We start from the raw sequence: 46291 nt of genomic DNA on the forward strand, positions 1-46291 counted from the left end.
CGCACGCCCGAGGCCGGCCTGATCGCCCATAACGAAGACGGCGATCCGTATCTGCGCGGGCGCTGCGCCGTGGTCGAGATCGAGCCCGAGGGCAAGCCCGGCTTCGTGAGCTTCTACTACCCGGGATCGCTGCCCGGCCACACCTTCGCGGCGTCGCACGCGGGCATCGCGCAGGCGATCAACAACGTGCGCATCCGCGAGCCGCGCGCGGGCGTGCCGCGCATGATCCTCTCGCGCGCGGTGCTCGACGCTGCCACGCTCGCCGACGCCCTCGCGCTGCTGCGCGACACGCCGCGCGCGAGCGGCTTCCACCACACGGTCGGCGGCACCGACGCGGCCGGCGCAGTGCGCATCCACAGCGTGGAAGCCACGGCGCAGCGCGCATCGATGGCCGAAATAGGCGCGGCCTCGGGGCACGCCAACCACCTGATTCACGCGGGCTGCGAGAAAGAAGCGCAGATCGTCACCGATTCGTCGCGCGACCGGCAGGCGCGGCTCGCCGAGTTGCTGCCCGCGCTGGTGTCCGCATTTGACGCACGGCCCGACGGCGCGGATTTCGTGCGCACCTTGCAAGACCGAGCGGGCGCGGGCCTGCCGATCTATCGCGACGATCCCCACGATCCCGACGACGAAAACACGCTCGCCACCGCTTGCATGCGCGTGGAACCGCGCCGCGTGACGCTCGATGTCTGGCAGGACGGCGTGCGCACGCTGGGCCTGCAGGTCGGGCGCGGCGGCTGACACACGGCGAGATTCATCGGCTCAATTTCAACGCATCAATTCGATTTCAGCGGTTTCAGCGAGAACGCCCATGTCCACGAAAGTCTTCCATCGGATGCCTAAGCAAACCTTGCCCGTCGCGGTGGCGGGCGAGGGGATCGAGATCATCGACTCCACCGGCAAGCGCTACATCGACGCGAGCGGCGGCGCGGCCGTCTCGTGCCTCGGCCACAGCAACCAGCGCGTGATCGACGCGATCAAGCGCCAGGCGCAACAACTGCCGTACGCGCATACCTCGTTCTTCACGGCCGAGGCCTCCGAGCAGCTCGCCGAGCACCTGATTGCCGCCGCGCCCGCCGGGCTCGACCACGTCTATTTCGTCTCGGGCGGCTCGGAGGCGATCGAGGCCGCGCTCAAACTCGCGCGCCAGTATTTCGTGGAGAAGGGCGAGCTCACGCGCCGCCATTTCATCGCGCGCCGCCAGAGCTATCACGGCAACACGCTCGGCGCGCTGGCGATCGGCGGCAACGCATGGCGTCGCGAGCCGTTCCTGCCGATCCTGATCGAATCGCATCACGTGAGCGCGTGCTACGCATACCGCGAGCGTCATGAAGGCGAGACCGACGAGGCCTACGCGCAGCGCCTCGCCGACGAGCTCGAGCAGAAGATTCTCGAACTCGGCGCCGAGAACGTGGCTGCATTCGTCGCGGAAACGGTTGTGGGCGCAACGGCTGGCGCGCTGCCGCCGGTGCGCGAGTATTTCCGCAAGATCCGCGCGGTGTGCGACCGCTACGGCGTGCTGTTGCTCCTCGACGAAATCATGTCGGGCATGGGCCGCACGGGCTATCTGTTCGCCTGCGACGAAGACGGCGTGGCGCCCGATCTGCTGACGATCGCGAAGGGCCTCGGCGCGGGCTACCAGCCGATCGGCGCGACGCTCGTGAGCCAGCGCATTTACGAGACCATCGTGGGCGGCAGCGGCTACTTCCAGCACGGCCACACCTATATCGGCCATGCCACGGCCTGCGCGGCGGCGCTCGAAGTGCAGCGCGTGATTGCCGACGAGAAACTGCTCGACAACGTGCTCGCGCGCGGCGAGCAACTGCGGGCGCGCCTGCGCGAGCGCTACGCGGAACATCCGTACGTGGGCGACGTCCGCGGGCGCGGCCTGTTCGTGGGCGTGGAGCTCGTGAAGGACCGCGAGACCAAGGCCACCTTCGACCCGGCGCTCAAACTGCACGCCGCGATCAAGCGCGAGGCGTTCGTGCGCGGCCTGATGGTCTACCCGATGGGCGGCACCGTCGACGGCAAGCATGGCGATCACGTGCTGCTCGCGCCGCCGTTCATCTGCACCGCAGAGGATATCGATACGATCGAGGCACGCCTTGCTGACGCGATCGGCGCCGCGCTGAGCGCGACGGGCGTGGCGGGCGCGCCGCGTGCCGCCTGATCATTCGTTTCCGGAGCCTGACCGATGACCCAATCCACGAACGCGCGCCTGCCTGCCTTCGACGCGGCGAGCGCGACGGCCGAGCAGAAAGCCGTGCTCGACGAAATTCTTTCCGGCCCGCGCGGCAACCTGAACGGACCGTTTCTCGGCTGGATCCACAGCCCGGAGCTTGCCCAGCATGCGCAGCGCCTGGGTGCGTTCTGCCGCTACAACACGGGGCTTTCGCTGCGCCTGTCGGAGCTGGCGATACTCGTGACGGCGGCGCGCTGGCAGGCCCAGGCGGAGTGGTACATCCATTATCCGATTGCGCTGGAGGCGGGCGTGCCCGAGGCGCTGGCCGAGCAGATCCGCACCGGCGCGGAGCCGGTCTTCGACGAACCCGACGACGCGCTCATCCACACATTCGTGACCGAGCTCTACGACACAAAGCGCGTGTCCAATGCGACTTACGCGCGCGCGGTGGAGCGCTTCGGGCATGAGACCACGATCAACCTCGTCGGGCTGCTCGGCTATTACGCGCTGGTGGCGATGACGCTCAACGTGTTCGGCATGCGTGCCGAAGGTCAGACTTCGCTGCCGTTTCCGGAATAAAGCGCCGGGGCGCACGAGTTGCAGATTGGCCACCTGTTCAAGACAGGTGGCTTTTTTATTTCCGTTGCCGGGATTTTCTCAGGATGAGCCGATTAAATCGCGCTTGTGCATTGCCACAATAAGTCTTGTATATACAAAAAATATAAATCGCTTGCGAGATTTAATACGTGTTGTTAATCTTGCGGGACTTATTAACGGTCGACCGAATAAAATTATCAATAAAAGGGGATCTGCATGCGGGAGCGGCGACCCTTGTCGGGGATTATTCGCTTAACGACCTGATTAGCGAGGCAGCGCCATGCTGGATACGCATACTGAGCTTGCAGAAAACGAACCCGCCATGGCAGGCGTTGGCGATGTTGTCACCCTGAAATCGGGCGGGCCGCGCATGACCGTCATGCATGCGGGGCCGGTTGGCTTTGCCGAGGGGCATTGGTTGATCTGCCAATGGTTCGACGAACGAGGTGAATTGCGTCAGGACATGTTTGCGCAAGACATGGTGAAAATCGAGCCGCGCCTGATTTCTGCGGCTGCGGCCAAACTGCGCCGGTCGGCAACCCGAGCCAACCGGCGCGCTTAATCCCCGTATTCCCCTTATCCTTTTAGCGCTGGCCTTCCGCTGCGATCCGCACGGCCAGTCCGGCCAAAACGGTCCCCATCAGGTAGCGCTGAATCGCCAGCCATTTCGGGCGGCCCGACAGAAACGACGCAATCGTGCCCGCCGTCATTGCCGCGGCGGCGTTCACGGTGACCGAGAGCGCGATTTGCACCGCGCCCAGTTCGATGGATTGCGCGAGCACGCTGCCCTTGGCCGGCTCGATGAACTGGGGCAGCAGCGAGAGATAAAGAATCGCCACTTTCGGGTTCAGCAAATTCGTGACGAATCCCATGAGAAAAAGCCTGCGTGGCGGGTCGGGTGTCAGTTCCCTGACCTGGAACGGCGAGCGGCCGCCGGGCTTGAGCGTCTGCCACGCGAGCCAGGCCAGATAGAGCGCGCCGCCGAGGCGCAGCGCGTCATAGGCAAATGGCACGGCCATCAGCAGGGCCGTGATGCCGAACGCGGCGCACAGCATGTAGAAAACGAAGCCGAGCGCGACCCCGCCGAGCGAGATGAGGCCCGCCTTGCGGCCCTGGCAGATCGAGCGCGAGATCAGATAGATCATGTTGGGTCCGGGTGTGAGCGCCATGCCGAGCGCAACGGCGGCAAAGGCGAGCAGCGGGGCGACATGCATGGCGGGCTCCGTGGTCCTGGGGGCAAAGCGGTGGGGAAAGGTGGCGCACGACGGGGGACCCGAGTGCCCAGCGGTTATGGATGCGATTATTTCATGCAAACGGCGCGCGTGTCCGGCTTGGTGTGAGGATTAGCCGTTCGGTCAGGCCGCGCGCGATGCGGGGCCTGGTGCTACGAACGCGACGAATGTGATGATTGCGGTGATTGTGACGATTGCGACGATTGCCCCCGCTCGGCTTCGCGGACCTCGCGTGCATGAGCGCGGTCGTCGAGTTGGCGCGAGAACAGCATCATGCCCAGACGCCGCTGCCTTTCCTTCACGTTGCCGCCGATATTCTTCGGCGGATTCGGCTGCAGCGACCAGTAAAGCGCGAGCAGCCAGCCGAACGCTGTCCAGCCGAGCACCGCGTTGAAGAGGGCGATCGTCAGCAGATCGTCGCGCTGGCGGCGCTCCGCGATCAGCGCGGGCAGGAAATAGAGCGCGACCGCCGCCAGCAGAACAATGATCTCGAAGACGGAATGGCTCACCATGGCCGGTCCTCCCCAACAGGGCATCCATCGCCCAATGGTTCATTGTCGCGCGGAACGGCCTCGCGCGCATGACACGCCTGGCCGGATGGCCAGCGCGCTGTTCCGTTTGCGCCGAAGGCCTGCCTGCAAGAGGTGTTCGGGTCTATGATTCAGGCTTTCCCCGCACGGTATTCGCACCATGAGCTCAGACACCACAGAGGACATCCGGCAACTGGACCACGACGCCTTGCGCGCGTTCGTGGAGCGCAAGTGGAACGACGAAATCGTCCCTGCGCTGACCGACTACATCGCGGTGCCGGCGAAGAGCCCCGCCTTCGACGCCGACTGGGCGAAGCACGGCTATCTCGAGCGCGTCGTGCAGGACGCTGCGAAGTGGGCCGAAACGCAGCCCGTGCGCGGCCTGAAGCTCGAAATCGTGCGGCTGCCGGGCCGCACGCCGGTGATCTTTTTCGAGGTGCCGGCCACGCGCTCGGGCAGCAGCGAGACCGTCGTGCTGTATGGCCACCTCGACAAGCAGCCCGAATTCGCCGGCTGGCGCAACGACCTCGGGCCCTGGTCGCCCAAGCTCGAAGATGGCCGTCTCTACGGGCGCGGCGGCGCCGACGACGGCTACGCCATTTACGCGAGCGTCACGGCGCTGGCCGCGCTCGACGCCCAGGGCATCGAGCGTCCGCGCTGCGTGGGCCTCATCGAGACTTGCGAGGAGTCGGGCAGCTACGACCTGCTGCCCTATGTCGACGCGCTGCGCGAACGGTTGGGCACGGTTGGGCTCGTGGTCTGCCTCGACTCGGGGGCAGGCAATTACGACCAACTCTGGCTCACCACTTCGCTGCGCGGTCTCGTGTCGGGCGATCTGGAAGTCGAGGTGCTCGAGGAGGGCATCCATTCCGGCTCGTATGGTGGCATTGCACCATCGAGCTTCCGCGTGATGCGTCAGCTGTTCGAGCGTCTGGAAGACGCGGCGAGCGGGACGCTTCTGCCCAAGGGCTTTCATTGCGCGATTCCGTCCACGCGTCTGGCCGAAGCCGAGGCCACGGCCCAAATTCTTGGCGACAGTGTCTGGAAGAGCCTGCCCTGGGCGTGCGGCCAGGACGGCCGCCCCGTGCTGCCCAAGACCACCGACCCGAAGGAGGCGCTGCTCGATTCGACGTGGCGGCCCTCGCTTTCGGTGACCGGCGCGGCCGGATTGCCGGCGCTCGCCGATGCCGGCAACGTGCTGCGTCCGCGCACGGCGTTCAAGCTTTCGCTGCGGCTGCCGCCGCTGGTGGAGGCGTCGAAGGCCGTCGCCGAACTAAAGGCGCTGCTCGAATTCGATCCGCCCTATAACGCCAAGGTCACGTTCAAGCCGGACACGGGCTCGGCCAATGGCTGGAGCGCACCGGAACTCGCGCCGTGGCTCACGCAGGCGCTCAACGCGGCGTCGCGCACGCATTTCGGCGCGGACTGCGCGTATCTGGGCCAGGGCGGCACGATTCCGTTGATGAATGTCTTGCAGGCGGGTTTCCCGAAGTCACAGTTCATGGTGTGCGGCGTGCTCGGCCCGAAGTCGAATGCGCACGGGCCGAACGAGTTCCTGCACGTGCCGTATGCGAAGAAGCTCACCGCCACGGTGGCCGAGGTGATCGCGTCAGCGCCCTGAGGGCGAAGGTGAGCGGGCGAGCGCGGGCCTGAACGTGCCCAGCGGCCGAATTCCGGAGCGGAGTCCGGGGTTCGGCGGGATCTCGCGCCTTACTCTTGCTTCTTGTGGGCCGCGTCGCCGTGCGCGGTTTCCGCGTGGCACGAGCAGCTTTCCTCGTCGATCGGGCGCTCGAGGTTCTTCATGATGCCGCACTCGGCGCTGCTGCTGTGGTGCGCATGGCAGCTTTCGCGCAGCGTCCGCAATTGCTGTTCGAGCGTGCGCATCGACTCGACCTGCTCGTGGATGCGCGTGATCTGGCAGTCGATCAGCTGATTGACTTCGTCGCAGGGCTGGCTCGGGTCGGCCTGGTAGCGCCGCAGCATGCGGATATCGGCAAGGCCAATGCCAAGCGAGCGGCAATGGCGGATGAAGCTCAGTTGCGCGGCGTGTGCGCCCGTGTAGCTGCGGTATCCGTTGGTTTCGCGCTCGGGCTCGTCCAGCAGGCCTTCGCGTTCGTAAAAGCGTACCGTTTCGACGTCGCAATGCGCCTGGCGCGCCAGTTCGCCGATTCTCATGGTCGCAGTTCTCCAAAATGGCTTGACCCTGTAGCGGCTACAGGCCGTCTAATGATTCTGTCACTTTTGGGAGAATTCAGCCATGATCCTGGCTTTCTGGTCGCGGTTGGTGCTCGCACAACGTTTGCGGGCGCGCGAAGACGGGCGGGGCGCGGCGGCGTCGGGCCCGGCGGAATCGGCGGTGTTGCTCGATGAGGCGGGGGACAAGAAGCCCGCGGGCTGCTGCGATCACGCGCGCGCGGATGCGGGCGAGGCGGGCGGTCACGGCCATGACCATGGCCGGACATGCAGCCACGACCACGGCGATGATCACGCACACGATCACGGCCAAGGCCACGACCAGGTTTGCGGTCGTGATCATGACGATGACCACGCTCACGGCCACAGCCATTCACACGATAACGATCACGGCCACGAAGCCGACGCCTGCTGCGCCGGCGCCGCCACGCTGCAATCCACGCGCGCCACGCCGGCAAGCGCGCCGGAGGGCGCGCAGCGCGCGCGCTACCGCATCGAGAACATGGACTGCCCGACCGAGGAGCGGCTCATCCGCAAACGCCTCGAGCCGATGCGGGGCGTCGTGCGTCTCGACTTCGACCTGCTCGCGCGGGAGCTGACGCTCTATCACCGGCTGCCCGACGCGAAGCCGTTCGAAGCCGCGCTGCCTCGCTCGACATGGCGCCGCGCCCGCTCGACGATGCCGCCCCGGCCGGCGCGAGCGCGCAAGCGGCGGCGCGCGGCCCCAGCCTCGCGCTGCGCCAGAAGCTGCTGCTCGCGGCGAGCGGCGTCGCGGCGGCCGCCGCCGAGGTGCTCGCGTGGAGCACGGGCCACGAGACCGGCGTGCCGGTGCTCGTCTGCACGGTGGTGTCGCTGTTGTGCGCGGGCTTGCCGACGCTGCGCAAGGGCTGGGTCGCGCTCAAGAACTTCACGATCAACATCTACTTCCTGATGTCGCTCGCGGTCGCGGGCGCCGTCATCATCGGCAAGTGGCCCGAGGCCGCCATGGTCGTGTTCCTGTTCGCGCTCGCCGAAGAGATCGAGGCGCTGTCGCTCGAACGCGCGCGTCAGGCGATCCGCTCGCTCACGGCGCTCGCGCCCGAGACGGCCGAGGTGTGGATGCAACAAGCGGCACCAGAAGCGGCACCAGAAGCGGCACAACCGTCCGGCGAATGGCGCACCCGCGCCGTGGCCGAAGTGGCCGTGGGCGAGCGCATCCGCGTGCGCACGGGCGAGCGCGTGCCGGTCGATGCGCGCGTGGCCGCGGGCCGCGCGGCGCTCGATCAAGCGCCCATCACGGGCGAGAGCCTGCCCGTCGACAAGGCCGAGGGCGATGCGCTCTACGCGGGCAGCATCGTCGTCGATGGCGTGGTGGAGGCGGTCGTCACTGCCGCTGCGCGCGACAGCACGCTCGCGCGCATCGCGACGGCGGTCCAGGAGGCCCAGGCGCAGCGGGCGCCGACCCAGCGCTTCGTCGATCAGTTCGCGCGCTACTACACGCCCGCCGTAGTCGTGCTCGCGGTGCTGATCGCGATCGCGGGGCCGCTCGCGCTGGGCGGCGCGTGGAGCGCATGGCTCTACAAGGCGCTCGTGTTGCTCGTGATCGCCTGCCCGTGCGCGCTCGTCATCTCGACGCCGGTGACGGTCGTGAGCGGCCTCGCGGCAGCCGCGCGCAACGGCATGCTCGTGAAGGGCGGCGTGTGGCTCGAACGCGGGCGTCTGCTCAAGGCGGTCGCGCTCGACAAGACCGGCACGCTCACGCGCGGCGCGCCAGTGCTCACGGACACGCTCGTGCTGGCCGCGTTGCCTGAGGATGAGGCCTTGCGCCTTGCCGCGAGCCTCGACGATGCGAGCACCCATCCGGTCGCGCGCGCGATCGTTGCGGGCTGGCGCGAGCGTAGTGCACGGACGGCGCAGGCCGGGCAGGCTGCGCTTGCGCCAATCGACAATTTCGCGGTGCTCAACGGCCTCGGCGTGACGGGGCGCATCGGCGGCGCGGCGTGGCATCTGGGCAATCATCGGCTGGTCGAGTCGCTGGGGCTGTGCTCGCTGGAACTCGAAGCGCAGTTGGCGCAATTCGAAGCGGTGGGCAAGACCGCCATCGTGCTGTGCTCGCCGAGCGAGCCGGTGGCGCTGTTCGCGGTCGCCGACGCGGTGCGGCCCGAGAGCGTGCCCGCCGTGCGCGCGCTCGAGCAACTGGGCGTGACGCCGGTGATGCTGACCGGCGACAACCCGACGACGGCGCGCGCGATCGCGGCGCAACTCGGCATCGACGACGCGCGCGGCAATCTGCTCCCGCAGGACAAGCAGGATGCGGTCGCGGCGCTCTCGGCGCAGCATGGCATGACGGCGATGGTCGGCGACGGCGTGAATGACGCGCCCGCGCTCGCGCGCGCCGACATCGGCTTTGCGATGGGCGCGGCCGGCACGGCGACGGCGCTCGAAACCGCCGACGTCGCCATCATGGACGACGACCCGCGCAAGATCGCGGCGTTCATCGGGCTGAGCCGCAAGGTGGCGGCCGTGCTCACGCAGAACATCGCGCTCGCGCTGGGGATCAAGGCAGTGTTTCTCGTGCTGGCGCTGGCGGGCGAGGCGACCCTCTGGATGGCCGTGTTCGCGGACGTGGGCGCGAGCCTGCTGGTGGTCGCCAACGGGCTGCGGGTGCGGCGGCATTTCGCTGGGAACGCGTGAAGCGGGCTGATCCATGAACAAGACATCAGTCGGCCTGTTCTTCGTCATGCTGCTGGCCGGCGCAACCCTCTCCGCACAGGCCGGCCAGCAGGCCCTTCGCTCGCCCGAGCGCGGCGTGCTGTGCGACCGCTACATCTGCGCCAACGAGAAGGGCATTTCCCGCGCGCTGACCGAGAAGTACCTCGGGCAGCGCGTTGCGGCGAAAGTGTTTTCCCAGGGCGACTTCGACCTCACCGCGTTCACTTTCGCCAACGGTATCTTTTGCGACGTGAAAGAGCGCTTGTGCCGTCAGGATCGTTATTACGGCGCGGACGGCAAGCGCACCGGCGCCGTGTCCGGGAAGTACACAAGGCTGCTTTTTGGCGGCAGTGCAGGGGCAACACAGTAGCGATTCCGGCGGTATGGCGACTTACAGCCGCTTACGCAACTAACGGCCAATTCCGCGCCCACCTGACCAATCTACTTCACGGTGGCGCAGAAATCCGCCACCGCCGGAATGCGCGTTAAACGCCCGGCGAACGGCCCCCGAAGCGAGCAAGAACAGTGCGCAGCACATCTTGCGTCGCCGCGTCGAAATCGCCGAGAAACGCGCAGCGGCCCGCGATGAGCGTCGCAACCGGCACGCCGTCGCGAAACACGATGCGGTTGCCCGCGACCGCCGGCACTTTCTCACCGGGCAGCATAGTGCCGACCAGATTGAGCGGATCCGATGCGGCGATACAGACCAGCGCAGCCGCTTCGCTCCGTGCGCCGCCCGGCGCGTTGCCAGCACTGCCGCGCCGGCGCACTTCGCGCAGCAGCGCAACCGCCTCGGGCAGCGCGAATTGCTCGCCCGAAAGGCCCGTGACGAAGCGGCCGCCGCGCAAGTCTGCGCGCGCTTCCATGCGGTGCATCACGCGCAGCAGGTCTCGCCACGGCGGCAGCCACGGCGCTTCGCGCGACAGCACCTGCCAGCACACCACGCCGTAGCGGCGCAGCAGCACATGCACGACGTGCTCCAGCAGGTCGGTATCGGCAGGAGGGCGGCGCAAGGGCGTCGGGCTCGCCGCGCGCACGGCCTGGGGCGCTTCGGCATCCGGCAGCGCAATCCGCCGCAGCACCGCCCAGCGTCCGGCGTCGTCCATGCCGCCCACGAGCGGCCCAAAGCCGCGCGGGCGTCGTCGTCCGTAATGTCCTTGCGTATGGCGTTTCGCCGCCGGGCGCACGAGCGCGCGCAGGCCCGCGAAGCTGTCGGCGTTCACGAGCCCTGCGGCCACCAGCTCGCCCAGCGCGTTTTCGAGTTCCACGCCGAGCAGATGCGCATCGGCGGCCAGCTCGTCAAAGAACATCGCGCCATGGCGCAGCAGCGCCTCGTGGACGCGTCGCGCGCGCGCCGAAAGGTCCGCTGCTTCAGGCGTTTCGACGAGCGCCGTCCAGCGCGCGAGATCGCGGCGCGGCAGCAGCACGACGGGCGTGCTGCGCACCGTCGACGCCGCCGCGCGCGCCGGCAGCCGCGCCCACGCGATCTGTCCCGAGCGGCACAGCTCGTCGAGCAGCATCGGCGTGTAATCGTCGATGCGCGCGGGCAGAATCTCGTCCTCCCATGCGAGCGCCGAAGCCTCCCAGCCCTCCAGTTGCCCGAGCGTGGCCGCAAGCACGTCGCGGCCCGAGCCGTGCGCCCCATCAGTCCCATGAGCAACGTGCTGCCATTCGAATAGAAAGCGCATGAAATCGCTCCGCTCGACCGGCTCGATCTCGCGGCGCAGCGTGCGCACGGTGTAGCGGTGGATGCGCGCGAGCAGATGGCGTTCGCACCATTCCTCTTCGGGCGCGCCCGGCGTGAAGCGGCCGCGCATGAGCGTGCCTTCAGCTTCGAGCCGCGTGAGCGCAAGCGCGGCCACGCTCGCCTCCAGCGCGAGCGGCCGGGCGATCTGCGCGACCGTCAGGGGGCCGAATCCGGACAGCCGCGCGCGCACGATCTCGACTAGCGCCGTGTCCTCGTTCCATGGTTCGTCGCGCGGCTCATCGAGGCCGGAGAGCGCGGCGAGCGGCGGCTCGCATTGCGCCTGCGGGTAGATCGCGCGCACGCAGGCGAGCCGCTCGATGCTCACCCACAGCGCGTCGTGTTCCGCTATCGGCATGCGCGTCGCGCGTCCGGCGGCGGCCAGCGCGGCGAGCCATGCGCCCCAGCCGTGCGCGTGCGCTTCGCTTTCGGCCAGCGCGCCGAGCGTATTGAGCGCATCGTGCAGTTCATCTGCATCGCGCACCTGGGGCCAGGCCTCCTCACGCACGCTCGCGATCGCCTCGGGATCGAGCGCGCCCATGTCGTCGACGGACTCGGGGTCGCGAAAGCGGCGTGACAGCACCGCCTGGGTGCGACGCTCTTCGAGCGGCGCGTCGTCGAGGAACGCGTAGGGACGCGCGCTCAGAATCTCTGCCGCGAGTGGCGAGGGCGCCGTCAATTCGCGCGTCACCAGCTTCACATCGCGCGACTCGATGCGGCGCAGCAGCGCGAGCCATGCTTCGGTATCCATAGCATCATGGAGGCAGTCGTCGAGCGTTTGATCGACGAGCGGATGGCGCGGAATTTCGCGCTCGCCCGCGAGGTTTTCGACGCACGCCGCCTGGTCGGGAAACACCGCGGCGAGCAGGTCCTCGCTGCGCATGCGCTGGATTTGCGGCGGCGTTTTGCGTCCGCCGGTCTGGCGCGGCAGCGCGAGCGCCGTGGTGGCGTTCCAGCGCCAGCGCACACCAAAGAGGGGCGCGTCGAGCAGCGCCTGCACGAGCAGGTGCTCGGCGCTGTTCGAATGCAGATAGCGCCATACCTCGTCGAGCGCGAAGCTGTGCGCGTGCGTGAGCGAGAGGATGATGGCGTCCTCGGTGGCGGCGGCCTGCAATTCGAAGTTGAACTGGCGGCAAAATCGCTTGCGCAGCGTGAGGCCCCACGCGCGGTTTACGCGGCTGCCGAACGGCGCGTGGATCACGAGCTGCGTGCCGCCCGCTTCGTCGAAGAAGCGCTCCATCACGAGCGTGTCCTGGGTCGGCAGGACGGTGAGCGCGGCGCGGGCGCGCGCGAGGTATTCGACGATCTGGCGTGCGGGGGCATCGTCGAGCTTCAGCGCTTCGGCGAGCCATGCGGTGGCGCGATCGATGGCATCCGGGGCCGCGCCATCTGCGCCGAGCGCCGCTTCGATCTGGCCACGCAAGCGCGAGATCGCGAACGACAGTTCATCGCTGCGGCCCGGCGCCTCGCCGAGCCAGAACGGGATGTTCGGCGGCTGGCCTTGCGCATCCTCCACGCGCACGCGTCCGGCCTCGATGCGCAGGATCCGGTACGAGGCGTTGCCGAGCTGGAACACGTCGCCCGCGAGGCTCTCGACCGCGAAGTCCTCGTTCACGGTGCCGATCTGCACGCCCTGCGGTTCGAGCAGCACGGCATAGTCGGCGTTGTCGGGGATCGTGCCGCCCGAGGTCAGCGCGACGAGGCGCGCGCCGCGCCGGGCGCGCAGCGTTTTGCTGACCACGTCGCGATGCAGATACGCGGCGCGCGGCCCGTGGCGGCTCGTATAGCCCTCGGCGAGCATGCGCAGCACCGCGTCCAAGCGTGCGCGCTCCAGCTGCGCAAATGGCGCGCTGCGGCGCACGAGCGCGAACAGCGCGTCTTCGCTCCATTCGGCGCACGCCACCTCGGCGACGATCTGCTGCGCCAGCACGTCGAGCGGCGCGCTCGGCAGCGCGAGGCGGTCGAGCTCGCCGCGCTGCACGCAATCGAGCAGCGCCGCGCATTCGATGAGATCGTCGCGAGAAGTCGGAAAGAGCCGTCCCTTCGGCATTCCGCCGACCTGGTGCCCGGAGCGCCCGACGCGCTGCAGGAAGCCCGCGATCGAGCGCGGCGAGCCGATCTGGCAGACCAGATCGACCTCGCCGATATCGATGCCGAGTTCGAGCGAGGCCGTGGCCACCAGCACGCGCAGCTCGCCGCGCTTCAGGCGCTGCTCGGCGTCGAAGCGCTGCTCGCGCGCGAGGCTGCCGTGATGCGCGGCCACGGCCTCGGCGCCGAGGCGGTCGGTGAGATGGCGCGCCACGCGCTCGGCCATGCGCCGCGTGTTCACGAACACCAGCGTCGTGCGGTGCTGCGCGACCAGTTCGGCCATGCGGTCGTACACGCGCTCCCACACGTCGTTGGCCATGACCGCTTCGAGCGGCACGGGCGGCACTTCGAGCGCGAGGTCGCGCGCACGCACGTGGCCCGCATCGACGATGGCGCAGGCCGGCGGCGCATCGGCGTCCTCGCCCATGCCGACCAGAAATCGCGCCACCGTTTCGATTGGCTTTTGCGTCGCCGACAGGCCGATGCGCAGCAGACGCTGGCCGCACAGCGCATCGAGGCGCTCGAGGCTGAGCGCGAGATGCACGCCGCGCTTGTTGCCCGCGAGCGCATGAATTTCGTCGACGATCACGCTGCGCGCGAGGGCGAGCATGCGGCGGCCCGACTCCGAACCGAGCAGCACATAGAGCGATTCCGGCGTGGTCACCAGGATGTGCGGCGCGCGCTTGCGCAACGCGGCGCGCTCGGGCTGCGGCGTGTCGCCGGTGCGCACGGCAGTGCGGATCTCGACGGGCGGCAGGCCCCGGCGCGCCAGCTCCGCGCGGATGCCTTCGAGCGGGCGCTCCAGATTCAGGTGGATGTCGTTGGAGAGCGCCTTGAGCGGCGAGACATAGACCACGAGCGTGGTGTCGGGCAGCGCACCGCCGTTCGCGAGGCCTTCGCGCACGAGCGCGTCGAGCGCGGCGAGAAAGCCCGTGAGCGTCTTGCCCGAGCCGGTGGGCGCGGCCACCAGCGTGGCGCGGCCGTTCGCGATGAGCGGCCAGGCGGCGCGCTGCGCGGGGGTGGGCGCGGCGAAACTGGTCCGGAACCACGCGGCCACGGCGGGATGGAAGAGGGTGAGCGGATCGTCGGGGCTGGAGGCGCCGGGCGCGGGCGCGAGCGCGGCAGACTCTGGCAGGGCGGTGGCGGACGTGAGCAGGTTCATGGGTGCGGGGCGCAAAAAAGCAGTCTGGCAGGTTTCTCGCGCGGCTGCTGGGTGAGGTTCGGCGCTCGCTCGGGCATGCGGCACAGCACGGGCACGCCTGGGGCGTTTAGCAGTATCCTCTGGCCCGTTGGATGTTCCCTCGGCTCACGTCGGAGTTTTCCTATGCGAATGCAACCTCTTGGCCGTACCGGCCTGTTTGTTTCCGAACTTTGCCTCGGCACCATGACTTTCGGCGGCGGCACCGGCATCTGGAACCAGATTGGCGACTTGCAGCAGACCGAAGCCGAGCGCCTGATCGGCCGCGCGCTCGACGCGGGCATCAACTTCATCGACACGGCCGACGTCTATTCCCAAGGCATTTCCGAGCAGATCACGGGCCAGGCGCTGAAGAACCTCAAGGTGGTGCGCGACCAGGTCGTGGTGGCGACCAAGGTGCTCGGCGAGATGGGCGCATCGCCGAACCAGCGCGGCGCGACGCGCTATCACATCATGGAGGGCGTGAAGGCGAGCTTGCGCCGCCTGCAGCTCGATCACATCGACCTGTACCAGATCCACGGCTTCGACCCCGCCACGCCCATCGAGGAGACTGTGCGCGCGTTCGACACGCTCGTGCAGCAGGGCCACGTGCGCTACGTGGGCGTCTCGAACTGGGCCGCGTGGCAGATCGTGAAGGCGCTCGGCATCGCCCATCATCATGGGCTCGCGCGCTTTGACACACTGCAGGCGTATTACACGATCGCGGGCCGCGACCTCGAGCGCGAGATCGTGCCGATGCTCGCGAGCGAAGGGCTCGGGCTGATGGTATGGAGCCCGCTCGCGGGCGGGCTCCTGAGCGGCAAATATGGGCGCGATCGCCAGGGCGAGGCGGGCAGCCGCCGCACCACCTTCGACTTTCCGCCCGTGGAGCGCGAGCGCGCATGGGCTTGCATCGACGCGATGCGCCCGATCGCCGAGAGCAAGGGCGTTTCGGTGGCGCAAATCGCGCTCGCGTGGCTCTTGCACCAGCGCGCGGTGACGACGGTGATCGTCGGCGCGAAGCGCACCGAGCAACTGGACGACAACGTCGCGGCCACGAAGGTGAGCCTGTCCGCGCAAGAACTCGCGACTCTCGACGACGTGAGCCGCCTGCCCGCCGAATATCCGGGCTGGATGCTCGCGCGCCAGGGCGAGGCGCGGCTGGAGCAATTGCGTCAGGGGCAGCGCGAGGAACGCTGAGGGCGCGCGAGGGTGCGGGATCGCGCGGCATGCCGCCGCGCTGCCCCACGCCCCGCGCGGCGGATTACTCCGTGGCCACCTTCAGGTGGTTTTTCACTTCGCTCACGCCCGCCACGCTTTCCACCACCTGCTTGGCGTTGTCTCTGTCCGCGGCGCTCGGCACCGTGCCTGTGAGCGACACGACGCCCTTGCGGGTCTTCACGTGAATGTGCTCGGACTTCACGTTTTTCGCGGCCAGCAACTCGGCTTTCACCTTGGTCGTGATGGTTGAGTCATCAACGTGCTGGCCGAAGCTCTCGGAGCTGGCCGGGGTCGCCGCAGAAGGCGATGTCGAAGGCGCTGTCGTGGTCGTCTGTGCGCCGGCGGCGAGCGCGAAGGTCATGCAGGCCACACCCGCAACGGTCTTGAGCATCGGAATGCGCTTCATGCGTTTCTCCTGTTCCGTTGGTATTGGCCAACTGGTGCCGCAAGGCCCATGCCGCATTGCGTCAACCTCGGTGCAACCGGCATTGCCACGTCGGCCGGCGTCCGGCCGGGGCCGCACCCGGCGCGCAATTTTTCTCCCGCGATTGTAAAAACGTCCGGGATGGGGCTCGGAGCAGGTGCCGGAATTGCGCTTCGCAAGGCGCGATCCCGTTATAAAACAAGTGCTTGTAAAAGCTGGCATGGGTGTTGCGTTACTGGGGCCATTCACGTCAATCCAAAGAGAACATCAAAGCCATGGCTTCCATCGCGTTACACGCGCGTCAGCATCTCGCGCTGACGCCGCGTCTGCAGCAGGCCGTGCGCCTGTTGCAGCTATCGTCGCTCGAATTTCAGCAAGAATTGCGCGAAGCGCTCGATACCAATCCATTTCTAGAATATGTGCCGCCCGCCCAGGAAACCGGCGAAGCCGCCGAGGCTGCCGAAGGTGCGGCCGGGATTGGCGCTGCTGCGCCTGCGGCGCCCGTGGTGGCCGCCGATATGCCCGAGGGCGATCTCGATGGCGGCATGGAAAGCGCCGCCGACGGCAGCATGACGCTGGACCCCGCGAGCTATGGCGGCGAGCCGGCCGGATACGCCGACGAGGCCGGGTATGGCGAGCAGGCCTGCCCCTATGGCGAAGAAACGTCCGGCTACAGCGACGAAGGCGCGGCGTATGCCGCCGACCTGCCGCTGCCGGGCGCGACGCGCGCGCCGTCGGGCTATCGCGGCTCGGAAGACGGCGAATCCGATGCCGCCGACTGGGTGCGCGTGCCCATCTCGCTGCGCGAGCAGTTGCATGAGGCGCTGCGGCTCTCGCCGCTCGCAGACCTCGATCGCGCGGCAGTTCAGGTCGTGATCGAGGCGCTCGACGACGACGGCTACCTGCGTCAGGACCTGACCGAGCTTGCCGACGTCGAGGGTATGGAGGGCGCGCTCGACGAAGACCGCCTGCGCGTCGCACTGCGCGTCGTGCAGACGCTCGACCGGCCCGGCATCGGCGCCCGCTCGCTCGCGGAATGCCTCGCGCTGCAACTCGACGCGATGCCGGAGGACACGCCGCACCGCGCGCTGGCGCTGCGGCTCGTGACGGGCCATCTGGAGCGCCTCGCGCGCCGCGAGCACGGCGAGCTGCAACGCCAGCTGGGCTGCGATGCGCAGTCGCTGCAAGCCGCGACCGCGCTCGTACGCCGCCTCGACCCAAAGCCGGGCAATCACTATGGCCGCGCGGACGGTGGCTATGTGGTGCCGGACGTGATCGTGCGCCAGGTGCGCGGGCGCTGGGTGGTGAGCGTGAATCCGGCCATCGAGCCGCGCGCGCGCATTCACAAGCTCTATGCGGAATTGTTTGCGCGCTCGGACCAGACGAGCCGCTCGCCGCTCGCGCAGCAGTTGCAGGAAGCGCGCTGGCTGATCCGCAACGCGCACAAGCGCTGCGAGACCATCCTGCGGGTGGGCGAGTGCATCGTCGCGCGCCAGAAGGCTTTCTTCCAGTACGGCGAGATCGCGCTGCGCCCGATGCTGCTGCGCGACGTCGCCGACGAACTCGGCCTGCATGAATCGACCGTGTCGCGCGCGACCGGCAACAAATACATGGCCACGCCGCGCGGCATTTTCGAGTTCAAGCGCTTTTTCCCGCGCGAGCTGGAGACACGCACGGGTGGCACCTGTTCGGCTGCGGCCGTGCGCGCGCTCATCAAGGAGATGATCGATGCGGAGAATCCGAGCGATCCGCTTTCGGATGTTGTGCTCGCGCAGGAGCTGGAACGGCAGGGCGTGCGCGTGGCGCGCCGCACGGTCACGAAGTATCGCCAGATGATGAAGGTGCCGGCGGCCGACATGCGCCGGCAGCTTTGAGTCGAGGCTTGCGCAGGCGTTCGATCAGCGCCATCGCGGCGGCGGGGTTGCGCGCCTTGAAGCCGCTGATCACGTAAAGATACACGTCGCGTCCGGTTTGGGCCGCGAGCGGCGCGGCGAAGGTGGCGAGGTCGCCGGGGCTCTCGCCGCGCGCCCATGCGAGCGCGCGCGTGGCCCAGCGGTCGAGATCCGCGGGCGCGTAGCCGAGCGGCTCGTCAGCGGACGTCCCCATGATGCGGGCGTAGACGAAGGGCGCGGATGCGTCGGCGATCTGTGGGTAGTCCGAATCGCCGGACACCACGATGGCGGCCCCATGCCCCCGCGCGAGGTCGACGAATTCCGGCGTGCAGAAACTCTCGTGCCGCACCTCCAGCGCGTGCCTTAGCGGCTGTCCGTCGATCTCGGCGGGCAGCAATTCGAGAAATCGTGCGTGGTCCTCCGGATCGAACGACTTGCCCGGCATGAGCTGCCAGTTGATCGGGCCGAGCTTGTTGCGCAGATTCAGCACGCCGCTCGTGAGAAAGCGCTCGATCGATGCGCCGGCTTCAGCCAGCACGCGGCGGTTCATCACGAAGCGCGGTCCCTTCAACGAGAACACGAAATCGTCGGGCGTCTCGTCGTGCCAGCGCATGAAGCTCTCGGGGCGCTGCGAGCCGTAATAGGTGCTGTTGATTTCCAGCGAACTCAGGTGACGGCTCGCATACCCGAGTTCGAGGCGCTGCGCGAGCCCTTCGGGATAGAACGTGCCGCGCCACTGCGGGTAAATCCATCCACCGATGCCGATGCGAATGCGCCCGGTTTTCTCGGGCAAAACAGGGGAGCGAGCCATGGGAATTGCGCCGTGGAGTCAGGAATGGCGCAGTGTAGCGCGGTTGCAATAGCAAGGTTTCGAAAGCACCAGTACGCATGTGCAATGCGGCACTACCTCCATCACATTGCGGATTTTCAGATCGTTTTAGGCAAAGTCCGATATTTTCCTATGGGGCGTGAGGCTAATTTAGCTGTGTGTCAGACAACCTCACTTGGAATATCAGATGCAGCCTCGTCCCTCAATGGAACTGAACGACGCACAGTGGCGCAGCGTCGAACCGCTTTTCCGTGACATCCGCGCCAGCGGTCCGCGCCGCGGTCGTCCGGCGCATTGCTCGCGCGCCGTATTCGAAGCCATCCTGTGGGTGCTGTCAACGGGCTCCGTCTGGTCGAAGCTGCCCGAGCGCTATCCTGACTTCCGCACCTGCCATCGCCGCTTCAAGATGTGGTTCGACGCCGGCCTCGTGCAACAGGCCATGGAGCGCCTCTACGGCGAAGAAGGCGTGTCCATGTGCGCGGCCATGAGCGCGCGCATGCAGCCGTGGCGCGCACCGGCGGGGCGCAAGGCGCCGCGCTTCCCGGTGGCGTTCACGCTGCGCTGGCCAGTGGCGCGCACCTGAGCCGCAGCCTGCAGGTTTGGCTGCGCAAGCGTCCAGCGGACTCATCATCCGCTGGACGCTTGCGTATGCAGATTGGCTCGTGACGCCGTGTTCTTGTCCGCTCGTCTGCGTGTCCGCGTGAACTCCACGTGAATGACGGGGCACGAAGTCGTGTGACAGGGTGAACGAATCGTTCTTCACTGTGGTCGGTCAAATCCGCCCTTTGTGGGATCCGCGTTTGGTGCGCGATACTGTGAGGCTCCACGCAACGGAATCCACAGGACATGGCGCATTTCGACGTATTCAACGGCGACGCGGACGGCATCTGCGCGTTGCACCAGCTTCGCCTTTCCCGGCCGCGCGAGGCCACGCTCGTCACTGGAGCGAAGCGCGACATTGCGCTCATCAAGCGCGTGCCGGCCCAGCCCGGCGACTCGCTCACGGTACTCGACATTTCCTTCGACGCCAACCGCGCAGCGCTTTGCGCGCTGCTCGACCAGGGCGTCCACATCGAGTATTTCGATCATCACCACGCGGGCGAATTGCCGATGAACGTCAATCTCGCCGCGCACATCGACACCACCGCGCAGGTCTGCACGAGCGTGCTGGTCGACCGTCACCTGCGCGGGCAGTATCGCCGGTGGGCGATTGCGGCGGCGTTCGGCGACAACTTGCAGGCCACCGCGCACGAACTCGCGCACGAAGCCGGGCTTAACGAGGCGCAAGTCGCGCAGTTGTGCGAACTGGGCGAGTCGATCAACTACAACGCCTACGGCGACAGCGCCGACGATCTGTTCATCGCGCCGGCCGCGCTCTACGGGATGCTCAAGCCCTACGCCGATCCGTTCGAGTTCATTGCAGCGGAGCCGGTCGTGGCGCGTCTTTCGGCATGCCGCCAGGAAGATCTCGAACGCGCGCAGCAGGTCACGCCGCTATTCATGGTGCAGTACGGCACCGTGTGCGTGCTCCCCGACGAGCCCTGGGCGCGCCGCGTGCGCGGGGTGTTCGCCAATGCCCTCGCGCTCGAGGAACCGACCTGCGCCCACGCGGTGCTGAGCGTCAACCCCGACGGCAATTACGCGGTGAGCGTGCGCGCGCCGCTCGTGCGTCCCAGCGGCGCGGACGAGTTGTGCCGGGCGTTCCCGGGCGGCAACGGCCGGGTGGGCGCGGCGGGCATCGACAGCCTCGATTCGGAACGGCTCGACCTGTTCGTCACGGGGTTCGTGCGCGTGTTCGGGCGATCGACGTCGCGCTGAGCCAAATTCCGCGCGCCGCGCGCGGCCTCAGTCGCCGCCGCCCGGCAAAGGGGCGCTCGCGCGCAGCCAGCGCCAGTTGCGGATCTCGGGCATGTCGTCGCCATGCTCGTCCACGTAGCGGCGGTGCGCGGCAAGCTTGTCGTGCAGCGTTTGCCGCACATGCGCGGCGCGCTGCGCGAGCCCATCCACACGGTCGATCACGGCCTCGCACAAGTGGTAGCGGTCGAGCTTGTTCACCACCGTCATGTCGAACGGCGTGGTCGTCGTGCCTTCCTCGATAAAACCGTGCACATGGATGTTCGCGTGATTGGCGCGCCGGTAAGTCAGGCGATGGATCAGCGACGGGTAACTGTGATGCGCGAAGATCACGGGCCGGCTCGTGGTGAAGAGCGCGTTGAAGTCGGCATCGGAGAGACCGTGCGGGTGGCGGTCTGCCGGCTCCAGCGTCATCAGGTCCACCACGTTCACCACGCGCATCTTCAGATCGGGCAGCCAGCCGCGCAGCAGGTCGACCGCCGCGAGCGTCTCGAGCGTGGGCACGTCGCCGGCGCAGGCCATCACCACGTCGGGCTCGCCGCCTTCGTCGTTGCTGGCCCATTGCCAGATGCCGATGCCGTCCGCGCAATGGCGGATCGCCGCGTCCATGTCGAGCCACTGCGGTTGCGGCTGCTTGCCCGCCACGACGATGTTGATGCGGTTCCACGTGCGCAGCACATGATCGGTCACGGCGAGCAGCGTGTTGGCGTCGGGCGGCAGGTAGACGCGCACGGTGTCGGCCTTCTTGTTGACCGCATAGTCGATGAAGCCCGGGTCTTGATGGCTGAAGCCGTTATGGTCCTGGCGCCACACGTGTGAGGTCAGCAGATAATTGAGCGAGGGCAGGGGCCGCCGCCACGGAATCTCGCGGATCACCTTCAGCCACTTGGCGTGCTGGTTGAACATCGAATCGACGATGTGGATGAACGCTTCGTAGCACGACATGAAGCCGTGGCGCCCCGTGAGCAGATAGCCTTCGAGCCAGCCCTGGCAGGTGTGTTCGCTCAGGATCTCCATGACGCGGCCGTCGGCCGCGAGCTGGACGTCGTCGGGCGTGGTGTCGGCCAGCCACGTGCGCGCCGTCACGTCGAATACATCGGCCCAGCGGTTCGATGCGGTTTCGTCGGGGCCGAATATGCGGAAGTTGCGCGTGGGCAGATTCACGCGCATCACCTCGCGCAGGAACGCGCCCATCACGCGGGTGGCTTCGGCGTCCACCTGGCCCGGCGCGGGCACGTCCACCGCGTGGCGCTCGAAGGTGGGCACGCGCAGTTCGCGCACCCGGCCGCCGCCGTTCGTGCGCGGGTTCGCGCTCATGCGGCGCTCGCCGCGCGGCGCGAGCGCGGCAAGCTCGGGCGTGAGCCGGCCATGTGCGTCGAACAGTTCCTCGGGCTTGTAGCTGCGCATCCAGTCTTCGAGCAGCGCGAGATGGCCCGGCTTCGCGATGTTCGCAAGCGGCACCTGGTGCGAGCGCCATGAGCCTTCGGTCTTCAGGCCGTCGACGCTCTTCGGACCGGTCCAGCCCTTGGGCGTGCGCAGCACGATCATCGGCCAGCGGGGGCGCTCGATGTGCGCTTGCGGATCGGCTTCGGCCGCTTTGCGCGCGTGCTGCTGGATGCGCGCGATTTCGTCGAACGCGGTGTCGAAGGCCGCGGCCATCAGACCGTGCGCGACGCCGGGATCCTCGGCTTCCACGAAGATCGGCGCGTAGCCATAGCCTTTCATCAGCGCGGCGAGCTCATCGTCGCCGATGCGCGCGAGCACGGTCGGCCCGGCAATCTTGAAGCCGTTCAGATGCAGGATCGGCAGCACGGCGCCATCCGTCACCGGATTGAGGAACTTGTTGGAATGCCACGAGGTGGCGAGCGGGCCCGTTTCGGCTTCGCCGTCGCCGATTACGCACGCGGCGATCAGATCGGGATTGTCGAACACCGCGCCATAGGCATGCGACAGCGCGTAACCGAGCTCTCCGCCTTCGTGGATCGAGCCCGGGGTTTGCGGCGCAACGTGGCTCGGAATGCCGCCCGGAAAGCTGAACTGCTTGAACAGCGCGGCCATGCCTTCCTCGTCCTGCGGCACGTTCGGCCAGGTCTCGCTATAGGTGCCTTCGAGCCAGGTGTTCGCAACCACGGCCGGCCCGCCATGCCCCGGCCCCGCGATGAAGAGCAGATCGAGATCGCGCTCGTTGATGATGCGGTTCAGGTGCGTATAGAGGAAATTGAGGCCGGGCGTGGTGCCCCAGTGGCCGAGCAGGCGCGGCTTCACGTGCGCGAGTTGCAGCGGTTCGCGCAGCAGCGGATTGGCGAGCAGATAGATCTGGCCTACCGAGAGATAGTTGGCGGCGCGCCACCAGGCGTCCATGCGCTGCAACAGTTCGTCGGAAACCGGCGGACGGAAGGAAGGGCGGATTGCACTCATTCGATGCTCCTGTCGGACGAAGGGAGGTAGCGTGCGGCGATCATGGTGCCACGATCGCTGGGAACGCTTCCTCCGCGTGTATGCACGCGCGGGTCGCGGTGCGTGCGCCGAGCGCCTAACATGGATGATGCGTCCCTCATGCATCGCGCGGCAGCGTTTCCCCTGGATCTCCGTGAACGCTTTCCGCGACCCAAAAAACAAGCGCTGCATGGGACAGAAGAGCGACACTAAGACACAGCGCGAGGCGGGCTTTTGTCACCATCTGCGTAACGGCGATAAAGGACGAAAAAGCACGCGAAAGCGCGGTTTTTCGATTGCGCGAGCGAACCCTGCAGCCCGCATGCAACCCGCATGCCACTCGCGCGCAACGCAACGGCGGGCAGGCCGTCGCGCACGGCCCCGGCGATCGGGGCCGCGCATGCCGGATGCCGCGCATCATGGGCCTTGCCCTGGAGGTGATGATGTACAAACAAATTCTGGTGGCCGTCGATGGCAGCCGCAGCGGACGCCGCGCCCTCGACGAGGCCGTGAAAATCGCCCAGGCGACGGGCGCCGCGGTTCAGGCGCTTTGCGTGGTGCAGCATCCGGCGCGCCTCGTCGATGTCGGCACGGGATTTGCGGAGGAGCCCACGCGCCAAAGGGCCGAGGCCGATCTCGCCACGGCCGCGCTCGAGGAGGCGAAAACCGTGTTCGCACAGGTTGGCGTGTCGGGCACGGCGCGCGCCGCCGACGCGATGGGCGAGGACATTGCGGCGGTAATCTACCGCATCGCCGCGGAAGAGGATGCGGACCTCGTCGTGATGGGCACGCGCGGTTTGTCGGGCGTGAAGCGGCTGCTGCTCGGCAGCGTCGCAGAATCGTTCCTGCGCATGGCCGATCGCCCGGTCATGCTGGTGCGCGATGAGGAACCGAAGGCGGCCTGACACCGGTCTGACGCCGGCTTTCGCGGGCGGTGCGCGGGCGCGGCGGCGCCCGCCGCCGCGCTGCATCCGCATCTAAAAATTGATGCGCGCCCCGGGTTCAATGTGTCCGCCTGAGGTGCAAATATCTCGAAATACGATTTCGATCAAATCTTGCACGCGTGTAGGTCACGCGGAGCCGGGCATCCCTTTTATCATTTGCAACTGTCGGCGCGACAATCCGGCTGGGTCGCCCGGCTGGTTGGAGGCACGCCCTATGTGCCGCCATTCAACCTCCGCATGCAATCAGGAATCCGATTTGATTTTTTACCGGATGCATAACACGCTTTAACCACCATGCAACGCGCAGCGAATTTTCCCCTCCGGCGCGTGGATTGTATGGGTAACAAGAAGAAACACAACTGTAGCGAAACTGTACGTTTTGCTCGCTATGCTGGTTTCCACGGTGAGTCCTGAACAGGAGAGATTCGATGCTCAGTCATCACGAACTGGCGGCGCTGCTATTGATTCGCGACGCCAATGCGCCGCTTCAAACATTCGGTTCCGATTTTCTGGCGCTCGAGCGCTACCATCTCGTGGAGATGGACGAAGTCGGCGACGGCTGCGCCGCCCGCCTCACGACCCGCGGCAAGGAGTTGTTGCGGCGGCTGACGCAAGGCAGCGGGCATGATTTCGATCTCGACGCACGCTAACCGGCGCGCGGTCTTCCAGAATCCCGATCGATTCCAATCGACTCCGATTGCGCGCGCCCTTATTTGCGCCGCTTCTTCATCAAATAGTCACGCAACACGGTCGCGTTGTTGTTTTCGGTGTTGTGCGAACTAAACAGCAGCACCACCGGCTGAGCCTTGCTCGCCTCCGCAAGCGGCGCCCACGCAGCATGGTTTGCATCGAGTTCGGCGACGTAGCGGCGCGTGAATTCGTCCCACTGTTCCGGGTCTTTGTGGAACCACTCGCGCAGTTCCGTGCTCGGCGCGACGTCCTTCGCCCAGGTCACGCCCGCGAGTTTTTCCTTGCTCACGCCGCGCGGCCATAGCCGGTCGACCAGAAAGCACGCCTGTCTGTCTTCGGGCAGCGGTTCGTAGACACGCTGGGTAGTGATCGCCGGTAGGGTCATGTTGCGCTTCTCCTTGTGAGGCATCTTGGCATTCGTCTGCTGGGACGGCACCGACAGCGCATCGGTGACGCGCTCGCGCAGCGCGGGCAGCACGTCGCGCGCGAACCACGGATGCCGCTGGAGCCACGGCGTATTGCGCGGCGAGGGGTGGGGCAGCGGCACGAAGCCTGGGGCATAGTCGCGCCAGGCTTCCACGGTTTCGGTGAGCGAGCCCTTGCGGCGGCTGCCGAGAAAATAACGCTGCGCATACTGGCCGACCAGCAGCGTGAGGCGCACGTCGGGCATCAGCGCGAGCAGGCGTGTGTGCCAGAGGGGCGCGCATTCGGGACGCGGCGGGTTATCGCCGCCGCCCCCGCGCCCCGGATAGCAAAAGCCCATCGGCACGATGGCGATGCGCGCGGCGTCGTAGAACGTTTCGGCGTCGATGCCCATCCATTCGCGCAGACGCTCGCCGCTCGCGTCGTCCCATGGGATACCCGAGGCATGGACCTTCGCGCCGGGCGCCTGGCCCACGATCAGGAGCCGTGCGCTCGCGCTCGCTTGCAGCACCGGACGCGGACCGAGCGGCAGCGTGTCGGCGCAGATGTGGCAAGCGCGGATTTCGGTCAGCAGGCGCGGGAGCGAGCGGGTATTCGGCACGGTGGGACGGCGCTTCGACGAATTAATGTGCGGGAATTCCAGTCTATCAAAGCGCCGCTGCCTATCGTCCTTATCTCGGTGCTGACCTCGGTGCTCCCCTCGTGGCCTGAGCGTGCCGGCCCGGCCGGTCGGCACGGCGGGCATGACGGACGATGGCGGCGCACGGCGCGAGCGCCGCTGCGCGAAGGCGCGTAGACTCGCACGGAGCAGCAGTGTCAGGGACGCGCTGGCCGCACGTTTCGAGCCGCGCCGGCGCGACGACAACCGTGAACGACACCGCGAGCGCCCCGCCAGGTTGCACGAATCACATGAATCGCACGAGTCGTGCGTCGCTTCGGGCAGGCGCGCTTCGCAAGGAGGCTTCATGAGATTGCTGGCCGTCCACCCGAGCGGGCTGATGTACACGCGCGTGTTTCTTCGGCTCGAGCCGCTGGGTCTCGAATCGGTCGCCGGCACGGCGCGCGATGCGGGACACGAGGTGCGCCTCGTCGACCTGCAGGTGGAAACCCATCGCGACCTGATGCGCATGGTGCGCGACTGGCGGCCCGAGGCGCTCTGTTTCTCGGGCAACTATCTGGCGAACATTCCCGAGATCGTCGATCTCTCCAGGGCTGTGAAGGCCGCGCTGCCCGCATGCTTCGTGTTCGTGGGCGGCCACAGCGTCTCGTTCACGGCGCACGATCTGCTGCGTCACGGTGAGGGCGCCATCGACTGCATTCTGCGCGGCGAGGGCGAGGCGTCGATCAATGCGCTGCTCGAAGCCGTTGCGCAAGGCGGCGATCTGCTCGCAGTGCCGGGCGTGGTGACGCGCGAAGGATCGGGCCCTCCGCCGCGCTTCGTCGAGCAGCTCGATCCCGTGCGGCCCGCGCGCGATCTGTTGCGGCACCGGCGCAAATATTTCATCGGCACGCTCGATCCGTGCGCCTCGATCGAGTTCGCGCGCGGCTGCCCGTGGGACTGCACGTTCTGCAGCGCGTGGACCTTCTACGGGCGCAGCTACCGCACCCGCAGTCCCGAGGTCGTGGTGGAGGAACTGGCGGCGCTGCGCGAACCAGGCGTCTTTATCGTCGACGATGTGGCCTTCGTGCACGCCGAGCACGGCATGGCAATTGCCGATGCGATCCGCCGGCGCGGCATCCAGAAGCGCTACTACCTGGAGACGCGCGGCGACGTGCTCCTGCGCAACAAGGCGGTGTTCCGCGCGTGGCAGGCGATCGGCCTGAAATACATGTTCCTCGGGCTCGAAGCCATCGACGACGAGGGCCTCAAGGCGTTTCGCAAGCGCATCAGTCTGGACGGCAATTTCGAGGCGCTCGAGTTCGCGCGTTCGCTCGGCATCACGGTCGCGATCAACCTGATTGCCGACCCGGACTGGGACCACGCCCGCTTCGAGACGATACGCCAGTGGTGCATGGAGATTCCGGAGATCGTGAACATCAGCGTGAACACGCCGTATCCGGGCACGGAGAACTGGCAACACGAGAGGCGGCGCCTGACGAGCCTCGACTACCGGCTCTACGACATCCAGCATGCGGTGGTGCCAACGAAGCTGCCGCTGCCCGAGTTCTATGCGGAACTGGTGCGCACGCAACAGGTTTTGAATCGCAAGCACATGGGCTGGACCGCGTTTCGCGGCGCGGCGGGGCAGGCGATGCATCTGCTGCTGCGCGGCCAGACCAATTTCGTGCGCATGCTGTGGAAGTTCAACTCGGTGTTCGATCCGCGTCTGCAACTCGCCGATCATGCGCGCGAGGTGCGCTACGAGATGACGCCGCCGCCCGCCGCGATGGGCGAGCGCGGGGTCGACATGAAGACGGTCTACATTCACGGGCCGACCGGGCGGCGCGGCCGCAAGATCGACGACGCCACCGAGAAGTTCGTCGACGAGACCCGCATGGATTTGGGCTGAATCACGCCGCCTTGCTGGCCGGCACCCAGCCGTATTGCGCGGCCGCCTGCGCGAGCTGCTTTGCGATCGAGTTCGCGAGCTTTCCCGCGTCGGCGGCAATCGTGTCGCGCTTCGATGCGCAGGCGCCGTGCAGTCCCGCGCCCGCCGCCGATGCCGCAAGGTGGCCGGCCGCCGCACCCGCGCCCGCAGTTTCCGCCATGCCGGGCATATAGCCGCTGTTCGCGCTCGTCTCGAAGGTGGCGATCGATTGCGGCGCGCCATGCGCCGGCAGGTACGACACGGCGATGGTGGCGTCCACTTCGCTCTTGCCCGCGCCGAGTCCGATCAGCGCGCGGCGCCGGCGGCTGCCTGCATCGACGGTATCGATGCGGCCTTCGACCACGATGGCGTCGCGGCCCGCCGGCACGGGGCCGTCCACGCGCACCGCGGGCAGCCCCATCTTCTGCAACTGCGCGACGATGTCTTCGGCCAGCTTTTCGCGCGCCGCGAGCGCCACTTGCTGCTGTTGCTGCGCCGACGACTCGCCGGTCGACATCGTCTTGAGCCGCTGCGCCATGCCGCTGTCGAGCTTCACGAGTTCGGGCGAGATCTCGAACGCGCAGACGTAGATGACCTCGGCGTGCACTTGCGGCAGCGGAGCGGCGGCCTGCAACGGGCTCGCTGCCGAGGCGCAGCCTGACGCGAGCAGCGAGCCCGCGAACAGCGCAGCGCCGGCGAACCGGCGGGTCTTGTTGAGGAGGGAGCGGAAGAACGTATTCATGTCGGGTCGCCTGGATGCTGGATTCGATATCGACGGTTAATCAGGATATCGAAATATCGTGATGGGTTCGTGAGGGCTGCCTGAGCGGCTTGCCTGCATTCGCCTGATTATTCAGGTTGCAGCGCGTGTCACTCGGCACAGGCGCAAGTATGCGGGGGAGTCAGTCGGTGCGCTACACGCAAATTATGTCGCTCGATGTCATCGGCGCGCGTCGGCGTCGTGAATCGGCAGCTTCACCACGGCTTCGAGTCCACCGCCCGCACGGTCGGTGAAGGTGAGCGAGCCGCCGTGCTGCCGCGCGATGCGTTCGACGATGGCGAGCCCGAGGCCGGTGCCGCCCGCGTGGGTGCGCGCGTTGGTGCCCCGGCTGAAGGGCGCTTTGAGCCGCTCCAGTTCTTCGGCGCGGATGCCGCCGCCACGGTCGCAGATGGCCACGCAAGCGTGGCCGTCCGCCTGCCACGTGCGCACGCACAGGCCCGTGCGCCCGTAGACGACGGCGTTTTGCATCAGGTTCATCAAGAGACGCATGATGGCCACGGGCCGGAACGCGAAGCAGGGCAGCGCGCCTTCCTCGAAGTCGAATTCGTGACCGAGCCCCGCGAAGTCGGCCACGAGCTGGCCCGCGAGCGCGTTGAGGTCGCCTGGCTGCGGGGCTTCGCGCTCGCCGCTGCCCGCGTAGTCCATGAACTGCTGGAGGATCGTGTCGATGTGATCGAGATAACCCTCGGCCGCGTCGACGAGCTTGTCGTTGGTGCCGCGCGGCAGCGCCATCGCAAGGGCGAGGCGCAGTTTCGTGAGTGGTGTGCGGATGTCGTGGGACACGCCCGCGAGCATCAGCGCACGCGTCGCTTCGGCCTGTTGCAGCGCGGCGGTCATCTGATTGAAGGCCTGGCTGACCTCGGCGATCTCGGTCGGGCCGTCGGTGGGCAGAGGCGCGGGCGCTTCACCGGCGCTGACATGGCGCGCCGCGTGCGCCAGATCGCCGAGGGGGCGGTTCAGATGCAACTGGATCAGCCAGCCCGTGAACGCCGCGAGCAGCGCGAGACCGATCGACAGCACGATGGCCGCGGCGATGCCGCTGGCGCGCGCATCGGCGCTCATCGGCAAGGCCACCCAAATGGGCTCGCCCGCCGCGTGCATGCGTATCCAGAGGCGCTCTTCGTCTGATGATTCCCAGCGCACGGGCATGTCGGCGGGCAGGTGGTGCTGAAGCGCCGTGATGAAGACGTCGCGCTGCCACGTCTGGAAAACATGGAGCGGACTCGCGCCCGGTGGATCGAGGTTCGCCACGTGTGCGGCGGGGGCCGTGCGGTGTTCGTTCAGGCGCGCGGCGCTCGCGCGGCTTTCGGCGGGCGGCAACGCGGCGAGCGTGCCGTCGAGCAGCTTGACGTAGTCCGCGAAGATGATCGAGGCGCGCTCGATGCGCGGGCGTTGCACGAAATGCAGCAGCGCGCCGAACGAGCACAGCTGGGTGAGCGCGACGAGCGCCACCAGCAGCGCGATGTTGCGCGAGAGGAGCGAGCGTGGCAGCCAGCGCATGAACGTCGCGGGGCTCAGGACTCGACGCCGGCCACCAGCATGTAGCCGAGGCCCCAGACGGTCTTGATGAAGCGCGGCTTGGCGGGATCTTCCTCGACGATCTGGCGCAGCCGCAGGATCTGCACGTCGACGCTGCGGTCGAGTGCGGCATGGTCGCGTCCGCGTGCGCGCGCGAGCAGGTTCTCGCGGCTCACGGCGCGGTTCGGCGAGGAGCCGAGCGCATGCAGCAGAAGCATCTGCGCCGAATGTATTTCAATGGGCACGCCATCGCGCAGGAGCGTTTGCTGGCCGACGTCGAAGACGAAGCTGCCGAAGCGCAGCCGCTGCGTCGTGACGGTGGGGTCGCCCGCGGCCATCTTCTGGCGGCGCAGCAACGCTTTCACGCGCGCGACGAGTTCGTCGGGCAGAAAGGGCTTGGCGAGGTAGTCGTCGGCGCCGGTTTCGAGGCCGATCACCTTGTCGGCGGCGTCGCCCTTGGCCGTGAGCATCAGGATCGGCAGTGTGTGGCCTTCCGCGCGCAGGCGGCGGCAGACGCTCAGGCCGTCCTCGGGCTCCATCATCAGATCGAGCACCAGCAGGTCGTAGGGCTCGCGCTGCAGCATGCGGTCGAGCCGCTTGCCGTCGGCGACGGCGCGCACTTCGAAGCCATGCCCGCTCAGGAAGCGCTGCAGCATGTTGCGCAACTCGGCTTCGTCGTCGAGCACGAGGATCCGGTTTGCCTGCTCCATGGACCGCCTCCTGCGGTGGTTGCGGTGCGCCGATGTTTCGAAGCATCCGGCGTGTGGCCGGAGCGCAATGATCAGGGGTGCTACCGGACCGCGCCGGCTTCTACGATATTAGGCCAGTTGGCGCGGCTCGAACGTCGCCTCGCGAACGTTCAGGGGTGGTCCGCGCGCTTGTGCGCGGCGGGCCACGCCGCGCACGTCGGCGCGAACGGGCGTTGCGCGTTAGCGCGAGGCGCGGTTGCTGATCAGGCCATCCCTCAGGTCGTTAATCAGGTCGTCAATCAGGCCCAGTGCGCGGGCACCCATACGCCGCCAGCCCAGTGAGCCGGCACCCAGATCGCGGCGCGCCGCGCGGGCGCAACGTAGACGGCGCGCGGCAGCGGGCGGGCGGCATACACGACCTTTGGCGCAGGCGGCGCGACGTAGACGGCCTTCGGAGCGGGCGGCGCGACGTAGACGACTTTGGGCGCGGGCGGCGCGACATACACGGACTTGGGCGGCGGGGGCGCAACATACACGGTCTTGGGCGCCTGAGCGACGACGACAGTGTTCTGCGCGGGCGGCGGGGGCACGTAGACCGCGCTGGTCGTGGGCGCCGGCGCGACGACCACCGGAGCCGGCGCTACTGCAACCGCGCCCCCGCCCTGGACGACCGTAGCGCCACCCGTCACGACCGTGCCTTCCCGAACGACGGTAGACCCGCCCGACGTCGTCACTACACCCGGCGCGACGCGGGTGGCGCTGCCCGAATGCGTAACCGTGCCACCCGCCGTGCCGGTGTCCGTGCCCGAGCGATAGCAGGTCGAGCCCGCACAATTCGTCGAAGCGCTGTGGCTAATGCTATTGCCGTTCGCGGCCGTGATCGTGCCATTCGACGAATACTGGCCCGGCGCGGTGCGCGTCACGCTGCCCGAAGTCGATGCGCTGCGGCCGTCCTCGCCCGACATCGTGCCAGTGTGCGAGCAGGTGCCGCCGGCGCAGCTCGTGTCGCCGGCATGCTCGACCGAACGCCCGTTCGGGCCGACTGCCGTGCCGCTGTTGGAGAACTGCCCCGGCGCGGTGCGCGTGACGGTGCCGGTATTGGTGGCGAGGCCGCCCGATGGGCTGACCACGCCGCCGGCATGCGAGCAACTGCCGCCGCCGCACGAGGCATAGTGCGCGCCGTTATAGGCGCCGTGCGGCGTGTAGGCGGTGCCGTGGCCCGCCCAGCCGGCGAAAGCCGGTGCGCTGGCGAGGGCGAGGAGGGAGGCGGCGAGGAGAGAGCGGGTCAGCGATTTCATTTGGGATCCTTGCGGTTCGGTTCGGTGCACGCATCGGCGTGTCAGCGGAACGAACTATAGGGCGGTCCCTGCCGCGAGTCTCGTGCAAAACCATGTCGCGGTGTTACACCGTGCGCGCGCGACATGCGGCGACATAATTTGTGAGTGGTTCTCGGCGTCCGGCGCTTTTAAAGTGCGCTTCATCCGACGCGACACGCAGGGCAGCAGCGAGCGACGCGTCCTTTCCGACATCGCGCCATGCGCTTTCATTCGCACACTGCTTACCATGCTCTCCACAGGAAAAATTTCGTCATACGTAACGCTCTTTATCGTCGCGGCCTCGCTGATCGAGGCCGGGGTGCTTGCGTTTCACAAACGCTGTAACGGCCAGGTCCCATTCGACTGGTCCGAAGTCTGGCTCTCGCTCGCCGATCTCGTCGGACGAAAACTGTTCGCGCTTCTGCCAGTTTCGCTCGCCGCGCCGGTGTTTCATTTCGCGTGGGCGCACCGGCTTTTCACGCTCACGATCGATAACGTCCTGCTCGTGCTGCTCATCTTCGTCGGCCAGGAATTCTGCTATTACTGCTATCACCGCGCCTCGCACCGCATGCGCTTTTTTTGGGCGTCGCACGCGGTCCACCATTCGCCCAATCAACTGACGCTGTCGTCCGCGTATCGCCTCGGATGGACCAGCAAGCTCGCCGGTCCAGTCGTGTTCTTCGCGCCGCTCGTCTGGCTCGGCGTGCGCCCCGAGATTGCGGTCGCGATGCTCTCGTTCAACCTGCTTTATCAGTTCTGGCTGCACAACACCTGGATGCCGAAGCTCGGCTGGCTCGAATACGTATTCAATACGGCTTCGGCGCATCGCGTGCATCATGCGTCCAATGTCGATTACCTCGATGCGAACTATGGCGGCGTGCTGATCGTGTTCGACCGCCTGTTCGGCACCTATGTGCCAGAGCGCGCCGACGAGCCATGCCGCTACGGGCTCGTCACCCCCACGCGCTCGCGCAATCCGTTCGTGGTCGAGTTCGAGCACTGGACGAGCCTCGCGCGTGACATCGCCGCCGCGCCCGACTGGTGGACCGCCGTGCGCCACGTGATCCTGCCGCCGGGTTGGCGTGCGGATGGCACGGGCGAAACCACGGAGGCGCTGCGCAGGCGCAGCCTGGCGGCGGTGCAGCCCGAGTCGCGCGTCTGATACGCTGCTGCGGGAATGTCCAACCCAGGGTTCGGCATGAGCCGAGCCCACGACTCGCAGGAACTCAAGATGGAAGACTCAGTGAAGGGCAAGGCGGTGGCAGTCACCGGCGGATTCGGCAGCCTTGGCATGGCGAGCGCGCAATATCTCGCGGCGCGCGGCGCGCGCGTGGCGCTGATCGGTCGGGGCGCGGCGCCCGGCGACGACGCCTGGCCCGCGGCGCTGGCCCAGGCGGTGCGCATCGGCGGCATCGACCTCGTCGACGCGGCGGCGGCGAAGCAGGCGCTGGAGACGGCAAGCCGGGCGCTAGGCGGTCTCGATGCGCTCGTCAACATCGCGGGTGCGTTCCGCTGGGAAACGATCGCCGATGGCGACGCGCGCACGTGGGACCTGATGTTCGATCTGAACGTTAAGACGGCGCTCAATGCGTCGAAGGCGGCCCTGCCGCATCTGCTCGCGCGGGGTGCTGGACGCATCGTGAACATCGGTGCGGGCGCGGGGCGCAAGGCCGGGCTCGGCACGGGCGCCTACGCGGCATCGAAGGCGGGTGTGGCGCGGCTTACCGAGGCGCTGGCCGAGGAACTCAAGGACCAGCGCGTGACCGTCAATGCGATTTTGCCGAGCATCATCGACACGCCGCAAAACCGCGCCGACATGCCCGACGCCGATTTCACGCGCTGGGTGCAGCCCGATGAAATCGCGGCGGTGATTGCGTTTCTGCTTTCCTCGGGCGCCAGCGCGGTGACGGGCGCGGAGATTGCCGTGAATGGGCGGGTGTGACGGGGTTCGCACTGGCTGACGCGGGGCTAGTGCCGGCCGCCGTGTCCACCGCCGCCGCCTTGCCAGGTGCCGCCACCGCCGTGCCAGCCTCCGCCACCGCCGTGCCAGCCTCCGCCGCCTCCGTGCCAGCCTCCACCGTGCCAACCGCCGCCATGCCAGCCGTGGTACGGGTAGCAGCATCCGCCCCCGCCCCAGTAGGCGAAGCCAAAGCTAGGCCCGTAGTAGTAAGCGGGGTAGCCGCCATAGGGGTAACCGTAAGCGTAGGGATAAGAGTAGCCATAGCCATATGTGGAATCGTAATAGCCGGGATACCCGGGGTAAGGCGCGACGCATCCTGCAAGCGTCGCAGCCGTCGCCAATGCGAAAATGAACCGGAACACAGTGGTCTCCTGACGATCGGGGCCGGAGCAAAACTGCACGCCCTGATTTCATGCAAGGCCTCGATACTGCTTTGACACCCGATTGCGGACGGGGATCAAGAGCAATTGTGTCCTCAGATTACCGCAGCACGCCTGACATCGCTCAAATGAGATTTGGCGCGCCCGTGGCGAGTGGGGCATGGCGGTCGCGCGGCCCTCGTGCGACGACCAATCGTCAGGAAGACGAAAGAGTGTTCGTGCGGCCGAAAGCGAGCCGATCGAGCACCCATACGGCCACGATCGTCGCGCCCATCAGCGGAAAGATCACGCCGAGCATGGCGAGGCCGGCCCTCCAGGCACGCATGGGCGGCGCGGCGCGCTCGCGCGAAGGCGCGCCGAGTCCACCGGCCGTGCGTGACGAGTTGACCGGGCGGGCAGGGCGACGCAGCCACCACATGACGAAGCCAGTGACGGCAAGCGCGGCGAGCCCGAGCGAGATCGCCGCGCAAATCAACTGGTTCGCAAGGCCGAAGTAGCGGCCCATATGCAGCGACGTGCCATACGCAACAGCCTGCGAGACCACGCCGTAATCGCCGTAGCCGATGTCCTTGAGCACCTTGCCGCTGTACTGGTCGATATAAACCGTGCGCTCCTCTTGCGGGTCCGCGGGAAAGTACGAAACGACGTAGACACCCGTTGCCGTGGCGGGCAGCGCGACGTCGTAACCGCTTTGCACGCCGAGCTTACGCATTTGCGCGATCACCTCGTCGAGCGTCCAACGCGAGACGGGCTGCGTGCGCGCGCCGGGCGACTGCGGCACCGGGACCGCGCCCACGGCCCATGGCACGTTGGGCAGCGGCAGGTCGTCCACCACCATGCCAGGCATCGACGCCATGTCGTGGCCCGCGTGATCGGCGTGATCGGCGTGGCTGCCGGGCGCTGCATGCGCCGTGCTTCGCGCCGCATTTTGCCCACCCTGCAGCGTCGATTGCAGCGGCAGGCCCCCACCCCATGCGCCGCGCGGCGCGCCGAGACTTGCACGGGTTGCGAGCGCCTTGAACTGTTTGCCCCACGAGCCCGTCCACGGCAGGCCGCTCACGACGAACAAGAGCGCGCCCACCGCAAGCCAGATGCCGATGGTGCTGTGCACGCTCTTCCAGAACGGCCGGCCCGTTGCGCCGAAGCGCGGCCACAGCGCCGCGCGTATCGTTGCCAAACCGGTGCCCGCACCCGACGCGGTGTTCGACGTTTCCCCTGCGGCCCCCAGCGCGCGCGACTGCCGTGGCCACCAAAGCGCGACGCCGGTGACGATCATCACGAGCGTCCAGCAAGCGGCCAACTCCATCAGCAGTTCGCCGGTTTTGCCGAGCAGCAGCTTGCGGTGCAGCATGCGGTCCATCTGCATGAAGCGGCTTTCCAGGTCGAGCGTGCCGAGCACTTCGCCGCTGTACGGGTTCACATAGACGCTCTCCTTGACGCCGCCGGCGCGCGCGAAAACAAACTCCGCGCTGCGTGCGGGATTCGCTTCGACATGCGCGCGCAACAGGCGCGCGCCCGGCGGCATCGCGTCTCGCGCACGCGCGAGCAAGGCATCGGCGGGCAGGCGCGGCGTCGCGGCGGGCGCGACCACGAGCCGGTGCGGATACAGCAGCGGCTCGATCTGCGGCTGGAAGCAATAGATCGTGCCGGTGATAGCGAGCACGATCAGAAACGGCATGACGAACAGGCCGGCATAGAAATGCCAGCGCCATAGCGTGCGATACCCTGGATGAACGGCGCCGGCAGTACGGGCGACGCGCGTGGCGGAGGCAGGCAGCGTGGCGGACATCGGATGCTCCTTGTGGTCCGGTGGTGCGTCGCCATGGGCGCAGCGTTGGACCAGCAGTGATGGTGATTGAAGCCGCGAGTGCGGCAATGGCGATTGCATGCGTTCGCTCACAGCCCGAGCTTCGCCCCGACGTAATACGTGCGGCCCGGATACGGGTGATAGACGAAGTAGCGCGCGTCGAACAGGTTGTCGATGCCCACGCCAATCTCGCTCTTCTTCGTGGGCCGGAACGTGTATTTGATGTCGGCGACCGTGTACGTGCTCGTACCGCCGAACACGTTCGGGTTGGTGTCGGCGTTGGTGAGCGTGTTGTACTGGCGGCCAGAATAGCGGGCTGCGAGCGTGAACGCGCTCTTCGCATCGAAGCGGTAAGTCGCGACGAGATTCGCGCGCCAAAGCGGAATCCGGTAGAAGTACTTGCCCACGCTCGCCGGGTTCTGCGCGTTTTCGAGAATCTTCGACTGCGTGTACGCCACGTTTGCAGCAAGGTCGAGGCCTTGCCAGATCACGTCCTGCCCCTGATAGCTCGTCTCCACGCCGCGCGAGCGTATCTTGCCGATGTTCTGGAAGCTCGTCACGTTCGGAATCACCGTGGTGTCGGTCTGGCTGAAGATCGTGTTCTTTACGTCATCCTGAAAGATCGTGAAACGCCATAGGCCATTCCAGTGCGCCCATTCGGCGGTGAGTTCCTTCGAGAGATCGTCCTCGGGGCACAGGTTCGGATTGTTATTGACAATGGACGAGCCGTTGACTTGCCCCTGGAACAGTTCGCTCACGGTAGGGAAGCGATACGCGCGTGCAATGGAGGCGCGCAGCGTGAGGTCGTCGGTGACGTCGAACGACAGCGAGGCCTTCGGCGAGACGTGATGATCGCCTGCGTCCGGATAGGGTGCGCTCGATGCGCCGAGCGATTGATAGCCGTCATAGGCGCGCCAATCTTCGTAGCGCGCGCCAACGACGAGCTTCCAGCGCGGCAGGAAGCGCCACGCGTCTTGCGCGTAGAACGCTTGCGTGCCGGTCTTGCCCGCGAACGCGTTGGCGAAGCTGCTCGCGCCGCCATCGCGCCAGGTGAGCGTGTTCCAGGTCTGGTTGTCGGTGAAATAGTTGTCGTAGTGGTAGCCGAAGCTGAGCCACTGTGCCGCGAGGCCCGCATCGGGCCGCCTGGGCGTCCATGTTGCCTTGAGGTCGAGCGTCTTCCAGCCGGTCCCGTCGCCGAGCGTCATCGTGCCAGGGCCTTCGCCGGCGCCGCCGGCATTGGCGTTGCGCGCGACGCTGTTGCTCACATCGTAGTACGAAGCAATGGCCTCGGCGTTCCAGCCGCTCGCCTGATGCGTGCGCAGCGAGACGCCATAGAGCCAGTTTTCGCTCGCGCCGCGGCTGGGCGCGAGCGCTGCCGCCGGGATGTTGTACTCGTAGCCGTCTATCGATACCTTGCCGCTGTACACCGGGTTGCCGTTGGCGTCGTAGAGGAAGGTCGAGGTCTGGCTGTCGTAGGTGCGGTGCCAGTAGCCGAGCGTCACGCCGCCCCGCACGGTGGGCGTGAAGTCGTATTGCATGCGCAGCTTGAGCTGGTCCTGGACCGTGTGCTCGATGCCTTCTCCGTTCACGCCCAGCACTGCCGTGGGCGCGTTGGTCTGGTTGTTGTAGAAGTCCGCGCCGTGCACGGGAATGGCGCCGGGCTTCGCGGGTGTTTTCGACTGCGCGAGCGTGGCGAACTGCAGCGGCTGGCTCGTGTTCTCGAGGTGATTGACGCCGAGCAGGTACGAGAACTTGCCGATCGTGTCGCCCACCGAGGCGCTCATCTCACTGCCGTTGAAATTCTGGTTCACGCCGTAGAGGCTGAAGTGCTGCGTGAACGCCTTGACATCGGCGGTGGCTTCGAACTGCTTCGGCATGCGCGTCGTGATCAGCACCGTGGCGCCGAGCGAGTTGCCTGCGTAGAGCGCCGAATAGGGTCCGTAGATCACGTCCACCTGCTGGATCTGGTCGGGAAACACCATCGACCAGCGCGGCGGGAAAGCGTAGCCGTTGCCGAGCAGGTTCGACACCAGCAAGCCATCGGCATAGACGAGGCCGCGCGCGCTTTGCGTATTGCTCGTACCACGCACGGCGATGATCGAATTGAGGTCGCCGATGAAGCGCTTGCGCACCGCGAGGTTCGGCATGTACTTGAGCACGTCCTCGGTGTTGACGACGCTCCAGTGGCCGAACTGCTGCGGCGTGACAGTCTCCAGTGTGGCCGGCAGGTTTGGATCGACGGCGGGCGTAGCGGCGGCGCTCGTGCTGCTGCTCGTGGCGCTCACGGTGACGGTGGGCAGCGTGGCTTCGTCCGTGGCCGCGAACGATCCAGCAGGCGCGAGCGATGCAAGCAACGATAGCGGCACGAGACCGAACGGCGGCGTGAAATGGGGCTTGAAATACGACTTGAACCAGGGTTTGACGGGCGTGCGAGGGCACGCATGCAGGTGCGTGCGAATGCGCGCGCCGCGCCGAGCGGGCGTGAACATAACGAAGTTTCCCAAATGCGATGAACGTGCGGCCACGTGAGCGCTACGCCTTTCGCCGCGAGCGGGATGGCGCGTGCTGCGCGTATCGAAGCGCGCGTTTGAACGCACACACGGCGACGTGCGCTGCCGTTGCGAGCGGCAACGCAGGCGCGGGCGCCTTTGTCATGGATCCGCGCAGGCAGCCGCGAAGCGTGAGTGTGAGTGCGGGAAAAACGCGAACCGGTGGCCGGTGACGGCTGGGCTCAGGAAACGAACGGGGGATCGCGCGGCCTGCCTGAAGGGAAGGCGCCGAACGGCGTGTGGCGGGTGGAGAGCCGCGCGACGCGATCGAGCGTCGCCACGAGTGCGCGCGACGGCTCGGGCACAGGAACACCTGGCATCGCGACATGATGTTCGAGCAGATCGCAGTATCCGCACGCGCCGAATGCATCGGCATGCGAAAGATGCGGCTCGCCGGAAGCCGGCTGGATCGCCGAGCAGAGCGCGGCGTCAGGCACGTGCGCGTAGTGCGCGGCAACCAGCTGACTCACGAGCGGCGCGAGCACGATGAGCCACATGGCGACGAGGCCAAGCCATGTGGTCAATAGTTTGTGCTTGCGTGGATTCATGACGGAGCGAACGAAATGCGCGGCGCAGTCTACCACGACGCGCGCGCATTGCGGGCCCCCGACGGCACGCTGAAGATGGTCATAAGCCGTGGCGTATCGAGTGCGGAAATCGGGCCGATGCGGCGTTTTCGAAGGCGTTCTATGGCTCGCATCGGGGCAGTGAGCGACCATGGTCGCTGTCTGTAACGCTTATGGCGCCGCCTTTTGCGCGGCGAACGATCATGCCCGTCTTTTCAATGCGCCAGGCGCCCAGCCTGAGATGGATGGCCCGCACCGCCGAACCTTGCGGCGTGCGCGCGCCTCGTCCTGATGACGCCGCGGCGCTGAACGCTGCACCACGCCCGCGCGAGATCGGCGTGCGGGTGCCCCGTTGCGGCATCGACTTGCCCGACGGGTATGCGCTGCGTCTCGAAGCGCGCACGCATGCAACGCCGCACAGCCCCATCGGCTGCCCGTTGGAGGCAAGCGTGCTGCGCCAGTGGTGCGTGCGCAATCTGCAAGGCGATTGCCCCGAGCAGGCGCAGCCCACACCCCCCGCGTTTCTTCAGAAGCACGTTTGAACCCGCAGCGCGGCGGGTTTGGTCCATGTCAGGCCAATCACGCGGATTCACGCTGAATCTCGCATCGCGGCGTGCTCGCGCAGCGCCTCCAGTTCGGCCACCACCTCCTCCGAAAAAGCGCTGACCTCGTCGGTCCACTGGCCGGCTTCGCGCAGCGTCGCGCGCAATTCCAGACAGGCTTCGTTGAGCATCGACGGTCCCAGCACGGCGAGACCGCCCGAGACGCGATGCGCCCAGTCGCGCAGGCGCTGGAAATCGTGCGTGGCCGCAATCCGCGCATAGTCGGCGATATCGTGATCGGCCTGCTCGACGAAGAGCGGCGCGAGCGAAGACGACAAGACAGGAAAGCGCGGCAAGTCCGCTTCATCGTCGATCGCATCACTCAGGTCGCTCATATCGCTTATGGTGTTCTGGTGGCTTTTTTCGGGCTGAACCGGTGCGGGAGGAACGATGGCATCTTGCGCCGTGTCCGGCAGATGCTCGGCGACGTCGGCGAGCACGCGCGCGAGCGCCGCGAGCGGCACCGGCTTGCTCAGATAATCGGTGAAGCCGGACAGGCGGCCTTGTGCGATCTGTTCGGGCAGCGCATTGCCGCTCACCGCGTAGACGGGCAGCGCCGCGCGCTTCGCGCGCGCGGCCTGCAGCAACTCATAGCCATTCATCTTCGGCATGTTGAGATCGGTGAGCACCACGTCGACATGCACGTCATCGAGCCGCGCGAGCGCTTCTTCGCCGTCCTTCGCTTCGGTCACGTTCGCCCCCAGCGTGCGCAGCTGATCGCGCAGGAGACTGCGGTTGAGCAGATTGTCTTCCGCGATCAGCACGTTCAGCCGCCGGAATTCGCTGTTTTGCAGCGCTTGTGAAGCGGCGGCGCCCGCAGTCCCCGCAGTCCCCACAGCGGGCGCCGCCTGGGTCCCTCCATGCCCCGCCGCATCGGACCGGGCGCGCAGCATTTGCGTGGCGGTGCGAATGCCCGCAAGACTGTACAGGCTCACTTCCACGCCGCCGTCTTCGCGGGCAAGCGGCACGAGCGGCCCGTCCTGGCTCAGCCAAATAACGTTGGCCATGCTGCCCCACAGGCGTTGCACATCGTCGGCCGAATACTCGCCTGTCACCAGCAGATAGTCCCATGCGCCTTCGCGCGACGGCGGCTCGCTCGCGCTCAGCCAGGTGGGCGCGCTGACCTTGGGGTCGAAGAGATTCGTGAGCCATTCGTGGTTCTCGGGCGCACGGCACAGCATGGCCGGATGCACTTCGGGCAAGGTCCATTCCTTGCCGGCGGGGGTCGCGTCGCTCACACGCAGCGGCAGCGTGACGATGACGCGCGTGCCCACGCCTAGCGTGCTTTCCACTTCGCAGCGCCCGCGCATGAGTTTCGCGAGGCGTCCGCAGATCGACAAGCCGAGGCCGGTGCCGCGCGCCTCGGTGAGCCGGTGCTCGTCGCCTTGCGTGAACGGCTGGAACAGGCGCGCCTTGAGGGACTCGGGCATGCCCACGCCCGAGTCGGCCACGCTGATTTCGAGCGCGTCGCCGCGCCAGTTCGCGCGCAGCACGACCTTGCCCGAATGCGTGAACTTGAACGCATTGCTCAAGAGGTTATTGACGATCTGCGCGAGCCGCACGGAGTCAAAATAGAGCCGCGCGGGAATCGCGCGGTCCACCACGAGATAGAACGGCAGCTGCGAGCGCGCGGCAAGTGGCGCATGGGTGAGCGCGATGCGCACGAGCAGCGCGGCGATTGATTCGGGTTCCTCAGAAAGCGTCATCGCACCGACGTCGATCTTCGAGAAGTCGAGCACGTCGCTCACGATCTGCAGCAGCTCCGAGGAGGAGACCTGCATGGCCTGCACGCGCGCTTCCTGCTCGGGCGCGAGCGGCCCGCGCGCCACCAGCTCGATGTTGCCGACGAGCGAGGCAAGCGGCGTGCGGATTTCGTGGCTCATTGCCGCGAAGAAGCTCACTTTGCCGCGCGCGGCTTCGTCGCTCGTGCGCTTCGCTTCGCGCAGCAGGCGCTCGGCCTCGTGGTGCTTCGACATGTCGGCGAAGGCGCAGAACATGACGTCCTCGCGGTTCATGGAAGCAGGCGCGTACGTGATCTCCAGATGCACGCTGTCGCCGTCTTCGCGCACGAGCGAGAACGGCAGGACGTAGATGGGCGTGTCGCCGGCCGTCGATGGCGCATGGGGCATATGTTTCTCGAACTCGACACACAGCGCGGCGGGCAGCCGCGTGGCGTGCTCGTCGAGGCCGAGCACGTTGCGCACGATCTGGTTCGCGATCACGATTTCGAAGTCGCGCTGCCGCACGATGCACAGGCCCACTGGCGTGGCATGCACGAGCAGGTGATTGAGCAGTTCGCCTTCGAGCGCGCGCGTGGCTTCGCCATAGGTGCGCTCGAGCACGTGCCGGTTCCAGTAGCGCGAGAGTGCCACGAGCAGCGCGAGCAGCGCCGCCGTCATCAGCAGGATGACGACGAGCGGCATGCGGATCCGCGCGAGCTCGGCGCCCCAGGACAGCGCGAGCGTGTAATGGCCGAACCCGTATTCGAGCGGCTGCTCGCGCAGCGCCCAGCCGAAACGCGGCAGCAGGTGAAAGCGCTCGACGGGCAAGGTCGCGACCACCCGGTCGACGTATTGCGCGGCGGGCGCGGACAGCGTGCTGGCCAGCAACGTGCCGTCGCCGTCGAACAGGGTCGGCTCGATAGTCGATCCGTCCGGCGCTTGCGCTTTCGGCAGCTCGTCGAGATCGATGCTCGTTATCACCAGCGCATAAGGTTCGTTGTCCTTGAGAACGGTGCCCGCCGCCAGCACGAGCCGAGGCGCGAAGCCGAGCCCGGCAGGCGGCCGGAACCAGGTTACTTCGCGCCAGGTCCGCGGATCCTTCGGGTCGGTGCCGCGTGTGCTCATGCGCAGCAGCGCCGCGTCCACCAGCACGCGCGCGTCATCCTCGCCGTTGCGCAATGCCTCGGCCCCGTTCTGCGCACTGTGCGGCTGCGGAGCGAGCTGGTGACTCCAGGCGGCGCTGCCGTCGAGAAGCACGATCAGCATCGGCGCATTCTCGTCGATGCGCGAAGCCATTTGCGCGGCACGCTCGCAGAATGTACGCAGGGCCGGCGCCGACTCGCCCGCGCCAAAGACCGGCGTGCAGCGCGGTGGCGCTTCGGTTACGGGCTGCGGCGTGAACATCCCGGCCTCCTGGAGCGTGAACAGCAAGCGCAAGCTCGACAGGAGGGAATAGCGCTGCGCCACCAGCTCGTTCGTTTGCGCCGTGACGGCGCGCAGTTGAGCGGCCTGGCTCGAGAGCGACGCCGCGCCAATGCTGAGCGCCGTGACGATTGCCGCAACGAGCCCGGCGAATGCGAGCATCGCGATCAGCATGGCGAAGACGCGCCGCTCGCGCTTCAGGTTGCGCTCGAGCGCCCTGAGCGCATCGAGGGGCGAAACCACCGAGCCGATGCGCCGTTCCATTATGCGAATCCGTTTTCGCTCGCGTAGCGGATCAGATCGGCATTCGATTCGAGGTGAAGTTTGCGCATGGCCGCGCGCTTCTGAGTGGCGACGGTCGTGACCGAGCGGCTCAGGCGCCTGGAGATTTCGGTGACGCTCAGGCCGAGCGCAAACAGGCGCACGACTTCGAGTTCGCGCGGCGAAAGCGGGTTGGTGCGGCGGAATTCGTCGGCGGTCGAGCCTTCCGTGGCGAGTCGCTCGGCTATGCGCGCGGAGAGCGTCGTGCCGGGCTCGACGAGCGCGCGCTGGCAGACTTGTGCGAGCGTGGGGATCGGTTCGTCCTTGCCAACGAGGCCGGCCACGCCCAACTCGGCGAGTTCGTGCAGGATGCCGCCGTTGGTGAGCATCGTGAACACGACGAGGGGAATGTCCGGATAGAGCCGGCGCAAGCGGCTGATGAGACGCAGCCCGTCTTCGTCCTCGATCTCGCCCTGCATCGAGAAGTCCGTGACGATGAGATCGCAAGGGGTGCTGCGCAATGTATCGAGAAGCTCGGCGCCTGACCCGGCGGTCGCCACGACCTTGTGTCCGGGTATCTGGTCCAGGTAGTCGGTGACGGCGGTGAGCACGACCGGGTGGTCGTCGGCCACCACGATCCGCAGTTCTTGTGTCGCGTTCGTCATGAGCGTGAGCGTATTGCCTGGATTCGCAGTGTGGAGAAAGTGCATGGCAGCAGCGCTATGGATCCCGCGGCGATGCATCATGCTTATCTCATTGTATGTCAGTGGTTTATCCGAATTATTGTAGGGTGTCTCTGGGTTTTGCGTCGGAATATGTCCTCTCAGGGCGTTTGAATGTTGCGGGGCTGTGCCCGGCGCGTGCATGGCTCGCGACAGGATCAGTGCCGGGCTTGCAGGCGCCCGTTGCCGATGCCATGCGCATCGTCGCTGTTGGCGACCTGGCAGCGCGAGTGGAAGCAGGCGACCGAGAAACGCGCGTCACCGCCCGACGACGTGGAGCAGGCCTGACTGCATGAGCGCGTGGGCATTTGCGCGAACTGCAGTGGCACGTGGCGCAAGCGCGGCTGCCTGGGGGGCGGGGATTCTATGTGGCGAGCCACAAAGGCGCGCCGAGGCTTCGCGTTGGCGAGGCAAAACACGATGGCGCCTGCTGCCATCGCCCAACCGAGCGCGCCGCACGCCGCCATCAGCCAGAAGGTGGAGGCGGGCTCGTGCCAGAGCAGAAACAGCAAGGCGAAGAAGGCCACATAGAAAAACGGCAGGAGATAGATCCCGATGTCGCTCGCCCATTCGCAAGCGCGCGAGATCCACGACGCGGCGGAACGGTTCCAATGAAGGTTGGGAGCGGCGGACATGGTGGTATCTGATTCGAGATGGCTGGGTGCCGGGTGTGGCGTTGATCGCGTCATGTCTCGACTGTATCGACTCAGGCTGACAGAGAAAATCGGACGATTTCGAGAAACGGACTGACAGCGCCGAAGGCCGCCGAGTGATGTCACACGGCCGAAGGACAATGATGTTGCGTTGCGACATTACAGGCCTGCGGGCAGCGGCGCCGTGATCTTTCGAAGGGAGGATGCGAACTCGATGCGCGGCGCATTGTCCTATACCGCCAGGAGAGGCAGGCGGCCTCGCACGCTGTCTCGTGGCGCGTCGCGCAGCATTTGCGCACGCGCTTTTTCGTAGAACCGTTCAGACAGGAATACTTCATGCGCCGACGTCAATTTCTTCTCGGCTCCAGTGCCGCGCTTGCCGCAAGCGGTTTCGCTCTCGCCGGCTGCACGACAACCCCGCTGGGTTCGGGAGACAGCGCCAGCCAGAACGCAGCGCGCCGCAGCTCCATCGATGCGGGCGTGGACGCCACGCTCGCGCGCCTCTACGGCGCCGTGGCCGGGTCGCGCGAGCTGCTTGCGAAGGCGAGCGGCGTGCTCGTGTTCCCAAGCGTGATCTCGGCGGGGTTCTGGTTCGGCGCGCAATACGGCACCGGCGCGCTGCGCGTGAACGGGCGCACCGACGGTTACTACAGCACGCTGGGAGGCTCGTTCGGCCTGCAGATCGGTGCGCAATCCAAGGCCATCGTCTTCGCGTTCATGAACCAGGGCGCGCTCAACGATTTCGTTAACAGCCAGGGCTGGTCGGCAGGCGCCGACGCCACGGTTGCGCTCGTCACCGTGGGGGCGAACGGCAATGTCGACACCTCGACGGCAACCAGTCCAGTCGAGGCGTTCGTGCTGACCAACGCCGGCTTGATGGCCGGTGTCTCGCTCGAAGGCGTGAAGGTCTCGCGGCTGGTGATCTGATCGCCGCTTGAGCGCCGCCTGGCTCATGCAGCCGGCAAAATAGTGCCGGCTGCATGAAAATGCACCTCAGGCGGTCGTACCCTTTCTTGTGCAGCGGCGTGCCGCCGGGTGCCGCTTTGCCGGGTTATCCATGATTTTGGAAATATTTATATCTAAATTACAATGACCTGGCACGCGGCACGAATGTGCGCGGCGGCAGAGGCGATCAACGAAGGGGGCGGTCATGGCGGAGCGGTCGTTTGTCGAGGAAGTGAAGAAACTGCGTCTCGGCGCAGGTGAGGTGTTCAGCGGCGAAGGCATTCTTGCCGTGACGAAGGCGCTGCTCGAATCGGGCGTGGCCTATGTGGCCGGCTACCAGGGCGCGCCGATTTCGCACCTGATGGACGTGCTCGCGGACGCGCAGGACATCCTCGGCGATCATGGTATCCGCTTCGAGAACAGCGCGAGCGAGGCCACCGCCGCCGCGTCGCTGGCCGCTTCCGTCAACTATCCGCTGCGCGGCGCGGTGACCTTCAAGGCCACGGTGGGCACCAACGTCGCGTCCGACGCGCTGGCGAATCTCGCCTCGGGCGGCGTGACGGGCGGGGCGCTCATCATCGTCGGCGAAGACTACGGCGAAGGTTCCTCTATCATGCAGGAGCGCAGCCACGCATTCGCGATGAAGTCGCAAATCTGGCTGCTCGATCCGCGCCCCAATCTACCCTCGATCGTGCAGGCGGTGAAGGACGGCTTCGACCTTTCG

The 46291-nt window shown here is 67.0% G+C and carries 38 protein-coding genes and 3 pseudogenes (1 of these 41 cut by a window edge); 19 read left to right on the plus strand and 22 right to left on the minus strand.

The window, feature by feature from the left end:
* The 4 genes from PWP93_RS34725 to PWP93_RS34740 form a co-directional block, all read left to right on the plus strand.
* Window positions 1-741: the 3' portion of a C45 family autoproteolytic acyltransferase/hydolase gene (locus PWP93_RS34725; RefSeq protein ID WP_421048046.1), read on the plus strand. 312 nt of this gene lie to the left of the window's left edge; the window shows 741 of its 1053 coding nt (coding positions 313-1053); its start codon lies beyond the left edge, outside the window; the stop codon is at window positions 739-741.
* A 70-nt stretch (window positions 742-811) separates the two neighbouring features.
* Window positions 812-2170: an aspartate aminotransferase family protein gene (locus tag PWP93_RS34730; protein ID WP_421048047.1), complete on the plus strand. Its 1359-nt coding sequence runs from the start codon at window positions 812-814 to the stop codon at window positions 2168-2170.
* A gap of 24 nt (window positions 2171-2194) precedes the next feature.
* On the plus strand, window positions 2195-2761 hold the full coding sequence (locus tag PWP93_RS34735; RefSeq protein ID WP_421048048.1) for a carboxymuconolactone decarboxylase family protein: 567 nt from the start codon (window positions 2195-2197) through the stop codon (window positions 2759-2761).
* 298 nt (window positions 2762-3059) lie between these two features.
* Window positions 3060-3341, plus strand: a complete 282-nt coding sequence (locus PWP93_RS34740) for a YodC family protein (RefSeq protein WP_421025510.1) — start codon at window positions 3060-3062, stop codon at window positions 3339-3341.
* A gap of 22 nt (window positions 3342-3363) precedes the next feature.
* Here PWP93_RS34740 and PWP93_RS34745 read toward each other — a convergent pair whose 3' ends face one another.
* Window positions 3364-3993, minus strand: a complete 630-nt coding sequence (locus tag PWP93_RS34745) for a LysE family translocator (protein WP_421048049.1) — start codon at window positions 3991-3993, stop codon at window positions 3364-3366.
* Between the two features lie 170 nt (window positions 3994-4163).
* A complete protein-coding gene (locus tag PWP93_RS34750; RefSeq protein WP_421048050.1) occupies window positions 4164-4523 on the minus strand; it encodes a superinfection immunity protein in 360 nt (119 codons plus the stop codon).
* Window positions 4524-4701: 178 nt separating this feature from the next.
* Here PWP93_RS34750 and PWP93_RS34755 point away from each other — a divergent pair, with 178 nt between their 5' ends.
* The gene (locus tag PWP93_RS34755) at window positions 4702-6162 is read left to right on the plus strand and encodes a M20 family metallopeptidase (RefSeq protein ID WP_421048051.1); all 1461 of its coding nucleotides are present in this window, start codon (window positions 4702-4704) and stop codon (window positions 6160-6162) included.
* An 89-nt stretch (window positions 6163-6251) separates the two neighbouring features.
* Here the strand turns inward: PWP93_RS34755 and PWP93_RS34760 are convergent, their stop codons facing one another.
* The 3 genes from PWP93_RS34760 to PWP93_RS34770 all read right to left on the minus strand — a co-directional run bounded on the left by PWP93_RS34760 (window position 6252) and on the right by PWP93_RS34770 (window position 7344).
* The gene (locus tag PWP93_RS34760) at window positions 6252-6716 is read right to left on the minus strand and encodes a Cd(II)/Pb(II)-responsive transcriptional regulator (RefSeq protein ID WP_421048052.1); all 465 of its coding nucleotides are present in this window, start codon (window positions 6714-6716) and stop codon (window positions 6252-6254) included.
* Window positions 6717-6792: 76 nt separating this feature from the next.
* Entirely contained in the window at window positions 6793-7095 is a 303-nt protein-coding gene (locus tag PWP93_RS34765) for a hypothetical protein (RefSeq protein ID WP_421048092.1), read from the minus strand.
* A 12-nt stretch (window positions 7096-7107) separates the two neighbouring features.
* On the minus strand, window positions 7108-7344 hold the full coding sequence (locus PWP93_RS34770) for a hypothetical protein (RefSeq protein WP_421048093.1): 237 nt from the start codon (window positions 7342-7344) through the stop codon (window positions 7108-7110).
* Here PWP93_RS34770 and PWP93_RS34775 point away from each other — a divergent pair.
* Window positions 7237-9407 (plus strand): annotated as a pseudogene (locus tag PWP93_RS34775) (heavy metal translocating P-type ATPase). The gene PWP93_RS34770 and the pseudogene PWP93_RS34775 sit on opposite strands and share 108 nt — an antisense overlap.
* Before the next feature lie 46 nt (window positions 9408-9453).
* Window positions 9454-9795, plus strand: a complete 342-nt coding sequence (locus PWP93_RS34780) for a YcgJ family protein (RefSeq protein ID WP_421048086.1) — start codon at window positions 9454-9456, stop codon at window positions 9793-9795.
* A 115-nt stretch (window positions 9796-9910) separates the two neighbouring features.
* Here the strand turns inward: PWP93_RS34780 and PWP93_RS34785 are convergent, their stop codons facing one another.
* Window positions 9911-14419 carry a DEAD/DEAH box helicase gene (locus PWP93_RS34785; RefSeq protein ID WP_421048053.1) on the minus strand — a complete coding sequence of 1503 codons (4509 nt, stop codon included), beginning with the start codon at window positions 14417-14419 and terminating at the stop codon, window positions 9911-9913.
* Between the two features lie 162 nt (window positions 14420-14581).
* Here PWP93_RS34785 and PWP93_RS34790 point away from each other — a divergent pair, with 162 nt between their 5' ends.
* Window positions 14582-15634, plus strand: a complete 1053-nt coding sequence (locus tag PWP93_RS34790) for an aldo/keto reductase (RefSeq protein WP_421048054.1) — start codon at window positions 14582-14584, stop codon at window positions 15632-15634.
* Between the two features lie 64 nt (window positions 15635-15698).
* Here the strand turns inward: PWP93_RS34790 and PWP93_RS34795 are convergent, their stop codons facing one another.
* Window positions 15699-16061: a BON domain-containing protein gene (locus PWP93_RS34795; RefSeq protein WP_421025502.1), complete on the minus strand. Its 363-nt coding sequence runs from the start codon at window positions 16059-16061 to the stop codon at window positions 15699-15701.
* A 293-nt stretch (window positions 16062-16354) separates the two neighbouring features.
* Here PWP93_RS34795 and PWP93_RS34800 point away from each other — a divergent pair, with 293 nt between their 5' ends.
* Window positions 16355-17953 carry an RNA polymerase factor sigma-54 gene (locus PWP93_RS34800; RefSeq protein WP_421048055.1) on the plus strand — a complete coding sequence of 533 codons (1599 nt, stop codon included), beginning with the start codon at window positions 16355-16357 and terminating at the stop codon, window positions 17951-17953.
* On the opposite strand, the gene PWP93_RS34805 is transcribed toward PWP93_RS34800, so the two are convergent.
* Window positions 17895-18782 (minus strand): DUF72 domain-containing protein, encoded by an 888-nt coding sequence (locus PWP93_RS34805; RefSeq protein ID WP_421048056.1) that lies wholly within the window; start codon window positions 18780-18782, stop codon window positions 17895-17897. The two genes, PWP93_RS34800 and PWP93_RS34805, sit on opposite strands and share 59 nt — an antisense overlap.
* Before the next feature lie 223 nt (window positions 18783-19005).
* On the opposite strand from PWP93_RS34805, the gene PWP93_RS34810 reads away from it, so the two are divergent.
* Complete coding sequence (locus PWP93_RS34810) at window positions 19006-19383, plus strand: transposase (RefSeq protein WP_421025500.1); 378 nt, start codon at window positions 19006-19008, stop codon at window positions 19381-19383.
* 263 nt (window positions 19384-19646) lie between these two features.
* Entirely contained in the window at window positions 19647-20618 is a 972-nt protein-coding gene (locus PWP93_RS34815) for an acetyltransferase (RefSeq protein ID WP_421048057.1), read from the plus strand.
* A gap of 27 nt (window positions 20619-20645) precedes the next feature.
* On the opposite strand, the gene PWP93_RS34820 is transcribed toward PWP93_RS34815, so the two are convergent.
* Window positions 20646-23072, minus strand: coding sequence for a phosphoketolase (locus PWP93_RS34820; RefSeq protein ID WP_421048058.1), 2427 nt, complete (start codon window positions 23070-23072; stop codon window positions 20646-20648).
* A 314-nt stretch (window positions 23073-23386) separates the two neighbouring features.
* On the opposite strand from PWP93_RS34820, the gene PWP93_RS34825 reads away from it, so the two are divergent.
* Window positions 23387-23995 carry a universal stress protein gene (locus PWP93_RS34825; protein WP_421042685.1) on the plus strand — a complete coding sequence of 203 codons (609 nt, stop codon included), beginning with the start codon at window positions 23387-23389 and terminating at the stop codon, window positions 23993-23995.
* A 467-nt stretch (window positions 23996-24462) separates the two neighbouring features.
* The gene (locus PWP93_RS34830) at window positions 24463-24684 is read left to right on the plus strand and encodes a hypothetical protein (RefSeq protein WP_421025496.1); all 222 of its coding nucleotides are present in this window, start codon (window positions 24463-24465) and stop codon (window positions 24682-24684) included.
* 59 nt (window positions 24685-24743) lie between these two features.
* On the opposite strand, the gene PWP93_RS34835 is transcribed toward PWP93_RS34830, so the two are convergent.
* Both PWP93_RS34835 and PWP93_RS34840 read right to left on the minus strand, forming a co-directional pair.
* The gene (locus PWP93_RS34835; RefSeq protein WP_421048087.1) at window positions 24744-25133 is read right to left on the minus strand and encodes a DUF488 domain-containing protein; all 390 of its coding nucleotides are present in this window, start codon (window positions 25131-25133) and stop codon (window positions 24744-24746) included.
* A pseudogene (locus tag PWP93_RS34840) lies at window positions 25134-25748 on the minus strand (uracil-DNA glycosylase family protein); the annotation flags it as partial.
* A 364-nt stretch (window positions 25749-26112) separates the two neighbouring features.
* Between PWP93_RS34840 and hpnR the strand changes: the two are divergent.
* Window positions 26113-27657 carry a hopanoid C-3 methylase HpnR gene (hpnR, locus tag PWP93_RS34845; protein WP_421048059.1) on the plus strand — a complete coding sequence of 515 codons (1545 nt, stop codon included), beginning with the start codon at window positions 26113-26115 and terminating at the stop codon, window positions 27655-27657.
* A 1-nt stretch (window position 27658) separates the two neighbouring features.
* Here the strand turns inward: hpnR and PWP93_RS34850 are convergent, their stop codons facing one another.
* The 4 genes from PWP93_RS34850 to PWP93_RS34865 all read right to left on the minus strand — a co-directional run bounded on the left by PWP93_RS34850 (window position 27659) and on the right by PWP93_RS34865 (window position 31961).
* Window positions 27659-28417, minus strand: coding sequence for a DUF4410 domain-containing protein (locus tag PWP93_RS34850; RefSeq protein ID WP_421048060.1), 759 nt, complete (start codon window positions 28415-28417; stop codon window positions 27659-27661).
* 198 nt (window positions 28418-28615) lie between these two features.
* Window positions 28616-29956: an ATP-binding protein gene (locus tag PWP93_RS34855; protein ID WP_421048061.1), complete on the minus strand. Its 1341-nt coding sequence runs from the start codon at window positions 29954-29956 to the stop codon at window positions 28616-28618.
* A gap of 14 nt (window positions 29957-29970) precedes the next feature.
* Window positions 29971-30684: a response regulator gene (locus tag PWP93_RS34860; protein ID WP_213302789.1), complete on the minus strand. Its 714-nt coding sequence runs from the start codon at window positions 30682-30684 to the stop codon at window positions 29971-29973.
* A gap of 278 nt (window positions 30685-30962) precedes the next feature.
* Window positions 30963-31961, minus strand: a complete 999-nt coding sequence (locus PWP93_RS34865; protein ID WP_421048062.1) for a hypothetical protein — start codon at window positions 31959-31961, stop codon at window positions 30963-30965.
* A 265-nt stretch (window positions 31962-32226) separates the two neighbouring features.
* On the opposite strand from PWP93_RS34865, the gene PWP93_RS34870 reads away from it, so the two are divergent.
* Both PWP93_RS34870 and PWP93_RS34875 read left to right on the plus strand, forming a co-directional pair.
* Window positions 32227-33141, plus strand: coding sequence for a sterol desaturase family protein (locus PWP93_RS34870; protein ID WP_421048088.1), 915 nt, complete (start codon window positions 32227-32229; stop codon window positions 33139-33141).
* Between the two features lie 69 nt (window positions 33142-33210).
* Window positions 33211-33921, plus strand: a complete 711-nt coding sequence (locus PWP93_RS34875; RefSeq protein WP_421048089.1) for an SDR family NAD(P)-dependent oxidoreductase — start codon at window positions 33211-33213, stop codon at window positions 33919-33921.
* Window positions 33922-33947: 26 nt separating this feature from the next.
* Here the strand turns inward: PWP93_RS34875 and PWP93_RS34880 are convergent, their stop codons facing one another.
* The 4 genes from PWP93_RS34880 to PWP93_RS34895 form a co-directional block, all read right to left on the minus strand.
* Window positions 33948-34301: a hypothetical protein gene (locus PWP93_RS34880; protein WP_421048063.1), complete on the minus strand. Its 354-nt coding sequence runs from the start codon at window positions 34299-34301 to the stop codon at window positions 33948-33950.
* Between the two features lie 214 nt (window positions 34302-34515).
* Window positions 34516-36108 carry a PepSY-associated TM helix domain-containing protein gene (locus PWP93_RS34885; RefSeq protein WP_421048064.1) on the minus strand — a complete coding sequence of 531 codons (1593 nt, stop codon included), beginning with the start codon at window positions 36106-36108 and terminating at the stop codon, window positions 34516-34518.
* Between the two features lie 107 nt (window positions 36109-36215).
* On the minus strand, window positions 36216-38615 hold the full coding sequence (locus tag PWP93_RS34890) for a TonB-dependent receptor (protein WP_421048065.1): 2400 nt from the start codon (window positions 38613-38615) through the stop codon (window positions 36216-36218).
* 242 nt (window positions 38616-38857) lie between these two features.
* Entirely contained in the window at window positions 38858-39199 is a 342-nt protein-coding gene (locus PWP93_RS34895; protein WP_421048066.1) for a DUF2946 domain-containing protein, read from the minus strand.
* A 245-nt stretch (window positions 39200-39444) separates the two neighbouring features.
* Here PWP93_RS34895 and PWP93_RS34900 point away from each other — a divergent pair, with 245 nt between their 5' ends.
* On the plus strand, window positions 39445-39783 hold the full coding sequence (locus tag PWP93_RS34900; RefSeq protein ID WP_421048067.1) for a hypothetical protein: 339 nt from the start codon (window positions 39445-39447) through the stop codon (window positions 39781-39783).
* Between the two features lie 47 nt (window positions 39784-39830).
* Here the strand turns inward: PWP93_RS34900 and PWP93_RS34905 are convergent, their stop codons facing one another.
* The 3 genes from PWP93_RS34905 to PWP93_RS34915 all read right to left on the minus strand — a co-directional run bounded on the left by PWP93_RS34905 (window position 39831) and on the right by PWP93_RS34915 (window position 44604).
* Window positions 39831-43250, minus strand: coding sequence for an ATP-binding protein (locus PWP93_RS34905; protein WP_421048068.1), 3420 nt, complete (start codon window positions 43248-43250; stop codon window positions 39831-39833).
* On the minus strand, window positions 43250-43912 hold the full coding sequence (locus PWP93_RS34910) for a response regulator (RefSeq protein ID WP_421027006.1): 663 nt from the start codon (window positions 43910-43912) through the stop codon (window positions 43250-43252). The genes PWP93_RS34905 and PWP93_RS34910 overlap by 1 nt, the downstream gene beginning before the upstream one ends.
* Before the next feature lie 215 nt (window positions 43913-44127).
* Window positions 44128-44604, minus strand: coding sequence for a hypothetical protein (locus tag PWP93_RS34915; protein ID WP_421048069.1), 477 nt, complete (start codon window positions 44602-44604; stop codon window positions 44128-44130).
* Window positions 44605-44958: 354 nt separating this feature from the next.
* On the opposite strand from PWP93_RS34915, the gene PWP93_RS34920 reads away from it, so the two are divergent.
* On the plus strand, window positions 44959-45549 hold the full coding sequence (locus PWP93_RS34920; RefSeq protein ID WP_421048070.1) for a YSC84-related protein: 591 nt from the start codon (window positions 44959-44961) through the stop codon (window positions 45547-45549).
* A gap of 223 nt (window positions 45550-45772) precedes the next feature.
* Window positions 45773-46291, plus strand: a pseudogene (locus PWP93_RS34925) (indolepyruvate ferredoxin oxidoreductase); the annotation flags it as partial.

This window comes from Paraburkholderia sp. A1RI-2L (assembly GCF_048957375.1).
GTDB lineage: Bacteria > Pseudomonadota > Gammaproteobacteria > Burkholderiales > Burkholderiaceae > Paraburkholderia.

Coding starts and splice junctions, on each gene's coding strand:
- PWP93_RS34865 (WP_421048062.1), bottom strand. CDS start 31,961: ATGAAATCGCTGACCCGCTCTCTCCTCGCCGCCTCCCTCCTCGCCCTC.
- PWP93_RS34905 (WP_421048068.1), bottom strand. CDS start 43,250: ATGGAACGGCGCATCGGCTCGGTGGTTTCGCCCCTCGATGCGCTCAGG.
- PWP93_RS34875 (WP_421048089.1), top strand. CDS start 33,211: ATGGAAGACTCAGTGAAGGGCAAGGCGGTGGCAGTCACCGGCGGATTC.
- PWP93_RS34885 (WP_421048064.1), bottom strand. CDS start 36,108: ATGTCCGCCACGCTGCCTGCCTCCGCCACGCGCGTCGCCCGTACTGCC.
- PWP93_RS34870 (WP_421048088.1), top strand. CDS start 32,227: ATGCTCTCCACAGGAAAAATTTCGTCATACGTAACGCTCTTTATCGTC.
- PWP93_RS34915 (WP_421048069.1), bottom strand. CDS start 44,604: ATGTCCGCCGCTCCCAACCTTCATTGGAACCGTTCCGCCGCGTCGTGG.
- PWP93_RS34790 (WP_421048054.1), top strand. CDS start 14,582: ATGCGAATGCAACCTCTTGGCCGTACCGGCCTGTTTGTTTCCGAACTT.
- PWP93_RS34750 (WP_421048050.1), bottom strand. CDS start 4,523: ATGGTGAGCCATTCCGTCTTCGAGATCATTGTTCTGCTGGCGGCGGTC.
- PWP93_RS34780 (WP_421048086.1), top strand. CDS start 9,454: ATGCTGCTGGCCGGCGCAACCCTCTCCGCACAGGCCGGCCAGCAGGCC.
- PWP93_RS34745 (WP_421048049.1), bottom strand. CDS start 3,993: ATGCATGTCGCCCCGCTGCTCGCCTTTGCCGCCGTTGCGCTCGGCATG.
- PWP93_RS34785 (WP_421048053.1), bottom strand. CDS start 14,419: ATGAACCTGCTCACGTCCGCCACCGCCCTGCCAGAGTCTGCCGCGCTC.
- PWP93_RS34835 (WP_421048087.1), bottom strand. CDS start 25,133: ATGCCTCACAAGGAGAAGCGCAACATGACCCTACCGGCGATCACTACC.
- PWP93_RS34760 (WP_421048052.1), bottom strand. CDS start 6,716: ATGAGAATCGGCGAACTGGCGCGCCAGGCGCATTGCGACGTCGAAACG.
- PWP93_RS34740 (WP_421025510.1), top strand. CDS start 3,060: ATGCTGGATACGCATACTGAGCTTGCAGAAAACGAACCCGCCATGGCA.
- PWP93_RS34920 (WP_421048070.1), top strand. CDS start 44,959: ATGCGCCGACGTCAATTTCTTCTCGGCTCCAGTGCCGCGCTTGCCGCA.
- hpnR (WP_421048059.1), top strand. CDS start 26,113: ATGAGATTGCTGGCCGTCCACCCGAGCGGGCTGATGTACACGCGCGTG.
- PWP93_RS34730 (WP_421048047.1), top strand. CDS start 812: ATGTCCACGAAAGTCTTCCATCGGATGCCTAAGCAAACCTTGCCCGTC.
- PWP93_RS34910 (WP_421027006.1), bottom strand. CDS start 43,912: ATGACGAACGCGACACAAGAACTGCGGATCGTGGTGGCCGACGACCAC.
- PWP93_RS34855 (WP_421048061.1), bottom strand. CDS start 29,956: ATGCGCTGGCTGCCACGCTCGCTCCTCTCGCGCAACATCGCGCTGCTG.
- PWP93_RS34860 (WP_213302789.1), bottom strand. CDS start 30,684: ATGGAGCAGGCAAACCGGATCCTCGTGCTCGACGACGAAGCCGAGTTG.
- PWP93_RS34890 (WP_421048065.1), bottom strand. CDS start 38,615: ATGTTCACGCCCGCTCGGCGCGGCGCGCGCATTCGCACGCACCTGCAT.
- PWP93_RS34755 (WP_421048051.1), top strand. CDS start 4,702: ATGAGCTCAGACACCACAGAGGACATCCGGCAACTGGACCACGACGCC.
- PWP93_RS34820 (WP_421048058.1), bottom strand. CDS start 23,072: ATGAGTGCAATCCGCCCTTCCTTCCGTCCGCCGGTTTCCGACGAACTG.
- PWP93_RS34815 (WP_421048057.1), top strand. CDS start 19,647: ATGGCGCATTTCGACGTATTCAACGGCGACGCGGACGGCATCTGCGCG.
- PWP93_RS34805 (WP_421048056.1), bottom strand. CDS start 18,782: ATGGCTCGCTCCCCTGTTTTGCCCGAGAAAACCGGGCGCATTCGCATC.
- PWP93_RS34830 (WP_421025496.1), top strand. CDS start 24,463: ATGCTCAGTCATCACGAACTGGCGGCGCTGCTATTGATTCGCGACGCC.
- PWP93_RS34900 (WP_421048067.1), top strand. CDS start 39,445: ATGCCCGTCTTTTCAATGCGCCAGGCGCCCAGCCTGAGATGGATGGCC.
- PWP93_RS34810 (WP_421025500.1), top strand. CDS start 19,006: ATGGAACTGAACGACGCACAGTGGCGCAGCGTCGAACCGCTTTTCCGT.
- PWP93_RS34850 (WP_421048060.1), bottom strand. CDS start 28,417: ATGAATACGTTCTTCCGCTCCCTCCTCAACAAGACCCGCCGGTTCGCC.
- PWP93_RS34735 (WP_421048048.1), top strand. CDS start 2,195: ATGACCCAATCCACGAACGCGCGCCTGCCTGCCTTCGACGCGGCGAGC.
- PWP93_RS34795 (WP_421025502.1), bottom strand. CDS start 16,061: ATGAAGCGCATTCCGATGCTCAAGACCGTTGCGGGTGTGGCCTGCATG.
- PWP93_RS34800 (WP_421048055.1), top strand. CDS start 16,355: ATGGCTTCCATCGCGTTACACGCGCGTCAGCATCTCGCGCTGACGCCG.